The 46497-nt window shown below is 38.1% G+C and carries 42 protein-coding genes (1 of these 42 cut by a window edge); 17 read left to right on the top strand and 25 right to left on the bottom strand.

The window, feature by feature from the left end:
* Positions 1 to 1124 precede the first annotated feature (1124 nt).
* From EV200_RS20550 to EV200_RS20530, 5 genes are all read right to left on the bottom strand, one after another.
* A complete protein-coding gene (locus EV200_RS20550) occupies positions 1125 to 1865 on the bottom strand; it encodes a rhamnogalacturonan acetylesterase (protein WP_132536133.1) in 741 nt (246 codons plus the stop codon).
* Between the two features lie 3 nt (positions 1866 to 1868).
* On the bottom strand, positions 1869 to 2888 hold the full coding sequence (locus EV200_RS20545; RefSeq protein WP_132536131.1) for a pectinesterase family protein: 1020 nt from the start codon (positions 2886 to 2888) through the stop codon (positions 1869 to 1871).
* Positions 2889 to 2969: 81 nt separating this feature from the next.
* Positions 2970 to 4616: a DUF4957 domain-containing protein gene (locus EV200_RS20540; protein WP_132536129.1), complete on the bottom strand. Its 1647-nt coding sequence runs from the start codon at positions 4614 to 4616 to the stop codon at positions 2970 to 2972.
* 18 nt (positions 4617 to 4634) lie between these two features.
* Entirely contained in the window at positions 4635 to 6470 is a 1836-nt protein-coding gene (locus EV200_RS20535) for a RagB/SusD family nutrient uptake outer membrane protein (protein ID WP_132536127.1), read from the bottom strand.
* A gap of 18 nt (positions 6471 to 6488) precedes the next feature.
* Positions 6489 to 9719, bottom strand: coding sequence for a SusC/RagA family TonB-linked outer membrane protein (locus EV200_RS20530; RefSeq protein ID WP_132536125.1), 3231 nt, complete (start codon positions 9717 to 9719; stop codon positions 6489 to 6491).
* 261 nt (positions 9720 to 9980) lie between these two features.
* On the opposite strand from EV200_RS20530, the gene EV200_RS20525 reads away from it, so the two are divergent.
* Both EV200_RS20525 and EV200_RS20520 read left to right on the top strand, forming a co-directional pair.
* Positions 9981 to 11015, top strand: a complete 1035-nt coding sequence (locus tag EV200_RS20525; RefSeq protein WP_132536123.1) for a LacI family DNA-binding transcriptional regulator — start codon at positions 9981 to 9983, stop codon at positions 11013 to 11015.
* A 136-nt stretch (positions 11016 to 11151) separates the two neighbouring features.
* Positions 11152 to 12336, top strand: a complete 1185-nt coding sequence (locus EV200_RS20520; RefSeq protein WP_132536121.1) for a class I SAM-dependent rRNA methyltransferase — start codon at positions 11152 to 11154, stop codon at positions 12334 to 12336.
* A 119-nt stretch (positions 12337 to 12455) separates the two neighbouring features.
* Here EV200_RS20520 and EV200_RS20515 read toward each other — a convergent pair whose 3' ends face one another.
* On the bottom strand, positions 12456 to 12800 hold the full coding sequence (locus EV200_RS20515; RefSeq protein ID WP_132536119.1) for a hypothetical protein: 345 nt from the start codon (positions 12798 to 12800) through the stop codon (positions 12456 to 12458).
* Between the two features lie 104 nt (positions 12801 to 12904).
* Here EV200_RS20515 and EV200_RS20510 point away from each other — a divergent pair, with 104 nt between their 5' ends.
* From EV200_RS20510 to EV200_RS20500, 3 genes are all read left to right on the top strand, one after another.
* On the top strand, positions 12905 to 13930 hold the full coding sequence (locus tag EV200_RS20510) for a Gfo/Idh/MocA family oxidoreductase (protein WP_132536117.1): 1026 nt from the start codon (positions 12905 to 12907) through the stop codon (positions 13928 to 13930).
* Between the two features lie 61 nt (positions 13931 to 13991).
* Complete coding sequence (locus EV200_RS20505; protein ID WP_132536115.1) at positions 13992 to 14762, top strand: M90 family metallopeptidase; 771 nt, start codon at positions 13992 to 13994, stop codon at positions 14760 to 14762.
* 13 nt (positions 14763 to 14775) lie between these two features.
* Entirely contained in the window at positions 14776 to 15684 is a 909-nt protein-coding gene (locus EV200_RS20500) for a DUF6263 family protein (RefSeq protein ID WP_132536113.1), read from the top strand.
* A 512-nt stretch (positions 15685 to 16196) separates the two neighbouring features.
* On the opposite strand, the gene EV200_RS20495 is transcribed toward EV200_RS20500, so the two are convergent.
* The 4 genes from EV200_RS20495 to EV200_RS20480 are packed head-to-tail and all read right to left on the bottom strand — an operon-like array spanning position 16197 to position 19097.
* Positions 16197 to 17057: a hypothetical protein gene (locus EV200_RS20495; protein WP_132536111.1), complete on the bottom strand. Its 861-nt coding sequence runs from the start codon at positions 17055 to 17057 to the stop codon at positions 16197 to 16199.
* Between the two features lie 4 nt (positions 17058 to 17061).
* Complete coding sequence (locus EV200_RS20490; RefSeq protein ID WP_029282335.1) at positions 17062 to 17436, bottom strand: GntR family transcriptional regulator; 375 nt, start codon at positions 17434 to 17436, stop codon at positions 17062 to 17064.
* A gap of 17 nt (positions 17437 to 17453) precedes the next feature.
* Positions 17454 to 18263: a hypothetical protein gene (locus EV200_RS20485; RefSeq protein WP_132536109.1), complete on the bottom strand. Its 810-nt coding sequence runs from the start codon at positions 18261 to 18263 to the stop codon at positions 17454 to 17456.
* Positions 18264 to 18269: 6 nt separating this feature from the next.
* Complete coding sequence (locus tag EV200_RS20480; RefSeq protein ID WP_132536107.1) at positions 18270 to 19097, bottom strand: ABC transporter ATP-binding protein; 828 nt, start codon at positions 19095 to 19097, stop codon at positions 18270 to 18272.
* Between the two features lie 266 nt (positions 19098 to 19363).
* Here EV200_RS20480 and EV200_RS20475 point away from each other — a divergent pair, with 266 nt between their 5' ends.
* Both EV200_RS20475 and namA read left to right on the top strand, forming a co-directional pair.
* A complete protein-coding gene (locus tag EV200_RS20475) occupies positions 19364 to 20353 on the top strand; it encodes an aldo/keto reductase (RefSeq protein ID WP_132536105.1) in 990 nt (329 codons plus the stop codon).
* Between the two features lie 65 nt (positions 20354 to 20418).
* Positions 20419 to 21501, top strand: coding sequence for an NADPH dehydrogenase NamA (gene namA, locus EV200_RS20470; RefSeq protein ID WP_132536103.1), 1083 nt, complete (start codon positions 20419 to 20421; stop codon positions 21499 to 21501).
* Between the two features lie 178 nt (positions 21502 to 21679).
* Here the strand turns inward: namA and EV200_RS20465 are convergent, their stop codons facing one another.
* Complete coding sequence (locus EV200_RS20465; protein ID WP_132536101.1) at positions 21680 to 23998, bottom strand: TonB-dependent receptor; 2319 nt, start codon at positions 23996 to 23998, stop codon at positions 21680 to 21682.
* Between the two features lie 163 nt (positions 23999 to 24161).
* Complete coding sequence (locus tag EV200_RS20460; protein WP_132536099.1) at positions 24162 to 24494, bottom strand: hypothetical protein; 333 nt, start codon at positions 24492 to 24494, stop codon at positions 24162 to 24164.
* A gap of 104 nt (positions 24495 to 24598) precedes the next feature.
* On the opposite strand from EV200_RS20460, the gene EV200_RS20455 reads away from it, so the two are divergent.
* The 4 genes from EV200_RS20455 (at position 24599) to EV200_RS20440 (ending at position 27389) form a co-directional block, all read left to right on the top strand.
* Positions 24599 to 25171, top strand: coding sequence for a TlpA family protein disulfide reductase (locus tag EV200_RS20455; protein WP_132536097.1), 573 nt, complete (start codon positions 24599 to 24601; stop codon positions 25169 to 25171).
* A gap of 103 nt (positions 25172 to 25274) precedes the next feature.
* The gene (locus EV200_RS20450; protein WP_132536095.1) at positions 25275 to 25778 is read left to right on the top strand and encodes a GNAT family N-acetyltransferase; all 504 of its coding nucleotides are present in this window, start codon (positions 25275 to 25277) and stop codon (positions 25776 to 25778) included.
* Positions 25778 to 26260 (top strand): MarR family winged helix-turn-helix transcriptional regulator, encoded by a 483-nt coding sequence (locus EV200_RS20445; RefSeq protein ID WP_132536093.1) that lies wholly within the window; start codon positions 25778 to 25780, stop codon positions 26258 to 26260. The genes EV200_RS20450 and EV200_RS20445 overlap by 1 nt, the downstream gene beginning before the upstream one ends.
* A 70-nt stretch (positions 26261 to 26330) precedes the next feature.
* A complete protein-coding gene (locus tag EV200_RS20440) occupies positions 26331 to 27389 on the top strand; it encodes a nucleoid-associated protein (protein WP_132536091.1) in 1059 nt (352 codons plus the stop codon).
* A 279-nt stretch (positions 27390 to 27668) separates the two neighbouring features.
* On the opposite strand, the gene EV200_RS20435 is transcribed toward EV200_RS20440, so the two are convergent.
* From EV200_RS20435 to EV200_RS20410, 6 genes are all read right to left on the bottom strand, one after another.
* Positions 27669 to 28925: a DUF58 domain-containing protein gene (locus EV200_RS20435; RefSeq protein WP_308424181.1), complete on the bottom strand. Its 1257-nt coding sequence runs from the start codon at positions 28923 to 28925 to the stop codon at positions 27669 to 27671.
* Between the two features lie 149 nt (positions 28926 to 29074).
* The gene (locus EV200_RS20430; RefSeq protein WP_132536087.1) at positions 29075 to 30052 is read right to left on the bottom strand and encodes an AAA family ATPase; all 978 of its coding nucleotides are present in this window, start codon (positions 30050 to 30052) and stop codon (positions 29075 to 29077) included.
* Positions 30033 to 31223 (bottom strand): DUF4350 domain-containing protein, encoded by a 1191-nt coding sequence (locus EV200_RS20425; RefSeq protein WP_132536085.1) that lies wholly within the window; start codon positions 31221 to 31223, stop codon positions 30033 to 30035. The genes EV200_RS20430 and EV200_RS20425 overlap by 20 nt, the downstream gene beginning before the upstream one ends.
* Positions 31220 to 31954 carry a DUF4129 domain-containing protein gene (locus tag EV200_RS20420; RefSeq protein ID WP_132536083.1) on the bottom strand — a complete coding sequence of 245 codons (735 nt, stop codon included), beginning with the start codon at positions 31952 to 31954 and terminating at the stop codon, positions 31220 to 31222. Before EV200_RS20420 ends, EV200_RS20425 begins: the two co-directional genes overlap by 4 nt.
* Position 31955: 1 nt before the next feature.
* Positions 31956 to 32831 (bottom strand): hypothetical protein, encoded by an 876-nt coding sequence (locus tag EV200_RS20415; protein ID WP_132536081.1) that lies wholly within the window; start codon positions 32829 to 32831, stop codon positions 31956 to 31958.
* Between the two features lies 1 nt (position 32832).
* Positions 32833 to 33789 (bottom strand): stage II sporulation protein M, encoded by a 957-nt coding sequence (locus tag EV200_RS20410; protein WP_132536079.1) that lies wholly within the window; start codon positions 33787 to 33789, stop codon positions 32833 to 32835.
* 140 nt (positions 33790 to 33929) lie between these two features.
* Between EV200_RS20410 and EV200_RS20405 the strand changes: the two genes are divergently transcribed.
* Entirely contained in the window at positions 33930 to 34673 is a 744-nt protein-coding gene (locus EV200_RS20405) for an RDD family protein (RefSeq protein WP_132536077.1), read from the top strand.
* A 5-nt stretch (positions 34674 to 34678) separates the two neighbouring features.
* Here the strand turns inward: EV200_RS20405 and EV200_RS20400 are convergent, their stop codons facing one another.
* From EV200_RS20400 to EV200_RS20380, 5 genes are all read right to left on the bottom strand, one after another.
* Positions 34679 to 35008: a DUF2752 domain-containing protein gene (locus tag EV200_RS20400; RefSeq protein WP_229676881.1), complete on the bottom strand. Its 330-nt coding sequence runs from the start codon at positions 35006 to 35008 to the stop codon at positions 34679 to 34681.
* 6 nt (positions 35009 to 35014) lie between these two features.
* Positions 35015 to 35530 carry a DUF5684 domain-containing protein gene (locus tag EV200_RS20395; protein WP_132536075.1) on the bottom strand — a complete coding sequence of 172 codons (516 nt, stop codon included), beginning with the start codon at positions 35528 to 35530 and terminating at the stop codon, positions 35015 to 35017.
* A gap of 85 nt (positions 35531 to 35615) precedes the next feature.
* The gene (locus tag EV200_RS20390) at positions 35616 to 36341 is read right to left on the bottom strand and encodes an SGNH/GDSL hydrolase family protein (protein WP_132536073.1); all 726 of its coding nucleotides are present in this window, start codon (positions 36339 to 36341) and stop codon (positions 35616 to 35618) included.
* 64 nt (positions 36342 to 36405) lie between these two features.
* Positions 36406 to 37134: a lipoyl(octanoyl) transferase LipB gene (lipB, locus tag EV200_RS20385; RefSeq protein WP_132536071.1), complete on the bottom strand. Its 729-nt coding sequence runs from the start codon at positions 37132 to 37134 to the stop codon at positions 36406 to 36408.
* A gap of 11 nt (positions 37135 to 37145) precedes the next feature.
* Positions 37146 to 37793 (bottom strand): 4'-phosphopantetheinyl transferase family protein, encoded by a 648-nt coding sequence (locus EV200_RS20380; protein WP_132536069.1) that lies wholly within the window; start codon positions 37791 to 37793, stop codon positions 37146 to 37148.
* 73 nt (positions 37794 to 37866) lie between these two features.
* On the opposite strand from EV200_RS20380, the gene dcd reads away from it, so the two are divergent.
* The 5 genes from dcd (at position 37867) to purD (ending at position 44536) form a co-directional block, all read left to right on the top strand.
* The gene (gene dcd / locus EV200_RS20375) at positions 37867 to 38403 is read left to right on the top strand and encodes a dCTP deaminase (protein WP_132536067.1); all 537 of its coding nucleotides are present in this window, start codon (positions 37867 to 37869) and stop codon (positions 38401 to 38403) included.
* An 81-nt stretch (positions 38404 to 38484) separates the two neighbouring features.
* A complete protein-coding gene (locus EV200_RS20370) occupies positions 38485 to 41178 on the top strand; it encodes a carboxypeptidase-like regulatory domain-containing protein (RefSeq protein ID WP_229676882.1) in 2694 nt (897 codons plus the stop codon).
* Between the two features lie 80 nt (positions 41179 to 41258).
* Entirely contained in the window at positions 41259 to 42020 is a 762-nt protein-coding gene (locus EV200_RS20365) for an enoyl-CoA hydratase/isomerase family protein (RefSeq protein WP_132536065.1), read from the top strand.
* A gap of 147 nt (positions 42021 to 42167) precedes the next feature.
* Positions 42168 to 43049, top strand: a complete 882-nt coding sequence (locus EV200_RS20360) for an SDR family oxidoreductase (RefSeq protein WP_132536063.1) — start codon at positions 42168 to 42170, stop codon at positions 43047 to 43049.
* 215 nt (positions 43050 to 43264) lie between these two features.
* Positions 43265 to 44536: a phosphoribosylamine--glycine ligase gene (gene purD, locus EV200_RS20355; protein WP_132536061.1), complete on the top strand. Its 1272-nt coding sequence runs from the start codon at positions 43265 to 43267 to the stop codon at positions 44534 to 44536.
* A 77-nt stretch (positions 44537 to 44613) separates the two neighbouring features.
* Here purD and EV200_RS20350 read toward each other — a convergent pair whose 3' ends face one another.
* Both EV200_RS20350 and EV200_RS20345 read right to left on the bottom strand, forming a co-directional pair.
* A complete protein-coding gene (locus EV200_RS20350; protein WP_132536059.1) occupies positions 44614 to 45759 on the bottom strand; it encodes a TlpA disulfide reductase family protein in 1146 nt (381 codons plus the stop codon).
* Positions 45760 to 45825: 66 nt separating this feature from the next.
* On the bottom strand, positions 45826 to 46497 hold the 3' portion of the coding sequence (locus EV200_RS20345; protein ID WP_132536057.1) for a formimidoylglutamase. The gene runs 510 nt beyond the window's last position; the window shows 672 of its 1182 coding nt (coding positions 511–1182); its start codon lies off the right edge, out of view; it ends in the stop codon at positions 45826 to 45828.

The raw sequence follows: 46497 nt of genomic DNA, 5'->3' as shown, positions 1-46497 counted from the left end.
TTAAGGTTGAGGTATACCTGAAACAAGTTAAATAACTTGATAGGAAATATTTTTTTACACCAACTACTTATTTTATTACACAAACCGTCTTATTAGGTAGTGATAAAATAAAAAAGCTTTCTCTTTTGAGGAAAGCTTTCTAAATATCTATTTTTCTATTTATTCTTTAACATCTCAACTTTCTCTTTCTCACTTGCCAACAACCTTTCATAAAGTTCTTTGTTCGCATTAAGCGATTTAATTAATTCATCAAGCGGATTAAATGTACAGTTGTAATTATTGATGTTATTTGTGCCTTGATTGTTCGAACTGGTTACGGCTTGTCTATTTTAAAAGTGCATGAGGCATGGTTTGAGTTTTTTTTGAATGGGTTAAGAGGGGAGTATGCGTTTTTGTGATGGTAAAGGGGACGTTCATAAATCTTTATTCATGACGAATTGAAAGGCAATGTATGGCAGCGGGTGGATTTTTTATTAGACTGACGAAGTTTAACAGCCCACAATTCCACCGAAACTTCGTAAGTCGAGTAGCCAACTTGCGAAGTCTTAAAAGACCAGTGCGCAGCAAGACTTCGCCAGTTTCTATATGCATCCAAAACTCTACTAAATAGATTGCTTCCCCGAAAGGTCGGGGCAGTCTGTCGTTCCTCCTTGCAAAGACGATTTTTTGAGTGGATTCCTCTATGGCTGAATTGTCATGCTGACCTGTAGCGCAGCGGAAAGCTACGTAGTAAATTCAGTTTAGTAGCTATTTAGATAAGATCCTGAAACAAGTTCAGGAGGACGATTCATTGCAAAGGACGACAAGTGTTATCGTCGTCATTGCTGAACTAAAAGGCAGCGTGTGGCAAAAGTGAATTGTTTTTTATTAGACTGACGAAGTTTCCCCAATCCACAATTCCACCGAAACTTCGTAAGTCGAGTAGCCAACTTGCGAAGTCTCAAAGGCCAGTGCGTAGCAGGACTTCGACAGTTTCTATATGCATCCAAAACTCTACTAAATAGATTGCTTCCCCGAAAGGTCGGGGCGGGCTGTCGTTCCTTCTCGCAATGACGAATTTTCGAGTGGATTCCTACAGGAGGACGATTCTTCGCAAAGACGATTAGATAAATCCCCTTGCAATATTATTTTACACTCTTAGCAATACTTAACTTATTTTCCTGAATGCCCTTCACCACTAAACCTGCAATTTGTTTTGCACCTACCGGACTTAAATGCGTATCATCTTTCTTCCCATTAGGGTAATTTACATTTCCTGAATCCACATGCATAAATAATTTGATTGATCCTTCATCACCTAAATTATTTAATAGCTGTTCTGTTTTGGCAAGCATATCAATCAAGGGCACTTTCAAGGAATCGGCCACCTGCCGGGTTACACCAGGGTAACCACCATGGCTATCTTTCAAAATTCCATTCTTAAAACTTCTTCTGGAAATCGGCGTAAGCAAAACAGGAATGGCCTTTTTACTTCTGGCTTCGTTCACATAATTCACCAGGTTGATTTTAAAATCAGCTAATGAAACTCCAACAGTTGGCTTATCAACTTTTTCATCATTATGTCCAAATTCAATCAAAACATAATCACCAGGTTTTAGATTTTCCAGAATGGGTTGCCAATGATTTTCTGCCCGGAAGGATTTGGTACTCCTGCCGTTCAATGCCTTATTTTCCACTTTAACATCGCTGTTAAAAAACGATTGTAATTCCATTCCCCACCCTGTTTCCGGATAAGCTTTAGCCTGCTTGTTGGCTGCGGTAGAATCACCAATGATATAAAGTGTTGTTTGTTTTTGAATGATGGCAAATCCACTGAAAATTATCAGACTGGTTGCGACAAAAAGGACAAAGAATTTTGTTTTCATGTGCTAGTTTTTAATGGTAGGATTCCAGTGATCTGTGCCGCTGAGTATATTTTTAACAGAATAATTTCGTGCTTCCTGATTAGATAATTGCTTGCTCCAGCTTATCCTCGTAGCTGGAGATGCACCATCACCTACACTTTTATACTCTGCGTAAAAAGTATTTTTCTCTTTATCAGGAAACATTTTATCGCCCTTCCAGGGGTTCCATCCTTCGGGAAGAATGTGTTTGCCTAACTCACATCGAATGAAGACGGTTTTGGCAAAGGGCCGCCATGGTCTGCCCAGGTAAACTTTATTAACCGATTGATCAGCTATAAGTTTACAGTCAAAAAACACAAAGCCAAATTGTTGATTTTTAGAAGTGGCGGCTGCCGTAACAAATGAATCACTTAAACTTTTTACCTCACAATTCTGAAATATCGCGGTGGCCTGCCCGAAAATAAAATCTGTTGTACCTTCTATATAACAGTTCACGTAATACTGTCTGCTTTTTTCTGTGGCGGCATATAGGGTATCCTGATTACCTAAAAATTTGCAGTTTCTGGCAACAAAACGATCGCCTTCTACATGAAGTGCCACCGCCTGTCCCACTCGCCCTGAAGAATTGATAATGGTGAGATTTTCTAAAATGCAATCATTGCCCTGCACTAAAACAGAATAGGAGGTATAAGTGCTCATTTTTTCATTACTAAAAGCATCTTTGTTCGGGTTTATCTTTCCAGAATAATCATTAAATGTGATGATTGTTTTTTCGCTGTTTTCTCCAATAATACTGATATTGGTTTTCCAGGAAGGAATAATTAGTTTCTCCTGATAAGTCCCGTTTTTCACAAAAATTTTAACTTCTTTTTCGCCTAAATCGCGAACTGAATTTACCGCATCCTGAATGGTTTTGTAATTGCCGCTTCCATCTTTTGAAACGGTTATTTCGGCAGGATACTTAGGGTCTTGTGCTTGGGCCTGTAGAAAAAACAGAGCCAGTAGAAACAGTGCGGTAAATCTAAAAGATATGATTTGAAGCATTTACTAAAGGTGAGATTTAAGATTTAAAGATCAATAAAAAAGGGCAGAATAAATCCTGCCCTTTTATAAAATTGAGAGGTTTTAATATGTCCATCTTGGGTCACCAATCGAACTGCCTGTATTGCCGGCTGTTCTAAGTGTAGAATTAGCCGAAAGGGTAAAGTCAGTTGTAGTGGCAGACCAACCTAAGTTTTGGGTTTGATTGCTGGTTAATGTTGCTGTTCCAAAGGTTAATGTGGTACCTCCGGTTAAAGCGCTTGACAGGTTAAAATAATTACTGTTCGAGATGCTCAATGTGCTCCCTGCCCCAGTTGACCGAATGGCAGCAGCGTTTACGGTACCCGATTTTGGTGTGTTCGCTAAAATGCTATTCAGTATGGTAAATTTAATGGGATTTGCATTGGCATCAAGCAAAATATATTTTGCATTTCCGCCGAAACCATTAAAGGTTGAGTTGCTTATGGCTACAGTTGGAACTACATCGCCAGCATAGGTTGTGCTAGCCGTTACTAAACCTGGCCCAGCATTGTAAAATGTAGATTTGGATATACCAATAGTGTTAAACTGCATTTTATTTACATGGAAAGTATAGTAAGCTGAAGAGCCATTTAATCCCATATCGTAAACGATGGTATTGTTTACTGTAATGTTGGTGATTTTAAAATCTCTGGCTGCTGTTCCACGATCTCCACGGAGAAATGCCGTGGTAGAACCATGCACAATACAATTTTCGACCACCACGTTGGTAAAAGTGGCTGCTGAACCATTTGCCGCTTGAGAGCCAATGAAGTTGATGAAATAAAGTGAGGCTCCAGCTGTACCGTCAAATTCTATTCCTGAAAGTGTAACACCTGCACCTGTACCCTCCAGATCTATTTCTTTGTAATTTACCTTTGTATCTGTTGGGTTACCAGAGGTTGACTTTATGGTAATGGTTTTCTGTGTGATGAATGAAGTGGCTGCTAAAGTGTAAGTACCGGGATTTAACCCGATGATTGCACCATTAGCTGCATTGGTAATGGCTGCGGCCAGATCATCACCAGGATTTAGTTTCACCGTATAATTAGTTGGTAAAAGCGTGGTAAAAGTAACCAGCCCTTTGCTTTTAGTCCCATCAAAAAGTTCTGCGCTGTATAAAACGCCCGCATTTATTCCGCTAATGGTTTTTATACCAGCAGCTGCATCAGCAGTGCTAAGCGATGTGGTTACTGCAGCACCGGTGGCTGGAGTAAGTACAATTGAACTTAAACCTACTGTTGGTTTAAAACGAAGTGTGATATTGGTTTCTTTGATGTCGTTATCCCTTACGGCCAGAAACAATTGTGTGCCGCTCAACTGAAACACACTGCTTCTTACATATTTAGATTCAGGTTGATCTGCTGTAGCATTGGCCTTAACCCTGGCATAATATTTTGTCCGCACCGGAATATTATCTTCTGTAACCGTTACGCCTGCAGTATCTGATGTTGCGGAGTATTTAATGGTTGCAAAAGTAGAATCGGTAGAGAAATCTATGCTGTATTTTAAGGTTTTACCGGTTGCCATCAATGGTACAGTCCAGGTTAATTTAGCCTGAGTTTCTCCTGAGGTAATTTTAACTTCGCTGGGTTTAAATAACCTGGCAGGCTCATCAGGCTGATCTTCCGATTTTTTACAGGCATTTAGTGCAATAATCATTAAAACAAGCATTGCCACTTTGCTGCTGATCTGAGATATCATTTTTTTCATTATTGATGTTTCTAAACGTTAATAACCAAAGTTTTGTACCATGCTGGTGTTTTCGATCAAAGCAGTTTTCGGATAAGGGAAAAGCTCTTTTTTATTGGCTTCGAAATAAAAGGCTATGCCTGTTGAAGTACTGGTAATTGAATTGTCTTCTGATACAGATTTTCTCCAGTTTTTGGTTGTGTATCCTGTTGGTGCTGAAGCAACACCCAATCCAGGTGAAGCAAAAACATTGTTGGGCGTGCCGCCAAACAAATCTAAAGTGGCTACCTCATTTACGCTGGTGCCTAAAAGGTAATTTCCTTCCTTGGCATAAATATAATCTGGAACTCCTGCATAAGCGCCTGTTCCGGCAATTAATGCCCTTATTTTTGCACGTGTTTCTTCGAATTTACTACCCAATAAATTCCATCTGATCAGGTCATATTTTCTAATCGCCTCACCACCAAATTCCAATAAACGCTCTTTAACCAATGCATTGAAAAAATCAGTTTTAGCAGTTGGCGTAACAGGGATTTGTGTTTCAAAACCCAGGTAGGCTCTTTTCTGAACTTCCTGCAGGGCACTTACTGCGGTTGCTGATGGTGCGCCATTAATTTCATTATCTGCTTCGGCGTACATCAACAACACATCTGCAAAGCGGATTAAAGGCCAGTTAATACTAAAGTTTTGTGCTGCCGAAGAACCGTTATAGGATGTCCACGATTTGCGGAATTTTCCATCCGTCATGTTAAAAAGTGTATTGATGATCTTTTTTGAGGTGGCTGTAATTTCGAACACACCAATGGTTACATCTCTGCGGCAATCTTTGGTTACATCGAAATCATAAAAATATGTTGGAATGGCGTTCATCCCGCCACCACCTGTGCCATATGTAGAAGCTGCATTGAAGCGGATGCCATTGTAATAACCCAATTTACTATCGGTTGTGGCATTACTGCCAAAAGCGGCCACTTCAAACATCAGTTCATGAGCATCATCCAGGCGGGTTCCGTGTAAGGTTTTAAACACATTTTCATAACTTGGATTTAAGCTATGTTCAGATCTGTTATTCATAATATCCAGACACTCATCAAATGCAATTTTGTAGTAAGTTAAGTAATCGCTGCTGCGCGTCATCTGGTTGCGTTTCAGGTAGTATCCGCCACGTGCCAGTGCTAAACGTGCCCTTAATGCTTTGATAGCGCCTTTTGTAAAGCGAAAACTTCCGTATTCAGTAATACCACTTCTCCATGGCACCAGGTCTTCGGCTGTTTTTAAATCGGCAATAATTTTATCATAGGTTTGATTGCGGTCTACATTTGGGCCATAAAGTGTCTCAGCATCTGCAGAGGGTACGAAAGATACCGGCACATCTCCCCAGTTGCGAATCAGTTCATGTAAGAATTGCGCCCTTAATGTTAAAGCTTCGCCTAAATAGCGTTTCATTATGGTTTTATCAGCTTCTGATCCATCGTTATAAAGTTTGGAAGCCGGAATGTATTTGATGCAAATGTTGGCACGTTCTACGCCTTGATAGAGTTGTAAAAACGGATTGGTGAGATCTGTATTATCAGAACTTGCGCCATACATACTAATTCCACGGCGATCAGAAGAACTGTAACTGCCTGAAGTTCTAAAATCATCAGCTGTTACGCCAAACAAGGTAGAAATCCGGTTGCCATAACCATTATCACCACAAAGCCTGTTATACACCCCAATTATGGCTGCATTCGTGTTGGCTGTGTTTTCAAAAACCACATCTGGAGACGATGTAGATGGCGATTGCACATCTAAATATTTTTTACAAGAAGTATTAACGCAAACTGCTGCAATCGTCATGACCATTAAAGCAGATTTTATAAATTTATTGTTCATTTTTCTTTAATGTTATGATTAAAATACCATGTTAATACCTGCAAGAATGTATCTGCTACGTGGATATGCAGCGTAATCTATTCCTGGTGTTAGTGGGTTTGAACGGCGGGTATTTGCTTCCGGATCGTAACCGGTATAACCAGTAATTGTATATAAATTGTTAACTGTTCCGTAAACCCTTAGTTTAGAAATGAAACCGGTTCTTTTCATTAATTTCTGTGGTAAAGTATAGCCTAGTGTAACGTTGCTGATTCTTAGAAATGAACCACTTTCTATAGCATAGGAAGTAAGTGCGTAATTACCAGTTGTTGGGGTCCACATAGTGGTATTGGCATTCATGGCCGTTAATAGATTTGGATCGGTAACTTTCACGCCATTTTCATCAAAATTCTGCCAGCGATCATTCATCACAGAAAGTAAATTATTGTCTTTTACATTATATTGTGAAGTAAATTCAATCTTATTGGCATTATAGACTTTACTTCCATAACTGAAGTTGACAAAAACCGTCATGTCAAAGTTTTTATAGGCAAACTGGTTATTAAAACCTCCTGTAAACTTTGGCTGCGAATTTCCTAAAACGGTTCTGTCATCATCACCAATCATCATGCTGGTTGATGAAGAAAGTTTTTTGACTTTCATATCACCTGGCTGCGGATCACGACTTCCTAAAAGTACCCTGCTGTTGGCAACTGTTGGCTTTAAAGTGTAAGTATAGGCTCCTGTTGTTGCATTTTGTACGTAAGTAAAATCATCTACAGTATATCGTCCATCTGAAATAAAGCCGTAGAATTGTCCAACTGGCTGACCAACTTCAACTTTAAAATCGCCCAGGCTATTTACCCAGCCAGATTGAGTGATGTATGAGTTTACGCCATTTTGCAGTTCAACAATTTTATTGCTGTTAAAGGAAATGTTAAAACTTGTGGTGTAATTAAAATTCTGTGTTTTTACGGCCTGATAATTTAATTGTAATTCAAAACCTTTGTTTTGCGTTTTACCTACATTTTGTTGTTGAGTGGCATAACCTGTAGTTTGTGGAACATTGGCATTTAAGAGCAGGTTTTTAGTCCGGTTGTCGTAATAATCCAGGTTGAGGGAGAGCCTGTTTTTGAAAAGGTCGATGTCAATTCCTAAGTTTTTAGATAGATTGGTCTCCCAGGTAATGTTCGGATTGGATAAAATATTACCTGTGGCCGTGCCAGAAATCAAACCAGGCGTAACCACATTATCTCTGTCGGCATAACCGCCGGTGGTAGAGCTGGTGTAAAATAAGGTTCTGAATAAATCCTGACCAATGCGGTTGTTTCCGGCAGCACCATAACTCATCCTTACTTTAAAGTTTTCTAACCAGTCAAGATCCAGGTCTTTAATAAATTTTTCTTCGGTTACTCTCCAGGCTACCTGAGCTGATGGGAAATAACCCCATTGCTTACCTTCAGCAAATAAGGAAGAAGCATCTGTTCTGAAGTTTACAGTGGCTAAATATTTGTTTTTGAAAGCGTAGGAAAGCCTGCTGAATAAAGAGAACTGCCTGGTTCCTGAAATTAAAGAAGTAGGCCTGTCTTGTACTGTATTTGGCGGAACTGCACTTTTAAAGGCATCTTCTGCAGAAATATCTATCGGGAAAAATTTAGTAGTGGTAGACCTGGAATCAATGTCGATCATGTTAATTTCCTGTCCAACCAAAATATCTAAACTGTGGTTTTTGCCTAAATCTGGTTTATAAGAAAGGGTATTGGTATTGATGAAAGACTTTTGAGATACGGTATCCAGCTGAATGGCTGGTAAGCCAGCGCTGTTTCTGGCCACATTACTCACCGGACCATTAAAAGTATTAGTATGTCTGCTCACCCTGTTGTAACCCACGGTACTTTTAAAAGTCAGGTTTTTTAAGATGGAATATTGTGCGTAAGCACTGCTGATTAAATCATTTCTGTAATCATATTTTAATTCTTGATTGGCTAGCGTAATGGGATTTGATAAACCTGTTGTCAGGTAATCGGCATCAAATAAATCTCCACTGTCACTTCCGCCAGAATAGGGTTGATACCGAACCGAGTTTCTTAAGCGATTTGTACCTTGCGATCCGGTTGATGTTGTACCAATACCATCAACACGCTGACGGCTATAACGTGCATTGATCCCAACCCTTAACTTGTCTGTAAATTTGTGATCCAAGCGAACAGATGCAAAGGTTCTTGTAAAACCAGAGTTAAGCATAATGCCATCTTCATCTGTATTATTAACTGAAACATTATAAGTTGTTTTTTTAGAACCGCCAGAGAGATTTAAAACTTCAGTATGGCTAAAAGCTTGTCTGCCAAAAACTTTATCTTGCCAGTCGATATTCTGAATATTTTTATAGATATCTAAATCCTCAAAAGTACCATAGCGTTTTGTAAAACTGTCCTTAACATCCTGCGCAGTATTGTTATTGTAAAGTTCGTATTGGTATTTAACAAACTCATATGGGTTCATTACATCAAGTTTATTTACAATTTGTCTCGAACCGGCATAAGCATCAAAGGAGATAATCGGTTTGCCGGGTTTACCACTTTTTGTCGTGATGATGACTACCCCGTTCGCACCTCTGCTACCATAAATGGAAGTGGATGCCACATCTTTTAATACATCTATGGATTGAATCTCGTTTGGGGATAAGATGGATAAGGCATTTTCTACCTGAATTCCATCAACGATGTACAATGGTGAGTTATCGCCTGTTAACGAACTCCCGCCACGAACTTTAATCACCACTTCCGCACCTGGGCTACCTTCTGTTGTGGTTACCGAAACACCGGCCAGCTTTCCTGCCAATGCCTGCGCTGCAGTACTCACTGGGAATTGTTCAATATCTTTTCCTGAAACAGAAGAAACAGCACCTGTTAAGGCTTCTTTTCTTACTGAACCATAACCAATATTTACCGTAACTTCCTGTAAATTATTGGCATCTTCTTCTAATGTAATGTCTAGTTTACTTTGATCTCCGAGTGTAACTACACGAGTTTTATAACCAACATAGGCAAAAGTAATGACTGCGCCTTTGCCTGAAACGGCCACTTTATAACCGCCGTTAGCATCTGTGCTTACGCCAGATTTAGAATCTTTTACGGTTACACTTACGCCAACTAAAGCCTGCCCGTCAGCTTTATCTTTTACGGTTCCTGTAAGCTGTCTGTTTTGCGCCTGAACTGCAGTGAATCCAAAAAAAGTGAGAAATGATAAAAAGAGTAAAACTCTGCTCATAATGATGAATTAAATTAAATACTTGGTTTAAGTTTTAGGTGGACATATGCCGGGAGAAGAAAATTCTATTTCGGAATGTTTTGGTTTGTTAATATTTGGTTACGTTGATGGAAACAATTTTACAAACTTAAAATGGATTGAAACCAGATTTAACAAAAAAAGTGTGCAATCGTTCCCAAAAACGTTTATATGACGTTTATTAATTGCGGTTTCAAAGTCCCGAACAGAGATATTTTTTGTAACTTGTACGCATCACGAAAAATGAGATTTGAAACTTCTACCATAAAAGATATTGCCAAGGCTTTAGGATTATCTACTTCTACGGTATCCAGGGCCTTGAGAGATCGTTACGAAATTAGCGAAGAAACTAAAAAACTGGTTTTAGCCTATGCCGAAAAGGTTAATTACCGTGCAAATCCAATTGCCCGTAGTTTAAAAGAGCGTAGAAGTTATTCCATCGGGATTATTGTAAGCGAAATTGCCAATAACTTTTTCTCGCAGGTGATTAATGGTATTGAATCAATTGCATATGATAGGGATTACCATGTCATTATTTCGCAAAGCCATGAATCTTATAAACAGGAAAAACTGAATGTAGAGCACCTGGCATCACGTTCCATTGATGGTTTACTGATCGCACTTTCTTCTGAAACACAGGATATTGAATATTTACGCAGTTTATATGCCAAAGGCTTACCAATCGTATTTTTTGATCGTGTTCCTGAAAATTTTGAAACACATAAAGTCATTGCGAATAATTTTAAAGGTGCATTTGATGCTACAGAGCATCTGATTTTATCAGGTAAAAGAACTATAGCACATTTAACAAACTCCGAAAATCTTTCCATCACCAAAGAGAGGCTAAAAGGATATCAGGCTGCACTGGCTAAATATAATATTGAATTTAAAACAGAACTGGTAAAATATTGCCAGCACGGCGGCATGCACAGCATCGAACTCGAAGATGCTGTGAAAGAACTTTTGCCGCTTAATCCGGATGGTATTTTTATTTCCAGCGATCGGCTGACTACGGGTTGTATTATGGCGATGAAAAAGACCAACCCAGGTGTTGCACATAAAATCGCGATTGCAGGATTTACCAATTCCAATTTGGTTGAACTCTTTTCCCCTTCACTAACTTCTGTAAAACAGCCTGCATTTGAAATGGGACAGGTGGCAACAGAATTGCTGATCTCTATGATTGAGGCCAAAAGACCGGTTACTGAATTTGAAGTGAGGGTTTTAGATACCGAGCTGGTTAAAATGCAAAAGACTTTAGGAAACAGGTTTTTGTAGATGGCTGGGCTGCTAAGGATCGGGTTATTTTTTAAATAATGCTTAATGCTATTCAGCCACTGCCATACACTTTCCGCCTATCGTTAAACGCCATACGCTATTCGCCTAACTCCAAACTAATACTTACATTTGCCGAATGGTAGAAATCGTATTAAAAAAGGGAAAAGAGAAAGCGGCATTGCAAAGACATCCATGGGTATTTTCCGGAGCATTGGAGAAAGTAAAAGGTAAACCTGAGGATGGTGATGTAGTTAAAGTTTTCGCCTTTGATAACGAATTTCTGGCTTATGGTTATTACAACAGCAACTCTCGTGTGGCTGTTCGTTTACTGGAGTGGGATGAAACCCAAACCATTGATCAAAACTGGTATGAGAACAGATTAACCCAAGCCATTGCCTCCCGTCAGTTTATCTTGAATGAAGGTACCAATACCTGCCGTTTGGTATTCAGCGAGGCTGATTTTCTACCCGGCCTAATTGTGGATCAATATGCCAACTTCCTTTCTCTACAAATTTTAAGTTCTGGCATTGAAAAGGTGAAAACAATCATTGTCGATATCTTAAGATCGGCTCTGCAACCAAAAGGAATTTTTGATAAAAGTGACGCTACTGCCAGAACTCACGAAGGTTTGCCGATTGAAAATGGATTGCTTTGGGGCGAAAATCCACCAGAATTATTAGAAGTAAAAGAAAATGGAATTACCTACAATATCAATATTGCTGAAGGTCAGAAATCTGGCTTTTATTGCGATCAGCGTGATAACCGGAGTATTTTAGCCAGTTATACCAAAGGTAAAAAAGTGTTGGATTGTTTCAGCTACAGTGGCGGCTTCAGCTTAAATAGCTTAGCTCATGGTGCTGCAAGCATTACCACTGTAGATAGCTCTGGTTTAGCGGTAGAAACATTGAAACAGAATGTAGCCTTAAATCAGTTTGATTCGGCAAAGGTTAATGCCATTCAATCTGATGTAAATAAACAGTTGCGTATTTTTAAGGATACCGGAGAAAAGTTTGATGTGATTGTACTTGATCCACCAAAATATGCACCCTCTCGCTCTGCCTTAGATCGTGCTGCAAGGGCGTATAAAGATTTAAATCGTTTGGGCATGTTGCTTTTAGAAAAGGGGGGATTACTCGCTACTTTTTCTTGCTCGGGTGCCGTTGATATTGAAACCTTTAAACAAATTATTGCCTGGGCTGCGCTTGATGCAGGTAAGGAAGTGCAGATCATTAAACAATTCTGCCAGCCTGAAGATCATCCGGTACGGATTTCTTTCCCAGAAGGGGAGTATTTAAAGGGATTGTTATTGAGGGTGCTTTAGTAAAAAATAATCTATTAAGTCTACTTGCGAAATTCTTCAGCGCACAGGCTTTTGAAATTTCGTAAGTTAATTTTTCACCACCCAGATCTGCGTAATCTCTGTAATCTGCGGGAACAATCTTAAGAATAAATATCCTCAAAATAACTCACCACCAAAGATTTCATTAACATTTCCTGTTCCAGCATGGTATAGGGTGGAATGGCCTTGATTAATTTCCAGTGCGGCCAGCCATCCTGATCTAAGCCTTCCAGTTCATAAAAACCCATTTCACTGAGTAAACGGCAGGTGGCAATGTGCATCAGTTCTTCCTTTTGTCGCTTACTGTATTTTTTTGGCCCCTTACCCAACTCCTGCACGCCAATTAGAAAGAGCATCACTTTCAGATCAGGAAAATCGGAATCAAACTCCTGGGAGATTTTCTCCTGTAATACTTTCCATTTCGCATTAATCTCTGACGGTTTCATGTTTGCAAAGATAGTGTAAAAAGGTTTATGCGCTGGCTGAAAAGGTTGCCGGTTTAAGTCAAAACTTTAAAACAGAATTGTACTTTTACGTACAATCACAATCTATGGATACACAATCAAATCAAATCATAACGGCAGGTTTACTTGCTTATGGCATGTCGGGAAAGGTTTTCCACGCTCCATTTTTAAATGCACACGATGGATTTAAATTGAAAGCCGTGGTGGAGAGAACTAAGAAAAATGCTGTGAAAGATTATCCCAATATCTTAAGTTACAGCAGTATCGATGAGCTTTTGAATGATGGAGAAATAGAACTGGTCGTTATCAATACACCAAATAATCTTCATTACGAACACTCGAAAGCGGCTCTTCAAAAAGGGAAGCATATTTTAGTAGAAAAACCATTCACGGCAACCTCTGCACAGGCGAAAGAACTCTTTGAACTGGCAGATGAAGTGGGAAAGCAAATCTTTTTTTACCAGAATCGCCGTTGGGACAGTGATTTTACTGCTGTTAAAAAAGTGCTCGCCAGTGGTAAACTGGGTAAGCTGAATGAAATACATCTGCGTTATGACCGTTATAGGAATGTAATCGGACCAAAAGCTTTTAAAGAACAAGCGATTGAAGCCAGTGGATTGCTTTACGATTTGGGACCACACCTGCTTGATCAGGTCATCAGCATTTTTGGTAAACCTGAAAGCTATTTTAAAACGCTGGGTAAAAACAGAAAAGATACAGCAGTTGATGATTTTTTTACCATACAGCTTAATTACAAGGATAGCGTTCATGTGTTTGTTACTTCTAGTATGTTGGTGGTGAATCCGCAGGCTGCATTCGTATTGCACGGTGTAAATGGCAGTTTCATTAAAGAAAGAGCTGATGTACAGGAAGAACAATTGCTGGCCGGACAAAAACTAACTGATGCTGGTTATGGTATTGAGCCTGATGGAAAACAAGGTTTACTCACTACGATCGATGAAAATGGTGATAAAACTGAAGAAATTATTCCATCAGAGGTTGGAAGTTATCTGCCGTTATTTGATGCCGTTTATCAGGCAATAGTTGCTGGTAAAACTTATCCGGTTAGCCGAGAACAAGTATTAATCCAACTAGAAATATTAGAAAGCTAAACAGGAGCAGGCAAAATTATTTAAAATCTAACCAATGGCTTAATGGCCAAAAAACACCCGTATGAATTCGTTACCCTTTGCCTATTTAATCCCCATTTTTATAATTGCACTTTATTTTATTTTGCGCAAAAAAAAACCAGCTATTGAGCCTTTAACGGATACAGACCGAAAGATTCTGGATGATTATGTGGGTTATTACCATAACCTGGACTCGACTGATAAACTTAAGTTTGAGCAAAAGGTGGCAGAATTTTTTAGTACTGTTAAAATTGAAGGCATTGGATTAGACATGACTACCTTGGATGAATTGCTAATTGCTTCCAGTGCCGTTATTCCTATCTTCGGGTTTACGGACTGGCAGTATAAAAACCTGAGCAGCGTGTTGTTGTATCCGGATACTTTTAATAAAGATTTTCAGTTTGAAGGTGGCGAACGAAACATTGCGGGGATGGTTGGAACGGGTTATATGAATGGACAGATGATTTTATCACGTTCTGCGCTTCGTCATGATTTTTCAAAAAGTGCCGGAAAAGAAAATACAGCCATTCATGAGTTTGTACATCTTTTAGATAAATCTGATGGTGCTACTGATGGTGTTCCGGAAAATTTGATGGCGCATGAATATACCTTGCCCTGGATCAAAATGATGCATGAGGAAATGGAAAGAATTGAAGATAATAAATCAGATATCAATCCATACGCCATTACCAATGAAGCAGAATTTTTCGCTGTAGTCTCAGAATATTTTTTCGAAAAACCCGAGCTGTTGAAAGAAAAGCACCCGGATTTATACCATGCATTGAGCAGAATTTTTGCTCAACAACCTGTTTAACTTTAAGATGAAGGTGTTCAAAATATTCCCGGTTCTTGCGCTTATTCTTTTCGGCTTCACTTCAGGTGCTCAGAAAAAGTATGTATTGAAACAAAACTTCCCTATTGGAAAGAAATACGATTTTACGTTAATTTCTGATCAGGTGATTAACCAGCAAATGTCCGGGCACAGAACTAGCCTGAGCCAGAATATTGGCACAGAATATCTCTTCGATATACGAAATGGTGATGGACAGGAGAAAAATATCGAAGTGACTTATAAGCGTATCTTCATGAAATCTAAAGGAATGGGAAACCAGATGGAAATGGATTCTGAAGATGCTGACACTACAAAGGAAAACTCATTTCGTGGATTAAAGGATGCTACGTTTAACATGGTGATGTTGCCGAATGGCACTTTAAAATCTGTAACTGGCGTGGAGCAAATGGTCAGCACGATGGTTGAAAGGATGAAGGCAGATTCTTTAATGAAGATTAATATAAAAGCCAGTTTAAGTCAGCAGTTTAATGCTGAGGGCATGAAGCACACTTTGGAATCTTCTCTTAAAATTTATCCGGATCATCCTGTTAAAATAGGCGAGAGCTGGACAGTGGATACTAAAATGCAATTGACCATGCCTGTAGAAACCATTACGAAATATACACTTACAGAAGTAAAGGATAATATTGCGTTTCTAAAAATAAATGGAACCTTACTTTCAAAAGGCAGTTTTCAAAGCATGGGCAATAAAATCGATACGGATTTAACCGGAACCAATATTGGAGATGCGGAGCTTGATATTACAACCGGACTGATCCTTAAAAGTCATTTGCGGATGGAATTAACAGGTAAGATGCAAACAGGCGGTCAGAATATTGATTTTGAATTGCAGGGAATTAATAAAATTGTGGGTAAAGAACAAATAAGCCTTACAGGTTTTTAAAACCTATAATTAGGCTTTGGCGCAAAAGCCTAATTGAAAAATCGTCATTGCGAGGCGGCTTTTTCAGCCAACGAAGCAATCTTTATTGTAGAAATCTGACAAGGTCTTTTTAATTAAATCGTCATGCTGACCTGTAGCGCAGCGGAAAGCTACGCAGTAAATCCAGTTCAGCACCTATCTAGATTAGATCCTGAAACAAGTTCAGGAGGACGACTCTTCATAAAGACGATTCAGGGCAAGTATTCTTTAACCGAACCGTCATGCTGAATTTAGTTCAGCACCTATTTAGATTAGATCCTGAACCAAGTTCAGAAAGACGATTCTTGCACATGAAAACTGGCGAAGTCTTGCTGCGCACTGGCCTTCGAGACTTCGCAAGTTAGACTAACCGACTTACGAAGTTTCAAAGGAGAATGTGGTGGCAAACTATGTCAGTCTAATTGCGATAGATTGCTTCGCTCCAACGCTAACCACTAACTTTCAAGTAATTAAGGATTTATCACTAGCAGTTTTTATTTTAACGGGCGCTTCATGTAAAACTGTTTTACGTATCTGGCTGGCGCATCAATCTTCGTTGAATCTGAAAAATTTCCCATTGCTTCAATAACCTTAATTTTATCAAGAGCAATAGTTGAACTGCCTTTATCTGTAATGAATAAACTATCAATGTAATACTTATTCCCGTCGACTTCGTCACCTGAAATGTTAATATCAGATTTTCCGGATAATATAAGTGCCAGTGATTTGTATGAGGAAGAAGTACTTCTAAACTCAATATCCTTCATGTTGAGCTTCAATTCATCCACTTCATTATGGCTTAGAGAGAAGTTATTTACCTGTTGGCCGCTTACATTTAATTGTGAAATCTTAGTTTTTTGACCAAATGAGACACTGTATACATTCTTTAAATCGAGGTCAAGCTGTTTGGCTTTGGCATTAAGATCTAATTGCATCGCATTTACAACAGCAAGCCTATTAAATTTTGGCGCAAAAATGACCAGGTTTAAAGCATATTTATCATCATCCTCATCTGCTTTTCTGGAAATATTTAAACTTCCCATAGCATCAACAATGGCATTATAATATTGGTCACCATCCTCAGAAATTTTATATCCATATGTTGGATTTTCTACCAATGTTATATTCAAAATGGCCTTGTCTGAACCAGTGATATTTATTTGATTAAAAGCCTGATCGATTTTATGTAATACGAATGCGGGTGTTTTAGCGTCAAACCGTTCTAAGCCCTGATTATTTTTAACGGCTTCACTAATTGGGATGTAGTTTGCTTTGATGTAGATCGCAATCCCTACAATAGGAACAATAATCAGCATTGCTGCAAGAGCAATTAATAATTTATTACTTGTTTTCATATTTCTAGGCGTTAAAATTCTCTTTAATAAAATTTTCATATTTACGTTGAAGCTCATCAAAGCTGATGTTTAGCAAGTAAATATTTCTGAATAAAACGGGCAATTCATCGGCTATAAAATGTGTTTTTCTAAAATCTTTTACCTGATCTACAGCCTTTTCAGCAACGAAAAAACCTATCCCCCTTTTATTGCTAATAATGTTTTTGGTTTGAAGTAAATCGTATGTACGCATAATGGTGTTCGGGTTTACTTCCAGTTCAACTGCCATTTCCCTTACTGAGGGTATTTTTTCTTCGGCCTTCCATTTTTCCAGCAAAATATGTTCACACACATAATCCGCAATCTGTAGGTATATTGCCTTGTTATCTCTAAATTCCATATCTATACCTGTTTATGTTAAGCTTCTTTTTCTTTGAGGCGAATGTAGGTGATGAACCATAAAGCCACGGTAATGGTGGCGCTCACCAAAAATATCCAGAGGAGCACATTTTTTTCATTAAAATGAATATTAATCTGGGTCATATTCCTGGTAAGCAAATCACAGGTTTTATAAATAAGGTAACCAACTGCGTAGGTGAAAATGATCACAGAAACGGCCGTTTTAATGTAATGAAAGCGGTTAAAATAAATAGAACCTAAAAGAAAAATGCTCGTAATTAAGAATGGAAATGCAAAGAAAGCGCTGCAATATTTTAGGTATTTTTTATCGCTAATCACCTGATCAAACAAGCAATCTACTGCTTTTATCGGCGTTTTAAGAGTTTCAGCTGATTTAAATGTATTCAGGTTTGCATTGAGGTATTTCACAAATCCCAGATCAATCAAGTAGAAAACCAGTAAATAGCCAAGTACCGTTACCATAACGGTATAGAAAATGCTGACTATGAATTTTTCAAAGGTCGAAGCCGGAATCATTAATTCGTGCATCACCCTTGATTTCTGACCTAAATTTGTAAAATAGGTACTGGAAGTGATACTGATAAAAAGAAAACCCAAAATCAGAAACAGGCCATATCTGAAACGCATATCTAAATTGCCTTCGTGATCAAAAATATTATGATCAGTAGAAGAGGGGGTAAAATAAGAATAGAAGGCAAAAATAATTCCGGCCAGTACAATCACCGTTCCCAGATAAATTTTGCCAAAATCCATCCACTGCCTTTTTACCAGTAATCCGAACCGGTTTAAGTTGAATAAGTTACTCATGAGTGCTTAATTAAAATAAGGTTTAAATTTTGTTTTTTCGGTTAGGATGGCATTAAACAAGAGTTCCAAATCCAGTTTGCTTTCTTCTTGATGATAGTTAGGCATCACAGCATAATATCCGGAAAGTGATGGCTCAGCATAAATAATAGAGTCGTCAACTGCCTTAACTTTCTTGAAGGTTAGCTTTTCAGTGATTTCATCTACAGATGCTTGCAAAGCAATGTCGTTTTCATCAAGCATGATTACGCTATCAATTAAGTTATCTAAATCTCTTACCTGGTGCGTGGAAATAATAATGCAGCATTCATCTGTTAAAGCCGAAGCCATTATTTTCCTGAACTGCGCTTTTGAAGGAATATCCAGGCCATTGGTTGGTTCATCCATAATGATCAGTTTAGCTTGTGTGGCCAATGCAAAAGCAATGATTACTTTTTTCTTTTGTCCATAACTCATGTTAATGAGCTTCTGACTCACCGGAATATCAAATTCCTGAATCAGATTTGTAAAATAGTCATGGTTGAATTTTTTATAGAATGGGGCATTGGCCTTAACGTAAGCATCAATTTTAACGGCAGGCAGATAAAACTCTTCCGGAATAAAGCAAATCTGCTCAAGCATGGCGGGTTGCCTTTTAGCTGGGTCGAAACCAAATACATCTAGCGTGCCTTGCTGGGCATAAACTAAACCCGCCAGATTTTTAAGCAAACTGGATTTGCCGGCACCGTTTTTCCCAAGTAAACCGTAAATATGGCCAGCATCTAACTGGAAACTGATGTTTTTGAATAACGGTTGGTTCTTACCATATCCAAAATGAAGATTGTTAACTTTTATCATGTCTACTGTATTAGTTAAATAGTACACTAATGTATGATTGATTTTTGATATCTCCAAATCTTTTATTTTTTCACCCTCAACTTTTTATAACATGTTTGTAAAATGTGGGTTAACTGCCTTTTATATTAAAACATCATCGGTGTGGAGATTGTATCTTTATGAGTAGTCTGATCAATAATAGATACAAGAGAAGCTTTCTATTAAGCAGAGATTTCAAACTATTATAGAACAGTTACGCAATTGATCAAACTATAAAAAAAACGATAATGGAATATAGAAAAATAGGAAATTCAGATTTAGAACTTTCAGTAATAACCTTCGGCGCATGGGCTGCTGGTGGCTGGATGTGGGGAAGTACAGACCGGAACGATGCAATAAATGCCATCAAGGCTTCTTACGATTTAGGTGTAACATCAATCGATACTGCCCCAATTTATGGACAAGGAGATAGTGAACAAATTGTTGGCGATGCCATTAAAGGAATCTCCAGAGACAAGCTTCAGATTGTAACCAAATTTGGTATGCGCTGGGATTTAGCTAAAGGTGATTTTGGTTTTAAAAGTAAGAACAACGATGGTAAAGACATTGATATTTATAAATACGCTGGTAAAGAAAGTGTAATATATGAATGCGAGCAATCTTTAAAACGCCTGGGAACTGATTATATTGATTTATACCAGATCCATTGGCCGGATATTACCACACCAATTAGTGAGACTTTTGAAGCAGTAAGCAAACTTATTGAGCAAGGAAAGGTACGTTATGCAGGGGTTTGCAATTATAATGCAGCACAGTTGGCAGAGGCCGATCAAACTTTAGAAATTATATCCAACCAGATTCCATTTAGCATGATTAACCGTGGGGTAGAAGATGAAACGGTTCCTTACTGCATTGAAAAGAACAAATCTGTTTTGGCTTATAGTCCGATGGAACGTGGTTTGCTTACCGGAAAGATCACACCTGAGTATCAGTTTGAAGAAGGCGACCACCGGAAAGATGTTAAATTTTTTACACCTGAGAATATTAAAAAGACAAATGCCTTTTTAGCTAAAATTAAGCCTTTGGCCGATGAAAAAAATGCTTCGCTTTCTCAGTTGGTTTTAAGGTGGACGGTAGAACGCCCAGGGATAACCATCGCATTGGTAGGTGCCAGAAATGCTAAACAATCCGTTCAAAATGCTGAAGCCATCAACGTGAAATTATCTGCGGATGAAATTGAGATGATCAATACAGAATTGAAGAACGCTGGTTTTTAACTTAATCAACGCAAAGAAATTGAAGCGAAAATTTACAGTTCTTTGCGGCAAAATGTAACTTAGTTATGTCAAAATTATTTTCTCCTTTAACTTTAAAGGATGTAACCTTAAAAAATAGAATTGTTGTTTCTCCTATGTGCCAGTATTCGGCAGTTGATGGTTTTGCCAACGATTGGCATTTGGTGCATTTGGGAAGTCGTGCTGTAGGTGGTGCAGGTCTGATTATTCAGGAAGCCTCAGCTGTAACTCCTGAAGGCAGAATTACACACGCGGATTTAGGTATCTGGAAGGATGAACATGTAGAAAAATTAAAGCAAATTGTTTCTTTCATCCATGAAAATGGTGCAATTGCCGGGATCCAGTTGGCACATGCCGGCCGGAAGGCGAGTTGCGATTTGCCGTGGAATGGTGGAGAACAACTTTCTGAAGGAGAAAATAGCTGGAAAACAGTCGGACCTTCTCCCATTCCGTTTAAACCTGATCAGCAAACTCTACCGCATGAATTAAGCATTCCTGAAATTCAGGAAATTGTTTTTGCTTTTCGTGCTGCTGCAAAACGTGCACTTGATGCCGGATACAAGGTTGTTGAAATTCATGCAGCACATGGTTACCTGTTGCATCAGTTTTTGAGCCCGTTAAGTAATCAGCGGACAGATATATATGGTGGCAGCTTTGAAAACCGGATTCGTTTGGTTATTGATGTGGTAGAAGCCGTGCAATCTGTATGGCCGGATAATTTGCCTTTATTTGTTCGGATATCTGCAACAGACTGGACCGAAAATGGTTGGGATGAGAATGACTCTGTTCAGTTATCTGCAGTCCTTAAAGATCGGGGTGTAGATTTAATCGATACCTCTTCCGGTGGCAATGTACCGGATGCTGTCATTCCTGCCGGACCAAATTATCAAGTACCTTATGCTGATCAGATCAGAAATAAAATTGGCATTTACACCGGTGCTGTGGGTGTAATTGTAGATGCCAATCAGGCAGAAGAAATTTTACAGGAAGGCAAAGCTGATTTAATTTTCATTGCCAGAGAATCGCTTCGTGATGCTTATTTTCCAACTCATGCTGCCCAGATTCTGGGTGATGATGTGGAATGGCCGAATCAATATGTGCGGGCCAAAAGGGAAACTTTTAAAAAGTAAGTTTCATCTAAATCAAAGAAATCGTGATTGCCAGGTGGCTTCTTTAACCACAGAAGCAATCTCTCTTGCTAAATAGATTGCTTCGTACCTCAGCAATGGCGAGTATACATAAAAAAGAAAGCCGCAAACTCACCGAATTTAATCTGTGAATCTGCGGCTTTTTTAGTCGTTAAATTATTTATTTCACCAAGGTAAACGGTACATAAAAGCCGAAAGTGATATTTCTTCCTGTATTGTAAACACCTAAACTTGGGTTTTCAGAATCTAAACGTCCTGGTTTATACCTGCTCAAAGCATCATAATATTTCTGATCCAGCAGGTTATTAGCCGATACAGAAAGCTTAACTGGTTGTTTACCTAATTTAAAAGTTGCACCAATACCTGCGTTTAACAAAGTATAGCCACTGGTTGGCGTTTCAAAAACTTCATCCACACGTGTCTGTTTAAATGCAGAATTAATCCCAACAGATAAGTAAGCATCATTAGTGCCTTTAAATTTAGGCTCAAAACGAAGTTCGTTTCTCAATGTTCCGGCAGGAATAAAAGCCAAAGGTCTGTCTAAGGTATTATTGTGTGCATGAACATAGCCAAAAGTATTTTCGAAGTGAATAAACGGAACCGGATGAATGGTTAAGCTCGCTTCAGCGCCATATAAATTGGCATTCACCTGGCCATAACGATAAACCGGATATTCTCTTCCTTCAGCTGTGGTGGTTTCACCATTATTGGACGCATAAATAAAATTGCGGATATAGTTGTTGTACACGCTGGCACTTGCGCTGATGATTTTACCTTCATACTCCAGGGCTGCATCTACCTGATAACTGCGCTCAGGATTTAAGTTAGGATTACCAATTTCGTAACGAAAGGTTCCTTCATGTACCCCGTTTGAAGCCAGTTCTGCCGGGTTTGGCGCACGGAATGCTGTACCTGCATTGGCTTTAAAGTTCAATTCATCATTAAACTGATGGGTGAAACCTAAAGCACCACTAACATTCGAGAATTTATTCTGGAATGCTGCAAATTGCTGCTCTCCATCTACAAATAACTCTTTGCCTTTGTTTTTACGGTAATCATAACGGGCACCAATGCTAAACGTATTGTCTTCCCAGTTTTTCTTTGCATAAGCAAATACACCTAAACCATAAGTGTTGTAATCAGGGATTAAAAACTCGTCATCTGCTTTATTCTGGCTATGTCCGGCATCAGCACTTAAACCAAAAACAGGCTGCCATCCATTGGTTTCATGGAAATAATATTTTAAATCAGCATTGTAAGTTTTCAGGTCGAAGAATAAAGAAGGACTTGGTCCGTCTTCCAATTCGCGACGTTGATTTTGCTGGTAACCGAAATCTGCTTTTAAATTGCCGTTACCGAGAATAAAGTTGTTATTCAGGGCGATTTTAAAATGTCTGATATCCTGACGTGGATAATCTAAGCTGCGGCTCTTGAAATCTGAATTTAAAAACGGATCTCCATTTTCCTTTACAAAATTTCCATTAGCATCCAGGAACGGATCATAAAAACCAATGTTATTGTGGAAGTTTGAAACATTCAAGTGAGAATATCCCCAGCTTTTGTTTAGTCCAACCATACCACTAAAATCCGTTTCATTATATCCGGAATTTGGAAAGTATCCGGTTGGTGTTTTAAATGAATAAGCATTTTTGTATGTGCCACGGGCTCTCCAGACAAAACCATTTTCATTTCCGGTTAACATCAAAGAGTTGGCTGTTAAGCCATTATTGGTGGAGTAGTTGCTGATCAATTCGCCTTTTACCTGGCCTTCTGGTGCCGTACTTGGTTCCAGCAAATTAATTACACCACCCAATGCATCCGATCCATACATTAATGAGGCTGCTCCACGTAAAACCTCAACCCGATCTGATTTAAACTGATCGATTTCTATTCCGTGTTCATCTCCCCATTGCTGTCCCTGCTGTTTAATACCATCATCTAAAGTAACGATGCGGTTATAACCTAAACCTCTAATCACTGGTTTGGAAATAGAAGGCCCGGTGGTAATTTGTGATACCCCAGGGATTTTGGTTAGGGCATCAATCAGGTTAGTAGATGGCTCCAATAATTGTTCCTTATCTAATACTGCCGATGATGCACTGTTTCTTTTACTGGTACTGCTGATGATGCTACCAGTAATTACAATCTCCTTGGTTTCTATTGCTGTAGGCTGCAAGGCGAAAGTTAAATTAGATGGTGCGGCAAAGTTTACTACTTGAGTAGCTGTTTTGTAACCTATAAAATGTACTTCTACTAAATAACTTCCTTTTGCAGGCAGGTTATTTAAGGTGAATTCACCTTCCGTATTGGTAACGGCGGTTACTTTTAAATCGGGGATATAAATGGTTGCACCGGGTAGCGCCTGATTGTTGCTGGCATCGGTTACTTTTCCGGTAATGTCTTTTAAAGTGGCAGCGAAAACCGTACTGCTGAATATGGTATATAGAATCACTAAGCCGATAAGCTGTAATTTTTTCATTGTTTTGTTTTTATATTAAACATCATGAATATCCACTGAAATGTCTGATCAGGGCAAATTCAAAACGACTTTAATGAATAAAGAATAGAAATAGTAAGTTCAAAGCTTAGAAAGCTTTGCTCAAATATTGAATAGAAATAAAAGGCAAATACCTTTCGAGAAATTAGGCCAATGGAGGGCCGCGTAAGCTGGTGCTGAGTAATTTGGTATATGAACTTTTCAGCACGGGTTCTTTCTGACTGAAAATGGTTGCTGAAAGAAAAATGCGGTAAACCTGATGGGTTTGTACATAATCCTTTTCAAAACTGGCATTACAAATTAAACAAGTGTCGCCATGCGCTTGAACATGGGTAAGATGATGGCAGTTTACTTCTTTCTTAGGGATTGGAATTTCCTGATGATGATGTAAAACACTCCATGGCGTTAAGGCAATAGCAAAAGTAAACAGCATAAATGCTGAAAAATATTTTCTAATATTTTGCTGATGCTTTTTCAATGGCTCAAAAGTAATAAATTATTGATCAAAACAATATCTTTGGAAAGTAACATTGATTATATGTCCATTATGATCAACATTTTTAGTGGTTTGAAGAAGTAGAGATGAAATTAATTAAGAAAAATATTTTAAATATTTTGTTTTTGACGCTGTTGCTGGCGATTGTTCTCGTTCCTGATGCAAAAGCATTTTTTATTCGGGGTTTAATGACTATTGGATTTTACAAACCCGACTTGGAACATCCAATTTCAACATCCTCTAACCTGGAGGGGATTAAGTTTAAAGATATTAAAGGCAACGTAATTGATCTGGGGGATTTAAAAGGTAAGGTCATATTTATAAATTTCTGGGCAACCTGGTGTCCGCCTTGCCGAGCAGAAATGCCTTCACTACATAAATTGTATGCCCAGTTTAAAAATGATAAAAACGTGGTTTTTATTTTTGTAGATGCAGATGATGACCTTAAAAAATCAGCTAAATTTATGGCAGATCGTCAGTATGGACTACCGTTGTACGGCTTTGCCAGTGAAATCCCGAAGCAGATTTTTGAAAGTGCCTTGCCCACAACCGTGATCTTTGATCGGCAAGGCAGATTATCTTTCAGGCATGAAGGAATTGCCAATTATAATGATCAAAAGTTTGTTGATTTCATAAATAAATTAAAAAGCACAAAATAGCCTTATCACCATGAACCGTGCGCTATCAGGAATTTTGATACTGAGCAATATTTTTTGCAATATATGTAGTTAACTACATATATTTGTGTTTTAATATTTGATTATGCAAAACGACTTTAAAATTGAACAATTAGATAATCATTTCTGTGAAGCGATTATTGGGTTAATTCTACCCATCCAACAAATAGAATTTAATGTAAATATAGATTTAGCTGCGCAACCCGACTTGTTGGATATCGAAAAACATTACGATGGTTCTGGCGGCGCTTTTTGGGGAGCCAAATTTAATGGCGAGCTTATTGGTACCATCGCCTTAATTGCTGCCCCAGCCCATCATTCGGGTACCATCAGAAAAATGTTTGTTAAAAAGGAATTTCGTGGAAAAGAATTAGGGGTTGCACAGGCTTTATTGAAAACTCTTTTAGCTTATTGTGAAGATAACAAATTGAATGAAATATATTTAGGCACAAAGGATATATTACAAGCAGCCTGTCGCTTTTACGAACGCAACGGATTTAAACAAATTGCAATGGCAGATTTACCGGTTTACTTCCCTCGGATGGCTGTTGACAATGTTTTTTACAGCCTGGATCTAAAATCTGTTTAATGAAACAAAATGTAATTGATGCCTCCGGTTTATTGGCTATATCTACGCGCTTGCAGCGACTTAGTGATCAGATCCGTAAAGATGGTTTGCTAATTTATAAAGCTTTCGGGATTAATTTTCAGCCAAAATGGTTCCCGGTGTTATATACCTTATATAAAAAATCGACCATGAGTGTAGTTTCTCTTTCTGATGAAATAGGTTATGCACATCCTTCAACCATTAGCTTGTTAAAGGAATTGGAGAAGGAAAAATTAATCCGGTCTAAAAAAGATAAAGTGGATACCCGTAAACGTTTGGTTGAGCTTACAGAAAAGGGAACTACACTTCTTTCTACCATGGAGCCTGTTTGGGAAGTGATTATTAAAGCCACAGCAGAAATCACCAACACAGAAAATAATTTAATGAAAGCCATAAACGAAGTGGAAGCAAGCCTGAAAGAAAAAAGTTTTCTACAAAGGGCAGAAGTTTATATCAAAAAATAATTGAATTTGGAATGGAAGAATGATAGGGTGACGGAGAAGGTTAACCAATGATTTTACTATTTTTGCCGCCATGATTTCATTTTTCGAAGCTTCCTTAAAACAACTTTCCATTCACCACACCGGAAATAAACTGGTTGAAGAATATTACAAATTATCTGATGCTCCGCTCCATATTGATGATGAGGTTTTGGGTAACTTATTAATGCAATACTTTCTTAAACCATTTGAAAAGGTAAATGAGGTTTATCGCTTCTTCCATCCCAATGATAATTTAAATCTAAATGAAGTTTATCATTTTGCCCATGAAATTTTTGAGAACGCCGAACTTTTTCATGAAGATTCTCAGCAACTGGCCAAATATTTATATGATGTCGCCAATCACCCAAAAATAAAATCAGGAGAATTGTACGTGGCCTACTTTGAGAAAGTGCAGATTGAAGGTGAACAATTGGATGTACTGGGAATTTTTAAATCAGAAACTAAAGACACCTACCTCAAAGTTTTTCCGAAAGATGATGGCTTCAATATGAGCTATGAACAAGATGCCATCAGCATCAATAAGCTGGATAAAGGTTGCTTGATTTTCAATACCGAAAAAGAGGAAGGTTATAAAGTGGTGGTTCTTGATCAATCTAAAAGTAGCAACGAATCTGCCGTATACTGGAAAGATGAGTTTTTAAAGCTGAAAATCAGAAACGACAGTTATAACCAAACCAACAATGTTCTGGGTGTTTATAAAAACTTCGTCACACAGAAGCTGGATGATGATTATGAAATCAGCAAGGCTGATAAAATAGATTTGTTAAACCGCTCGATGAAATATTTCAAAGAAAAGGAAACTTTTGATATCGAGGAATTTGGAAACGAAGTGATTGGAAATGCGGAAGGAATTGAATCTTTCAAAAATTATAAAAAGAATTACGAAGAGGAATTTGAATCTCCAATTGCGGATAATTTCGAGATTGCAGAATCAGCGGTGAAGAAACAAGCAAGGGCCTATAAAAGTGTACTTAAACTGGATAAGAACTTCCACATTTATATCCATGGCAATAAGGATATGATTGAAAAAGGTTACGATGATGATAAATCTATGAACTTTTATAAGGTGTATTTTAGAGAAGAAGAGTAGTTTGGAGTCTTTAGCCGGGAGTCATCAGTCCGGAGTCTTGGGCGGAGATGAGTTGGTGTTGTAAATAAGGGAATAGGAAGTGTGGTAAGTTGGAAGAAATAGACTATCGACTAAAAGCTTCACAAGGATTAACCTAACCCTTTAATCTCATACCTCTAGCGTTTAAGTTGTTGGAAATTATTAAGTTAGTGCCTGACTTACGAAGTTTTGAGGGGTTGTGTGACGGAAAACTTCGTCAGTCTTCGAGCGGCAATCTAAACAACTAACCACTTTTTTCAACTAAATTCGCTGTTGTGCTTTCAGCGCCAGATACTGATTAATCACGTTTACCGTCAGTTTTTGCGGAGCTGTTAGTACCGAAAGTATCCCATGTTTACTCAGTTCTTTCACCATTAACTTTTTCTCGTAGATAAATTTTTCTGCAATGGTTTGATGGTAAATGCCCTCTATATCTTTTGCAGATTCGGTACTTAGTGCTTTTAATTCGGTATTTTCAAAGAAAACCACCAAAAGTAAATGGTATTTAGCCATTCTTTTTAAATAGGGGAGTTGCCTGTGTAAGGCAGATAAACTTTCAAAATTGGTGAAAAATACCAATAGTCCACGCTGTTTTACTACGGTCCTGACTGAACTGTACAAAAGTTCGAGATTACTTTCCAGATATCGGGTTTTCTCCTTATACAGAACATTCATGATGGTACCTAACTGAGAAGACTTGCGGTCGGCAGGAACAATGGCTCCAATCGTCTCGGATATGGTAATTAAACCCGCTTTATCTTCTTTGAGCATAGCTACTTTGGATAATGCTACGCTTGCGTTGATGGCATAATCCAGTAAGCTTAAGCCTTCGAAGGGCATGCGCATGACACGAGATTTATCAATAATGCAATAAATATTCTGCGCACGTTCATCGGTATAAGTGTTCACCATTAACGCACCTTTTCGGGCAGTGGCTTTCCAGTTGATGGTGCGAATATCATCTCCACCTACGTAGTTTTTGATTTGATCGAACTCGCTGCTTTGGCCTACTTTTCTGATTTTTTTAATGCCAAATTCTGTAAGGTAGCGCGACACCGCCATCAATTCATATTTACCCAAATTAATAAAGGATGGATAAACAGGCAATACTTTTGCGCCATCAAAGTTATACCGTCGATTGATTAAACCGAGTGGTGATGAAATGAAAATCCTGATAAAGCCAAAATCATATTCCCCACGTTTGGTAGGCCGTAAGTTATAATGAATGGATTTAACATCTCCCGGTTGCAGACTTAGCTTGAAGTCTTTATCCCTCAATTGAAACTGAAAGGGAATTTCATCTATTACACGAAGATTTATTTTAAAGCCATACTTGTTTTTAACCTCAATCTGAACGGGATTTTCATCGCCATTGCTTAAGCGTTTTGAGGTGATCCTTTTCGCCTCAACCCCTTCCTTATTTCGATATTGAATAAACACATCTATAAACCATAATATAAATACCACACCTAATGCCACTTCCGGAATTTCGCCGAGCCAGGAGAAAAAGAACTTCAACAAGAAAAGTATAACGCAAAATCCCAGAGCCGCAAACAGGCGGTCTGTCAGATAAAGATTTGTATAATATTGCTGAAAGAATTTTTTCAAAATGTGTTTTATTGTATGGATTGTTTAACGCTTTATAAAATGCATCACTGCCAGCTGAACTATCTTGGTACTTCTATTTTTTTAATAATCTGATGAACGATGTCGCTGGTTGTTAAACCTTCCATTTCCTTTTCTGGTGATAGCAAAATCCGGTGTGCCAGTACGGGTACGGCCACAGCAATGATATCATCAGGTGTTACAAAATCACGATTCTGGATGGCGGCCAAAGCTTTAGCACTGTGTACTATAGCCAGAGATGCCCTTGGCGATGCACCCAAATACAGTGACGGATTGTTCCGGGTTTCATTCACGATTTTAGCAATGAATTCGAGTAATTTGGGTTCTACAAATAAGCTGCGGATGATGGATCTGGCCTCTTGAATTTGTTGAACAGACAAAACCGGTTTGACTTCTGCAGCCAAACTTTTGTTTACCAGCGTATGCTGCGCCATTAAAATAGCAGTTTCTTCTTCCAGAGACGGATATTTAATTTCAATTTTAAATAAAAAGCGATCTAATTGGGCTTCTGGTAAACGGTAAGTTCCTTCCTGTTCAATGGGGTTTTGGGTAGCGAGCACCATAAAAGGTTCGTCCATCAGGTAAGTTTCGCCATCAATAGTCACCTGACGCTCTTCCATTACCTCAAACAAAGCCGATTGTGTTTTGGCCGGGGCACGGTTAATTTCATCCACAAGAATGATATTTCCAAAAATCGGACCCTTTCTAAATTCGAAATCACCGGTTTTGGTATTAAAGATAGGGGTGCCCAAAACATCAGATGGCATTAAATCTGGTGTAAACTGTACCCTTGAAAATTGTGCATCAATAGATTTGGCCAGTAGCTTTGCGCTTAATGTTTTGGCTACTCCGGGTACTCCTTCAATCAGAATATGCCCATCAGCCAGTAAGCCAACAATCAGAAAGTCGATAACTTGTTTCTGTCCGACGATGATATTTCCCAGCACATTTCTGATTTGATCTACTGCTGCGTTAAGTACGCTTAAATCCGTGCGTGGGTTAAATTGTTCCTGCTCCATTGCGTTGCGTATTTTTATAAAACTGTTCTATGCTTTCGTTTAAATTAATGAGTTCATGGTCGCTTAAATTCGCCATGGTAGGTATATTCATCATATACCGTGTTAAGGTTTTAGCCAATTGTTCGTTAATACCCGTTTTTTCCCTGATCAAGTTGGCGAAATTCGCGTCTATTTCATTCGTTTTGATATAATACCTCGAACGTAAATATTCCAGAAAGTAATTCATTTTCTTCATGGCAATATCCTGATTATTTCTTTCATGATAGTAAACACTTCCCACAACGTTTACAAATTCAACTGATGCATTTGTCATAGGATCTACAATTGGAATAATGCGTTGCTTGCGTTTAATTTCGAAAACTACAAAAATAATTAAGCTGAAAATAGTCAGGTAATAAGCCCACTTCAATTCTGGATGTGCAAAAAACACTCTTAACACATCAGTGGTTTCCGTTTTCTGTGCAGAGAAATATTCATCTAGAATTACGGTTTTTCTATTTTGAAGATAGCTCAGTGTTTTTGCACTATACTCTGCTCCATATTTATTCAGAAGCACGAAATTTGTATAAAAACCGGGCTCTGCAATTAAAAACAGCGATCCCTTACCGAAATTAAAACGGATAAAATTCGGGTGCTGATCAGCATTAATACCTAAAACTACAGTTTGCTTTGAATCTATAGTGCCAAAATACTGCGTGCCTATACCACGTTCAAAACCATAACTGGCTTCGGTCTTCAAATTAGGATTGGTGAAATTTAGTGCACTGCCATTTCTGGAGATGGTGCTAGCGGTGTTAAAATTTAAGAATTTTTCCAGTTTACCAAAATCATAACTCGCAATAAACAGATCATTTCCCGCCTCAATATATTTTTTGATCTGTTCAAATTCGTATTTTTCGAAATTTACTTTTTGCGCAACGATGATATAAGCAGATTGATTGTACCGATTATTTTTAAGGGTATTGTATAGGGCTAGCTGAGTTTTTTTTACAGTTGCATTGGGTACAATGTCTTTAATTCTATGGTGAAGAATGTAGGTGCCATAAGGAATTTTATCAGTAGAAAGATAAGTTGGATCCCAATTGGTGGGTACAGGCTTATTATACTGGGCCAGTAAGTAAGCGAGGATCATCATCAATCCAAGCGCAAAGTAAATTTTAAAGCTCCTCATTTAATCTGGTTGTTAAAATGGTTAAATGATTGCTTTATTGGCTCAAATTTTTGTTCATCTATGGGGAAATCTCCATACCAGATATAATCAAACTGAAGGGTTAGCTGGCTGAAATCATTTTTCAGTTCCGGTTTGCTGATTTCCGTTAAATAATTGTAATTGGTTTTGTCTGGTTGCCATTGAATCAGTTGGGCATCACTAAGTTTCTTTAATGCCCGTAAATACAGTAACCTCACGGCGAGCCGGAATTTACCTTCGCCTATTAAACGCTGTAATTCTTTATCGTAATCTATTTCATGAATATTCTCGTTTAAAACGTCGTATGGTAAAATGGTTTCCAGAGGTTTCTTGCTGAAGATATTTTTGGCACCAATCATTTTGATAATGAGAAAGGCCAGTAAGGCAATGCCCAGGCTAATAAAGAAATATTTTGATACCGAATTAGATGCCGCACCAACAAATAGTTTGCTAATCATTTTCCAGAACCACATCCAAAATCTTTCCCAAAGAGAGAGCTGCCGGCCTTCAATCTGATCATATTGAAATTCCTTTTGTTCTTTGTAATAGCTGATGGCACGTTTATCAAACTTTGATGGCGTAATTTGACTGCTATCGGTTTTCATCTCGTGTTTCTCCTGCTTCGGTTTAGCAACCTGAGCCTGAGCTTTGCTGATGACCGGCAGAAAAAAGAGTAAACCGATAAGAAAATAATTGAGCAGAAATTTCGACATTTTAATATTCTTCGGAGCGGGTATCAATTGGTTTTTCTGAGGTTCCGAAATTTGAGATTCGCTCCATCAAACCTACATTTTCTTTTTGCTCAATTAAACTAAAGTACATGAGGGTAATGGTAATAATCGGTACAATGGTAAATACCTGGCAAAGCGACTGCAACACGGTACTAATCATGGTTAAGGTTAAAGACATGTGGGCGCCTTTACTGGAGAACATTCCAATCATGCTAAATAATGTAGTGGGCAAAATGATCATGCTCATACAGGCATATACGATAATCCACACTACAACTAGGGTTCCAAAGGTGATCCAGAAATTCTCTTTAATGATTTGAAAACTCCTGCTAAAGGCATACGATAAAGAGGCATTCTCAATAACCATAATCGGAAGCATCATGGTGACAAAGGGAAACAGATAAAAGCCGGGAGCGAGGCAAAACATAAACCCTACAAGAACCATTAGTAAGAGTAAAATGGAGCTACCAAAAACCCTCCAGAAATAATATTTAAAGAATCCCCAAACCTCCTCCATAGTAGGTGTTTGATTTCCTTTTTGCACATAAATAGCAATGTAAGAAAGAATAGCTACGGACATGCTGGCATAACTGGCCAAAGAAAAAATAATGGATAGGAAATATTCAATTCCGTACAAACCGAGTCCGGTTGCACTGCCTCCGTTACCCATAGCATTGATCACGTTAACCGTTTTATATTGCTGCATTAACATGGTAGACATGCTGGCCAGAACAAATAGCCCGCAAAAGGTAAAATAAGTTTTAATCAGCGGCTTAAAATTTTGCCGCATAAAGGTAAAGGTATCATTAATCACCTGTCCAAAATCTCTTCGTTTCTTAAATTCTAGGGCTTCGATCATGTTAATTATGGGCGTTTATTTGCTTTTGATTGATTTTTATGGGGTAGATAAATACGTACCAGATGATAAATGAGGCTGATGATCCTAAAATCAAAAGACTAAGTACTAAAGGCATTTCGGTATGGCGGGTAACAAAACTTTCGAAAAAGGCTGCCACAATGAAAATAGGAATTAATCCCAGAACCATTTTTAAGCCTTGTTTTGCACCTCTTAAAGTTGATTCCATTCGGGTATAAGTTTTCGGGAATAAAAAGCTGTTTCCTAAAACCAAACCAGCTGCTCCTGCTAAAACGATGGCAGAAATTTCGAGCGTTCCATGAATCCAGATCACCAGAACCGATTGCAAACCCAGGCCTTTACTAAAAAAGAAATACTGGAATGAACCGAGCATGATGCCATTTCTAAATAAGGAAACAATAGATCCAAATGAAAATATAATGCCTAATGCGAAGGTATATAGTGCTACATAAATGTTATTTGCGCCAATCTGTAAAAACATCAAAAACTCATTCTGTTGCTTATAAACACCAAATGGATCGCCTTTGGCAATATTCTCATTGGTCATGTTTACATAACTATCACCCATAATTAAACGGACAAAAGTATCATCGTATTTGGCTGATAGAACTCCAATGGCACACGAAACTAAAAAAAACAGCAGGGCGTAAACGATCTGCTTCCGATGCTGAAAAAATACCAGTGGAAGTTCAGTTTTCCAAAAAAATAGGAATCGATTTGACCTTTCCTTTTTGTTTTTATAAACTGATTGATGCAGTTTGGAGGCCAGTCCGTTTAAATACGCAGTAGTTTTAGAATTGGGGTAAAAAGTTTTTGAGTAGGCTAAATCGTTAGTGATTTCTACAAACTGATTGGCAATTTCATCAGGATTGGCATGTTGTATCGCTTCAAAGTATTTCCACTTTTCCGAATTTTGTTTAACAAATAATGCTTCTCTCATGTAATGGTAGGCCAAATCTCGGGTTAAAATAGTTAAATTTTAACATATACAAAAGATAGTCGCAAAACATTGCGCAAAAACAAAAGAAAAAAACTGATTTTGCTTAGCCACTTTATCCTTAAAAAAAATTATGTTTGAACATGGATACCATCAAAATCAGCACTGCCCAGAATATAGATATTGAGTATGAAATAGCCGGTTTAGGTGAACGGATTGCGGCAAGATGTATTGATCTGGCTGGTTTTGCTGTGCTTTATTTCTTAGCCATCGTCATCGGATTAATCGCTGCTTTCAGTCTCTCTTCAACAAGTTTGTATGTCGCATTAATTGGCTTTATCGTGATTTTTGTTTTTTACGATTTAGTTTGTGAATTGTATATGAATGGGCAAACCTTTGGCAAAAAGGCGTTAAAAATAAAAGTAATTAGTTTGGATGGTAGTCAGCCTACCTTCGGTCAGTATATTTTCAGGTGGTTATTTAGAATGATTGATTTTGGAATTCCCCTGGGCTGGGGAGTTGTAGCACTGGTATCTGTTGTGGTCACTAAAAACCACCAGCGGGTTGGCGATATCCTGGCCAAAACCACACTGATTAAAACCAAGCCGCGCACTCAAATCCAAAATGTAGCTTTCAACTTTGCTTTACCTGATGAATATCAACCTGTATTTAAAGAAGTTCTTCACTTGAACGATCGTGATATAGAACTTGTTCATGAAGTATTAACCAGCTATTACCAAACCAGAAATCCAGAGCTGATTTATACTATGGCTGCTAAAACAAAAGAACATATTCTGGTGTCTATACCTGCCGGAATGAATGAATTACAATTTTTAGAAACGGTGTTAAAGGATTATAACCACCTGACATCAAATATGAATGTTTAACCAATTTACTGGATAAACATTTTATATAAATAAGAAATCATAACGAAATTTCCTACAACCAGAATCAGTGTTTTAAGCACTAATGATTGATGCTTAATAGGAAACTTATACAATATTCCGGCTATAACGAAGAGGAATATTAGTGGGATTGTAGGTGGGTAGAGCAGCCAGCTTTTATGGAAGTTGCCTTGAAACAGGGCAATTAAAGACCGCTGAAATCCACATCCGGGGCAATCTATTCCCGTTAAGGCTTTAAACGGACAGGTTAATAAATGATTTTGCAGCCAATCAAAAATGTTGATTGAGCTGCAAAATATAAATGTTATTGTAATCAATTGATGTTAAATATTACCTTGACCATCATTCGGATCTTGTTTATTTCCGAAAGGATTATTTGGATTGTTAAAAGGATTGTTCGGGTTATTAAATGGGTTATTTGGATTGTTGAAAGCGTTATTCCCAAAGCCTCCGTTTTGAGCTTCTGCTGCAGATGGGCCTAAATATTTAGCATCTCCAAAACCTAAAATGGGTATAAAGATATAAGGGAAAAATATCATTCCAACCGTAAATCCTTCGGTTTTTCCAAAGCTTTTGTTCATCAAATTTAAAGCCCAGATCCCAAATATTATAGTTGTACAAGGAATTAATAGCCAAAGAATCCATATCATTGGTTTCCCTATAATCTCTAGTAGAATGATCATGTTGTAAATAGGAACAATTGCCGCCCATCCAGGTTTGCCAGCTTTCTCAAAAATTTTCCACATGCCAATAATCATCAAAGCATATATTGCCAGGTACAAGATTACCATACCCATACCAATTCCTGCGGCTACTCCGCTTGCTTCATACTCATTCATAATTTTTTGTTTTTTTAAGGTTTTAGATATAAATAGTTAAACTAAAGTAAAATTTTTATTTACAATTACCTATTTATTTGTCTGATTAGTCTAGTGCTTTTAAAACCTTTGGGGATAATTCGGTAGCCCAGCTGGCATACATTTTACCGCTGGGATGTAAGCCATCTTTTGCTACAAGCCCTAAATCTGTAGCAGCATTTCTTGATGCTGGTGTGATATTGGTATAGCTCACACCTGCTGTCAACGTTATTTCTTGGTTTGCAGCATTAAAAGCATCAATTTCTTGAGCAATAATTTTTATGTCCCTGCCAGAACTTTTTCCGAATGGAGTAACCCCCCAATCAGGAATGGAGACTACAAAAACACGATCTTTTCTGCCACCCGTAAAAGCTATTGCCGTTTGTAACAATGCTGCGAACTCTTGTTTATAAGTATCAATCGGGTAACCCCTGTATTGATTATTGACTCCGATTAATAAGGTAACGAAATCATATTTTGATGTCAGATTAGTTTGCTTAAGGGCGCTTTGGAGTTCATCAGTTGTCCAGCCGGTTGTGGCAATAATTTTTGGAGCTGATACAGCTATATTTTGAGCTTTTAATAAGCTTTGTAATTGAAAAGGAAAAGATTCCTGTTGCGCAACAGATTCGCCAATGGTATAAGAATCACCCAGAGCAAGATAAGATCTAGTTCCTGAGGAAGCAGGTTTGGTGATGATCGGTAGGGTTTGATCAGTAGATGACATGCTTTTTTCTTTAGTGCAAGCCGAAGTTAATAAAGAAAATAAAATAGCTGTAAATAAAACTTTCATGATTCATTTACGCAAAAGCAATCATAAAGGTTTTGATGTGATCTGGATTAACTTCTGTAAGCTGTTAGATCAGTTTCATTTGAAAAAGATCAGCAATGTGGTGCTTCAATCTGCCCTTTACCTCCTCCAGATCTAATGTATAACCCAGTTCTTTTTCCAAAGAAGTAACCGCTTTATCATCAATACCACAAGGTACAATGTTCTTAAAATATTCCAGATCTACATTCACGTTAAAGGCAAAACCGTGCATGGTTACCCATCGACTGCAACGTACACCCATGGCACAAATTTTTCTGGCCTTGTCATTGTCGGGGTCTAACCAAACACCTGTATAGCCTGGGTAACGTCCAGATTCAATTCCATAATCTTTTAGGGTTAAAATAACGGCTTCTTCCAGGGTGCGGAGATATAAATGAATATCGGTGAAAAAATTATCAAGATCCAAAATCGGATAGCCTACAATTTGTCCCGGGCCATGATAAGTGATATCTCCACCACGGTTAATTTTATAGAAGGTAGCATGCTTTTCTAAAAGGCCTTCTTCATCCAATAATAAATTATCCTGATGCCCGCTTTTGCCTAAGGTATAAACATGTGGGTGCTCATTAAAGATGAGGTAATTTGGCGTGGGTAAATGAGTGCCATTGATCCTGTTCTCTGTTTTTACGGCTACCGTTTTGTTCAATAACGCTTCCTGTTTGTCCCAGGCATCCTGATAGTCTGTTAAACCCCAGTCTATAAATTGCGTAGGTACTTGTTTGGGTTCCAAAGCCTTTTCTTCCAACTCAGTCATTTTATCCAATTTTATGCTTTGTTTGCTACGTAACCTAACATATAACCATCTTTTGTTTTAAAGTAGTTAACCGTTAATTCTCTGGTACCACCCGGTAACTCTACCAGGGCATTTAAATTTCCTTCTGCTTTTAGCTTAAAGGGTTTAATATGGATATCCCGTTTAAATTCAAGACCTTTTTTACCATGCCACTTATAAATAGCTTCTTTAGCACACCAGGCAACATATAAGCCTTCTGTATTATTTCCAATTTGCTTTTGAGCAAGCTCAATATCACTCAGGAATTTATGCTTAATGCTTTTAATCTTATGCTTGATGAGTTCAATATCTACACCAACTGCAAATTCCTTGCTAATCATTACTGCGGCGTAATCATAAGAGTGACTTAATGAAATCTGATAATCAGAATTAACAAGATATGGCTTACCGTCTTCATCAAACTGACAATCAATATAAGCTGTGGTATTGAGCATTTTTCGCAATAAAAGCCGCGTGCTTAACCAGTGTAAAAGCCTTTTGCCATTGTTAAATGAAGAGATAATATCCAGTTCATGTTGCTTTAGTTGTAAGCCAGCCAACATTTCTTCTTCAGTTTCTTCAATTTTCCAGATTGCCAGAACCGAATGGTCATCAATATTTTTATTATAAACTATTGGCATTTATAAAATTGGGAGATTAGCATGCATAATTATCTTAATAAATTGATAATTTAGGCCAAAAATACGCATAAAAATGATATTATCAGACAAAAGGATATTAGAAGAAATTGATAAGGGTACCATCATCATTGAACCCTTTAAGCGAGAATGCCTGGGAACTAATTCTTATGACGTTCACTTGGGGAAATACCTGGCAACTTATGAAAGTCGAGTACTAGATGCAAAGGCCCATAATGAAATAGAACATTTCGAAATTCCTAAAGATGGTTATATTCTTCATCCCGGTACCTTATATTTAGGTGTAACCCTGGAATATACCGAAACACATAGCCATGTTCCTTTTTTGGAAGGTAAGAGTAGTACTGGCCGTTTAGGTATTGATATCCATGCTACGGCAGGTAAGGGAGATGTTGGTTTCTGCAATACCTGGACTTTAGAAATATCCGTTGCGCAACCTGTAAAAATATATGCAGGTATGCCTATTGGGCAGTTAATATACTTTGTTGTAGAAGGAAATATTGAAACCATGTACAACACTAAAGGCAATGCCAAGTATAATAATAAAACAACCCGCCCTGTAGAAAGCATGATGTGGAAGAATAAGTTCTAAACGAAAATTCATTATACCTTCATTATTATATGCCTCGGGTTTTGTACCTTGAGGCATATTTTTATTTATAGCTTTCGTAAAATGAAATTCAGCATCAAGCTCGTTATCAGTTTCCTATTGATCATTCTTAGCTTTTCGGCTTTTAAAATGGATGATGATCCATTTACGCAACTTCTGAATAAACTGGAAGAGTATACTAATAAATTTCCACAGGAGAAGGTACACCTTCATTTAGATAAACCATATTATGCCATTGGCGATGATATTTGGTTCAAAGCCTATATAGTTGATGCCAAATCTGCAGCTCCATCAGCCTTAAGTGAAATATTGTATGTGGAACTGATTAACGAAAAAGATTCTGTAAAAAAACAATTGAAGTTGCCTGTTGTGGGTGGCATTACCTGGGGAGATTTTAAACTTACTGACACCCTCGCTGAAGGCAATTATCGCATCAGGGCTTATACCAATTACATGCGAAATTTCGGGACAGCGTTTTTCTTTGATAAAAGCATAAAAATTGGAAATAGCTGGGCAAATAAAGTTTTTACGGAAACCCAATACGATTTTAAGAAAGAAAATAACGCTGATAAAGTAACCGCAACCATTCATTTCGAAGATAAGAATGGACTAGCTTATAAAGACAATGAGGTGAGTTATGATGTTCAGCTGGATTATAAATCTATTGAAAAAGGAAAAACAAAAACGAGTGTAAATGGCGATGCAGTAATCACTTTCACAAATAGTTCAGGGTTTGCTGGAAAAACAGGAAAGATTGTGGCTACCATTACTTTAGCTAACAAACAAAAAGTAGTAAAATCGATTCCAATTACTTCTACTTCCAATGATGTTGATGTTCAGTTTATGCCTGAAGGTGGTAATCTGATTGAAAATTTGCCACAAAAAATAGCCATTAAAGCTGTAAATGCAGCAGGCCACGGTGAAAATGTAAAAGGAACTGTCGTTGATGAAACAGGATCAGAAGTCACGAGGTTTGAAACAACATACTTAGGGATGGGGAATTTCATTTTTAATGCCCAGGCGGGTAAATCCTATACCGCTAAAATTAAGTTTGCAGATGGCTCTTCAAAGGATATTAAAATGCCTTTAGCTCAAAAAAGTGGTTACGCCATCGCCATTAATAATTTAGATACAGCAAAAGTTTCCCTAAAAATTATGTCGAGTGCAGATTTAGTTAATGGAACAGAATTGAAAGTAGTGGCACAACAAGCCGGAAATGTATGTTATGTATCGAAGGCAAAAATGGATAAACAAGTGCTGATGGCAACCATTTTAAAAAAGAACCTACCAAGTGGAATTGTACAATTTACACTTTTCTCTGGCACTAATCAGCCCTTGGCAGAAAGATTAGTTTTCGTGAAAAACAATGCTGATCTTTTGGATGTCGCATTGAATACTTCATCCGTATCCAACAGCAGAAAAGGTAAAACAACTTTTACCTTAGATGCCACGAATCAGCAAAAACCTGAAATCAGTAGTTTTTCTGTAGCGGTAACGAATGCGAGCAAAGTTACGCCGGATGAAGACAATGAAACGAATATTCTAACTTCATTGCTTTTAACCTCTGATCTTGCAGGTTATGTTGAAAAGCCTAATCATTATTTCGCAAACGACGATATTAACACTCAAAAAGAACTTGATAATTTGTTGCTTACACAAGGGTGGCGAAGGTTCCTTTGGAAAAATGTAATCAGTGGTGCAAGTCCTTCCATTACTTACAATGTAGAAAAATCTTTAGCCATTACAGGCACCGTCATGAAGGGGAATAAACCTGTTGCTGGTGGAAAGGTGATGTTGATGGCGACTAAAGGTTCAACTTTTATCATTGATACAGTAACCAATGCAGAAGGGAAATTTGTTTTTGATAACCTGAGCTATGAAGACAGTACCAAATTTGTAGTACAGGCCAGAACCAAAACGGAAAGAAAATTTGTAGATATTAACATTGATGTAGTGCCAGGCCAGGTGGTAACAAAAAGCAAGAATAGCCCTGATGTAGAAATTAATGTGAATAACAGCCTCATGAAATATATTAAAGAAAGTGATAACTACTTTAATGAAATGACACGGCTGGGTTTATTGGAAAGGACTATTAAACTGGACGAGGTAACTGTTACCGAAAAGAAAAACCCAGCTAAAAACTCTGCAAACTTAAATGGTGCAGGTCGTGCAGATTTTATCATGACAAGTGATGACCTTTCTACTTGCGTAACCTTATCTCAATGTTTACAAGGTAGGCTGCCTGGGGTAATTTTTAGGGGCAATGTACCTTATTTGATGAGAAGTCAGAACACACCAATGTCGATTGTTTTGGATGGAATGCGGGTAGAATCAGAATTTTTAGACAATATTGTGCCAAGTGATGTAGAATCTATAGAGCTATTAAAAAGCATAGGCAATACTGCTATTTATGGTTCTCAAGGTGGTGGTGGCGTCATTATCATTACCACTAAACGAGGTGGGGGAACTTCCAATTACAACAGGTATGCACCCGGAATTGTCAGTATAAATCCAAAAGGTTTCTCGGTTTCAAGGGTTTTTTATGCACCAGTATATGATGGTGCCACAACCAATAGCACACGTAAAGATCTAAGAACGACCATTTATTGGAATCCGCAGGTGGTTGCACAAAAAGATGGAAAAGCAAAGTTTGAATTTTACAATGCCGATGAAGCCGGACAGTACAGAGTGGTTATTGAAGGTATAGATGCCTCTGGCCATTTGGCGAGAAAAGTTTATACTTATGAGGTTAAATAAAGAAAAATAGATAAATTTGATTATTATGCAAGCATAACTTATTTAGTTCATGCTTTATACTCAAATCTCATACGATTACCATGAATACAATTAAAGTAAGTGTTAAAGATCGCCTGGCAACCATTACACTCGACAAAGGGAAATCAAATGCTCTGGGAAGGGAGCTGATTACCGAACTGGATGATATGCTTAAGAATATAGCCGCTGATGACAATATTGGTGGTGTGATATTAACCGGAAAAGCTCCGTTTTTTTCGGCAGGCTTAGATTTGGTAGAACTTTATGGTTACAACGAAGCAGAAGCAAAATCCTTTTTTCAACTCTTTTTTAATTTTACGGCAAATCTGGTTTCCTTTAAAAAGCCAATGGTTGCGGCTATCAGCGGCCATAGTCCGGCAGGAGGATGTGTAATCGCATTAGCTTGTGATGCAAGAGTAATGGCCGAAGGTCAATACATCATCGGACTGAATGAAGTGCCTGTAGGTATTATCGTCCCAAATAGCATTTTTCAGCTTTATTCCTTTTGGATTGGAAAAGGAGAAGCCACCCGCAGTTTATTAACCGGAAAACTATTTAGCCCTGAAGAAGCTTTAAAGGTTGGTTTGGTTGATGAGTTGGTTAAAAATGAAAGCTTACTTACGGCAGCAGAACGAAAGATTAAAAAGTTTATGGAGCAGGAAAGCAATACCTGGTCGCAGAGTAAACTCAATATTCGTGAAGAATTAATTGCCGCCATGACAGCAGATCAATCTGCCACGCTAGAAAAAATGCTGGCGCAATGGTGGTCACCCAATACCAGACATATTTTAGAAACCATTCTGGCCAATTTGCAGCGGAAATAGGATGGGATTTAGAGTCGATTATTCAATTCAAACAATTTATCAATTTCCAAACCTAGTCAGTTACCCTGTGCTAACAATTTAGCAATTAAACAATCTAACAATCCAAAAAACAACTAACCAACTATTCACCTAAATACCTTACCTCATATGTTCAACTATAACTCACCAATGCTTAGAGAAGATGCTTTAAAAGGAAAAACCATTGTTATTACTGGTGGTGGAACAGGATTGGGCAAGGCAATGGGTATTTATTTTCTTAAACTTGGTGCTAACTTAGTCATCACCAGTCGGAAACAGGAAGTTTTGCAGAAAACTGCCGATGAGATGGAAGAAAAAACTGGTGGAAAGGTTTTGGCTGTTGCCTGCGATGTTCGCGATGCAGAACAAGTAGATCATGTGCTTGCGAAAACCCTAGAGCGATTTGGATCTGTTGATGTGTTATTAAATAATGCTGCAGGGAATTTTATATCACCTACTGAACGTTTATCCGCTAATGCTTTCTCATCAATTATTGATATTGTTTTAAAAGGAACCGTAAATTGCACTTTGGCTTTTGGTAAACATTGGATTAAGGAAAATCAATCTGCTACGGTTTTAAATATTATAACCACTTATGCTTTTACAGGTTCTGCATATGTTGTTCCATCTGCCTGTGCAAAAGGTGGTGTTTTGGCTTTAACCAGATCATTGGCGGTAGAATGGGGGAAGTACGGTATAAGAACTAATGCCATCGCACCAGGGCCATTTCCTACGAAGGGAGCATGGGAAAGATTGTTGCCAGGCGATTTAGCTAAAAAATTCGATTTTAAAAATCGTGTGCCGCTTAAAAGGGTAGGAGAACATCAGGAGTTAGCCAATCTTGCTGCATTTCTGGTCAGCGATTTTTCAGGATACATTAATGGTGAGGTAATTACAATTGATGGGGGAGAGTGGTTACAGGGTGCCGGACAAATGAATGGCTTAGAAGCAATTCCAAATGAAATGTGGGATATGCTGGAGCAAATGACAAGAAGCGCAAAAGGAAGTTAGTGTTAAAGCTAAAAGACTTAAGCAGAAAGCTTAAAGACCAAAGCTGAAAGACTAAAGCGAAAAGCTACAATTAAAAGTTTTATTATATAGTGTTGATATTGATTTCGGCAAAATCGTCTAATACTTGCATCATGATACTTGATGCTTAAATCTTAATATTTTATACTCATATACCGATACTTACATCTTACCACTAAAATATTATCTTTGCCCATATGAATATCTTACTTTTAGGTTCGGGCGGCAGAGAAAGTGCATTTGCCTGGAAAATGAGCCAGTCTTCGCACTGCGATAAATTAATTATTGCACCAGGAAACGGCGGGACAGGAATTTACGGTACCAACATTAACATCAACGTAAACGATTTCGATTCCATAAAAAAGATTGTTTTAGCAGAAAATATCGAACTGGTTGTAGTTGGCCCGGAAGAACCTTTGGTAAATGGTATTCATGATTTTTTTCTTGCTGATCAAACCATTGCTCATATTCCGGTAATCGGACCTAAAAAAGAAGGTGCAATTTTAGAGGGAAGTAAAGATTTTTCTAAACAATTTATGGATCGCCATGGTATTCCAACCGCGGCATCAAAGTCCTTTACCCCTGATACTTTAGAGCAAGGTTTAGCCTATCTGGAAACCCATGCCTTGCCAGTGGTTTTAAAGGCCGATGGTTTAGCTGCAGGTAAAGGTGTTCTAATCTGTACAGAAACTGTTGAAGCACAGGAAGAACTAAAATTAATGCTTGGTGGTAAATTTGGTGCAGCCGGAGCAACAGTTGTAATTGAAGAATTTTTAAGTGGCATTGAACTTTCTGTATTCATTTTAAGTGATGGAGAAAATTACATTACACTTCCATCCGCAAAAGATTATAAAAGAATTGGCCTTGGCGATACTGGCTTAAATACAGGTGGTATGGGTTCGGTTTCTCCAGTTCCATTTGCTACACCTGATTTCCTGCAAAAAGTAGAAGAACGCATTATCAGACCTACAGTTGAAGGGTTAAGAAAAGATAATATCGATTATACAGGCTTCATTTTCTTCGGATTAATTAAAGTAGGTGATGATCCATTTGTAATTGAATACAATGCCCGCATGGGTGACCCGGAAACAGAAAGTGTAATTCCGCGTATTGAAAATGATTTAGTAGAATTGTTCCTTGCAACAGCCAATAAGCAGTTGAATCAGGTTAACCTGGTTATTTCTGAGCAAACTGCTGCCACGGTGATGATCGTAGCCGGAGGTTATCCCGGAGAATATTTGAAAGGAAAAGCCATCAGTGGAATTGAAAACTTACGTCATTCTACTGCTTTCCATGCCGGTACACTTTTAGATAATGATGTAGTAAAAACCAATGGCGGCAGGGTAATTGCCATCACCAGTTTACAGAAAGATTTGTTTACTGCCTTACAATCAGCAACCGCTGATGCCGGCAGAATTTACTTTGACGGGAAATATTTCAGAGAAGATATCGGGTTTGATTTAATATAATTCGTAAAAATAGAAAGGCCGCCGATTTACAGATAATAATCTGCGAATCGGCGGCTTTATTTTTAGGGGATAAACGCTTATTTAGATTTGCTTCCCAATAATTCCTGAAGCTTATCTTGTAAAGCCTGTTCTCTTAATCCTTTAGCAATAATTTTACCAGACGGATCAATCAGGAAGTTTGCCGGAATAGATTGAATACCATACATTTTAGCGACTTCATTGTCCCAGAATTTCAAATCTGATACTTGTGTCCATGCTAATTTATCATCAGCGATTGCTTTTAACCAGGCATCTTTTTTACCCGGACGATCTAAAGAAACACCTAAAACGGTAAAACCTTTATCCTTGAATTTGTTATAGGCAGCTACTACATTTGGGTTTTCCTGACGACAAGGTCCACACCATGATGCCCAGAAATCAACCAGTACATATTTGCCTTTAAAACTAGATAATTTCACAGGTTTGCCAGCGGTATCTGTTTGCGTAAAATCCATAGCCATTGCGCCAACAGCAGTTTTTCTTCCAGCCTCAAATAATTGGGTAAGTTTGTTCCCGCTAGGGCTTGATTTTAACTCTGGTGATAAAGCATAAAATGCTTTCTCTGCTGCAGCGGCCTGATCAGGATCGCTAGCCAATTGTCCAATGGCACTTAAACTGATATATGATTTAGGATTTGCATTCGCAAACTGCAACAAAAGTGGGGTTAAGCCTTGGGCAGCTTTTTCATAACGGGCACTTAAAGCCTCCATTTTCACTTTATCTTGTTTTTGCTCAGCAGTGTAGCCATTGTATTCTGTATTAATTGCCATCAGCTGGTCATTAACAGGCTTAGTAAGTGCTTTTAATTTCTTTGCATCATCATTAACTGGAGAACCGCTAATCGTTGCGTTTTTTAAAGAATCTGCTGCCGCTAACTTGATGGTTCCTGGTTCTACATAGATCGATAAACCATCTAATTTTTCACCTTGTGCCGGGCGATTAACAAATGGGTTTTTATTCAGATATAAGCTTCCTTGTGCCGGATTGGTAACTGTGCCTTTAAATGCGAAAGCACCATTCGTTACAGTGGTAGAATCAGTAACGTTTTTTCCATCGCCCTGGTAAATTAGATAAATTTTATCTCCGGTTTTCAGGCCTTTTACATCGCCATTCAGCGTAAATGGTTTTTGTGCAAGTGCTGCAAGCGGCAATATTGCCAATGCAGATAAGAATATTTTTTTCATAGGTTGGTTTGGTTTAACTGATTCAAAGATAGTTATATTGTATTTAACGAAAATAGGCGGTTAAAATTATGATAGCTTTTGATAGGTTCGCCACCATAAATCCGGCATTTCACCATTTACCGCGGTCTGGTAATCGTCATATCGGCAAGGCACCAAGTGGTAGCGTTCATTTTTAGATTGACCTGATGGATAAGGCACTTGCATCCACCAGCGATCGGATTTTTTGCTTTTTACAAACATCATTTCTCCCGAACCATCTTTCAGGCTGGTTCTGTAAATCATGAATTGTGATTTTGGGGTAAGCGGGAAATCCTTTTTGCGGGCATAAAACCCATCCACAAAATACCAAACCATCTGTGCCAGCAAAAAGGCTGTTTGTCCGTTATTATCGTAGGCCGGATTAAACTCGTAAAAGCCAATTGAAGTTAGCTTATCATTCATGCCGGCGTATCTCGAAATCCTGCATGCTTCTTCCCCATCAAAACCATTTGGAGTGGTATTCGCATTTGCTGCTGCATCGGCAGAACGAATCGAACCTAAATCGAAACTGATCATATTCGCATTGCGTATGATCGGCTCCGTTAAACTAATATCCTGTGCAAATTCGCCTAAACGATGTACATCAAAATATAATTTATCCATTACACTTAAGCTTTCCTGGTTTACAAAATAGGTTTGATAGCCAACATTACTGTAGTTAAATAAAAAATTAGGCTGATGTAAGAAAATCTTATTGAG

The organism is Pedobacter psychrotolerans (genome assembly GCF_004340665.1).
Taxonomy (GTDB): Bacteria; Bacteroidota; Bacteroidia; order Sphingobacteriales; family Sphingobacteriaceae; genus Pedobacter; species Pedobacter psychrotolerans.
The sequence above is the reverse complement of the archived record's forward strand: the minus strand, read 5'-3'. Positions and strand labels throughout refer to the sequence as shown.

What these genes read in the sequence shown, in the direction of transcription:
- lipB (WP_132536071.1), bottom strand. Translation starts at nt 37,134, where the DNA reads ATGACTGAGTTGGAAGAAAAGGCTTTGGAACCCAAACAAGTACCTACG.
- EV200_RS20370 (WP_229676882.1), top strand. Translation starts at nt 38,485, where the DNA reads ATGAAATTCAGCATCAAGCTCGTTATCAGTTTCCTATTGATCATTCTT.
- EV200_RS20530 (WP_132536125.1), bottom strand. Translation starts at nt 9,719, where the DNA reads ATGAGCAGAGTTTTACTCTTTTTATCATTTCTCACTTTTTTTGGATTC.
- EV200_RS20490 (WP_029282335.1), bottom strand. Translation starts at nt 17,436, where the DNA reads ATGGAATTTAGAGATAACAAGGCAATATACCTACAGATTGCGGATTAT.
- EV200_RS20505 (WP_132536115.1), top strand. Translation starts at nt 13,992, where the DNA reads ATGAATTCGTTACCCTTTGCCTATTTAATCCCCATTTTTATAATTGCA.
- EV200_RS20405 (WP_132536077.1), top strand. Translation starts at nt 33,930, where the DNA reads ATGGATACCATCAAAATCAGCACTGCCCAGAATATAGATATTGAGTAT.
- EV200_RS20380 (WP_132536069.1), bottom strand. Translation starts at nt 37,793, where the DNA reads ATGCCAATAGTTTATAATAAAAATATTGATGACCATTCGGTTCTGGCA.
- EV200_RS20390 (WP_132536073.1), bottom strand. Translation starts at nt 36,341, where the DNA reads ATGAAAGTTTTATTTACAGCTATTTTATTTTCTTTATTAACTTCGGCT.
- EV200_RS20510 (WP_132536117.1), top strand. Translation starts at nt 12,905, where the DNA reads ATGGATACACAATCAAATCAAATCATAACGGCAGGTTTACTTGCTTAT.
- EV200_RS20430 (WP_132536087.1), bottom strand. Translation starts at nt 30,052, where the DNA reads ATGGAGCAGGAACAATTTAACCCACGCACGGATTTAAGCGTACTTAAC.
- EV200_RS20450 (WP_132536095.1), top strand. Translation starts at nt 25,275, where the DNA reads ATGCAAAACGACTTTAAAATTGAACAATTAGATAATCATTTCTGTGAA.
- EV200_RS20360 (WP_132536063.1), top strand. Translation starts at nt 42,168, where the DNA reads ATGTTCAACTATAACTCACCAATGCTTAGAGAAGATGCTTTAAAAGGA.
- EV200_RS20445 (WP_132536093.1), top strand. Translation starts at nt 25,778, where the DNA reads ATGAAACAAAATGTAATTGATGCCTCCGGTTTATTGGCTATATCTACG.
- EV200_RS20465 (WP_132536101.1), bottom strand. Translation starts at nt 23,998, where the DNA reads ATGAAAAAATTACAGCTTATCGGCTTAGTGATTCTATATACCATATTC.
- EV200_RS20525 (WP_132536123.1), top strand. Translation starts at nt 9,981, where the DNA reads ATGAGATTTGAAACTTCTACCATAAAAGATATTGCCAAGGCTTTAGGA.
- purD (WP_132536061.1), top strand. Translation starts at nt 43,265, where the DNA reads ATGAATATCTTACTTTTAGGTTCGGGCGGCAGAGAAAGTGCATTTGCC.
- EV200_RS20535 (WP_132536127.1), bottom strand. Translation starts at nt 6,470, where the DNA reads ATGAACAATAAATTTATAAAATCTGCTTTAATGGTCATGACGATTGCA.
- EV200_RS20415 (WP_132536081.1), bottom strand. Translation starts at nt 32,831, where the DNA reads ATGATCGAAGCCCTAGAATTTAAGAAACGAAGAGATTTTGGACAGGTG.
- EV200_RS20425 (WP_132536085.1), bottom strand. Translation starts at nt 31,223, where the DNA reads ATGAGGAGCTTTAAAATTTACTTTGCGCTTGGATTGATGATGATCCTC.
- EV200_RS20485 (WP_132536109.1), bottom strand. Translation starts at nt 18,263, where the DNA reads ATGAGTAACTTATTCAACTTAAACCGGTTCGGATTACTGGTAAAAAGG.
- EV200_RS20475 (WP_132536105.1), top strand. Translation starts at nt 19,364, where the DNA reads ATGGAATATAGAAAAATAGGAAATTCAGATTTAGAACTTTCAGTAATA.
- EV200_RS20550 (WP_132536133.1), bottom strand. Translation starts at nt 1,865, where the DNA reads ATGAAAACAAAATTCTTTGTCCTTTTTGTCGCAACCAGTCTGATAATT.
- EV200_RS20410 (WP_132536079.1), bottom strand. Translation starts at nt 33,789, where the DNA reads ATGAGAGAAGCATTATTTGTTAAACAAAATTCGGAAAAGTGGAAATAC.
- EV200_RS20350 (WP_132536059.1), bottom strand. Translation starts at nt 45,759, where the DNA reads ATGAAAAAAATATTCTTATCTGCATTGGCAATATTGCCGCTTGCAGCA.
- EV200_RS20540 (WP_132536129.1), bottom strand. Translation starts at nt 4,616, where the DNA reads ATGAAAAAAATGATATCTCAGATCAGCAGCAAAGTGGCAATGCTTGTT.
- dcd (WP_132536067.1), top strand. Translation starts at nt 37,867, where the DNA reads ATGATATTATCAGACAAAAGGATATTAGAAGAAATTGATAAGGGTACC.
- EV200_RS20455 (WP_132536097.1), top strand. Translation starts at nt 24,599, where the DNA reads ATGAAATTAATTAAGAAAAATATTTTAAATATTTTGTTTTTGACGCTG.
- EV200_RS20440 (WP_132536091.1), top strand. Translation starts at nt 26,331, where the DNA reads ATGATTTCATTTTTCGAAGCTTCCTTAAAACAACTTTCCATTCACCAC.
- EV200_RS20480 (WP_132536107.1), bottom strand. Translation starts at nt 19,097, where the DNA reads ATGATAAAAGTTAACAATCTTCATTTTGGATATGGTAAGAACCAACCG.
- EV200_RS20395 (WP_132536075.1), bottom strand. Translation starts at nt 35,530, where the DNA reads ATGAATGAGTATGAAGCAAGCGGAGTAGCCGCAGGAATTGGTATGGGT.
- EV200_RS20495 (WP_132536111.1), bottom strand. Translation starts at nt 17,057, where the DNA reads ATGAAAACAAGTAATAAATTATTAATTGCTCTTGCAGCAATGCTGATT.
- namA (WP_132536103.1), top strand. Translation starts at nt 20,419, where the DNA reads ATGTCAAAATTATTTTCTCCTTTAACTTTAAAGGATGTAACCTTAAAA.
- EV200_RS20545 (WP_132536131.1), bottom strand. Translation starts at nt 2,888, where the DNA reads ATGCTTCAAATCATATCTTTTAGATTTACCGCACTGTTTCTACTGGCT.
- EV200_RS20420 (WP_132536083.1), bottom strand. Translation starts at nt 31,954, where the DNA reads ATGTCGAAATTTCTGCTCAATTATTTTCTTATCGGTTTACTCTTTTTT.
- EV200_RS20515 (WP_132536119.1), bottom strand. Translation starts at nt 12,800, where the DNA reads ATGAAACCGTCAGAGATTAATGCGAAATGGAAAGTATTACAGGAGAAA.
- EV200_RS20365 (WP_132536065.1), top strand. Translation starts at nt 41,259, where the DNA reads ATGAATACAATTAAAGTAAGTGTTAAAGATCGCCTGGCAACCATTACA.
- EV200_RS20520 (WP_132536121.1), top strand. Translation starts at nt 11,152, where the DNA reads ATGGTAGAAATCGTATTAAAAAAGGGAAAAGAGAAAGCGGCATTGCAA.